General features: G+C 72.8%; 53 protein-coding genes, 1 tRNA gene and 1 pseudogene (2 of these 55 cut by a window edge). 20 read left to right on the top strand and 35 right to left on the bottom strand.

Annotated features, from left to right (window positions below):
* The 5 genes in view from AB0H75_RS37945 to AB0H75_RS37925 are tightly spaced (at most 5 nt apart) and all read left to right on the top strand, a layout consistent with a single transcriptional unit that may run on beyond the window.
* A protein-coding gene (locus AB0H75_RS37945; protein WP_367804489.1) for a hypothetical protein crosses the window boundary here: on the top strand, positions 1-38 show its final stretch. 1,243 nt of this gene lie to the left of the window's left edge; only the last 38 of its 1,281 coding nucleotides appear in the window; its start codon lies beyond the left edge, outside the window; the stop codon is at positions 36-38.
* Positions 35-937, top strand: coding sequence for a hypothetical protein (locus tag AB0H75_RS37940; RefSeq protein WP_367804488.1), 903 nt, complete (start codon positions 35-37; stop codon positions 935-937). The genes AB0H75_RS37945 and AB0H75_RS37940 overlap by 4 nt, the downstream gene beginning before the upstream one ends.
* A 5-nt stretch (positions 938-942) precedes the next feature.
* Positions 943-1,788, top strand: a complete 846-nt coding sequence (locus tag AB0H75_RS37935) for a sulfotransferase domain-containing protein (protein WP_367804523.1) — start codon at positions 943-945, stop codon at positions 1,786-1,788.
* On the top strand, positions 1,776-3,068 hold the full coding sequence (locus tag AB0H75_RS37930; protein ID WP_367804487.1) for a lipopolysaccharide biosynthesis protein: 1,293 nt from the start codon (positions 1,776-1,778) through the stop codon (positions 3,066-3,068). The genes AB0H75_RS37935 and AB0H75_RS37930 overlap by 13 nt, the downstream gene beginning before the upstream one ends.
* Positions 3,065-3,955: a sulfotransferase gene (locus AB0H75_RS37925; protein ID WP_367804486.1), complete on the top strand. Its 891-nt coding sequence runs from the start codon at positions 3,065-3,067 to the stop codon at positions 3,953-3,955. Before AB0H75_RS37930 ends, AB0H75_RS37925 begins: the two co-directional genes overlap by 4 nt.
* A 27-nt stretch (positions 3,956-3,982) precedes the next feature.
* Here AB0H75_RS37925 and AB0H75_RS37920 read toward each other — a convergent pair whose 3' ends face one another.
* The 12 genes from AB0H75_RS37920 to AB0H75_RS37865 all read right to left on the bottom strand — a co-directional run bounded on the left by AB0H75_RS37920 (position 3,983) and on the right by AB0H75_RS37865 (position 15,348).
* Complete coding sequence (locus tag AB0H75_RS37920; RefSeq protein ID WP_367804485.1) at positions 3,983-4,792, bottom strand: WecB/TagA/CpsF family glycosyltransferase; 810 nt, start codon at positions 4,790-4,792, stop codon at positions 3,983-3,985.
* Complete coding sequence (locus tag AB0H75_RS37915; RefSeq protein WP_367804484.1) at positions 4,789-5,805, bottom strand: glycosyltransferase family 2 protein; 1,017 nt, start codon at positions 5,803-5,805, stop codon at positions 4,789-4,791. The genes AB0H75_RS37920 and AB0H75_RS37915 overlap by 4 nt, the downstream gene beginning before the upstream one ends.
* On the bottom strand, positions 5,802-6,698 hold the full coding sequence (locus AB0H75_RS37910; protein ID WP_367804483.1) for a sulfotransferase: 897 nt from the start codon (positions 6,696-6,698) through the stop codon (positions 5,802-5,804). Before AB0H75_RS37910 ends, AB0H75_RS37915 begins: the two co-directional genes overlap by 4 nt.
* Positions 6,699-6,811: 113 nt before the next feature.
* A complete protein-coding gene (cysN, locus tag AB0H75_RS37905; protein ID WP_367804482.1) occupies positions 6,812-8,074 on the bottom strand; it encodes a sulfate adenylyltransferase subunit CysN in 1,263 nt (420 codons plus the stop codon).
* Positions 8,074-8,988 carry a sulfate adenylyltransferase subunit CysD gene (gene cysD, locus AB0H75_RS37900; protein ID WP_367804481.1) on the bottom strand — a complete coding sequence of 305 codons (915 nt, stop codon included), beginning with the start codon at positions 8,986-8,988 and terminating at the stop codon, positions 8,074-8,076. Before cysD ends, cysN begins: the two co-directional genes overlap by 1 nt.
* 20 nt (positions 8,989-9,008) lie before the next feature.
* Positions 9,009-9,773: a 3'(2'),5'-bisphosphate nucleotidase CysQ gene (locus AB0H75_RS37895; RefSeq protein ID WP_367804480.1), complete on the bottom strand. Its 765-nt coding sequence runs from the start codon at positions 9,771-9,773 to the stop codon at positions 9,009-9,011.
* Positions 9,773-11,212, bottom strand: a complete 1,440-nt coding sequence (locus AB0H75_RS37890; protein ID WP_367804479.1) for a sugar transferase — start codon at positions 11,210-11,212, stop codon at positions 9,773-9,775. The genes AB0H75_RS37895 and AB0H75_RS37890 overlap by 1 nt, the downstream gene beginning before the upstream one ends.
* Positions 11,213-11,328: 116 nt before the next feature.
* Complete coding sequence (pth, locus tag AB0H75_RS37885) at positions 11,329-11,913, bottom strand: aminoacyl-tRNA hydrolase (RefSeq protein ID WP_367804478.1); 585 nt, start codon at positions 11,911-11,913, stop codon at positions 11,329-11,331.
* 66 nt (positions 11,914-11,979) lie between these two features.
* Positions 11,980-12,615, bottom strand: coding sequence for a 50S ribosomal protein L25/general stress protein Ctc (locus AB0H75_RS37880; protein WP_367804477.1), 636 nt, complete (start codon positions 12,613-12,615; stop codon positions 11,980-11,982).
* A 100-nt stretch (positions 12,616-12,715) separates the two neighbouring features.
* A complete protein-coding gene (locus tag AB0H75_RS37875; protein ID WP_367804476.1) occupies positions 12,716-13,693 on the bottom strand; it encodes a ribose-phosphate diphosphokinase in 978 nt (325 codons plus the stop codon).
* The gene (gene glmU / locus AB0H75_RS37870) at positions 13,690-15,141 is read right to left on the bottom strand and encodes a bifunctional UDP-N-acetylglucosamine diphosphorylase/glucosamine-1-phosphate N-acetyltransferase GlmU (protein ID WP_367804475.1); all 1,452 of its coding nucleotides are present in this window, start codon (positions 15,139-15,141) and stop codon (positions 13,690-13,692) included. Before glmU ends, AB0H75_RS37875 begins: the two co-directional genes overlap by 4 nt.
* A gap of 135 nt (positions 15,142-15,276) precedes the next feature.
* Positions 15,277-15,348: transfer RNA gene (locus AB0H75_RS37865), tRNA-Gln, on the bottom strand.
* A gap of 268 nt (positions 15,349-15,616) precedes the next feature.
* Here AB0H75_RS37865 and AB0H75_RS37860 point away from each other — a divergent pair.
* From AB0H75_RS37860 to AB0H75_RS37845, 4 genes are all read left to right on the top strand, one after another.
* Positions 15,617-16,555, top strand: a complete 939-nt coding sequence (locus AB0H75_RS37860) for an acyl-CoA desaturase (protein ID WP_367804474.1) — start codon at positions 15,617-15,619, stop codon at positions 16,553-16,555.
* Between the two features lie 79 nt (positions 16,556-16,634).
* On the top strand, positions 16,635-17,534 hold the full coding sequence (locus tag AB0H75_RS37855) for a TetR/AcrR family transcriptional regulator (protein WP_367804473.1): 900 nt from the start codon (positions 16,635-16,637) through the stop codon (positions 17,532-17,534).
* A gap of 120 nt (positions 17,535-17,654) precedes the next feature.
* Positions 17,655-19,715, top strand: a complete 2,061-nt coding sequence (locus AB0H75_RS37850; protein ID WP_367804472.1) for an RNA degradosome polyphosphate kinase — start codon at positions 17,655-17,657, stop codon at positions 19,713-19,715.
* Entirely contained in the window at positions 19,708-20,541 is an 834-nt protein-coding gene (locus AB0H75_RS37845) for an NUDIX domain-containing protein (RefSeq protein WP_367804471.1), read from the top strand. The genes AB0H75_RS37850 and AB0H75_RS37845 overlap by 8 nt, the downstream gene beginning before the upstream one ends.
* Before the next feature lie 70 nt (positions 20,542-20,611).
* Here the strand turns inward: AB0H75_RS37845 and AB0H75_RS37840 are convergent, their stop codons facing one another.
* The 3 genes from AB0H75_RS37840 to AB0H75_RS37830 form a co-directional block, all read right to left on the bottom strand.
* Positions 20,612-21,787, bottom strand: a complete 1,176-nt coding sequence (locus tag AB0H75_RS37840) for a cytochrome P450 (RefSeq protein WP_367804470.1) — start codon at positions 21,785-21,787, stop codon at positions 20,612-20,614.
* Entirely contained in the window at positions 21,784-23,274 is a 1,491-nt protein-coding gene (locus tag AB0H75_RS37835) for a CHAD domain-containing protein (RefSeq protein WP_367804469.1), read from the bottom strand. The genes AB0H75_RS37840 and AB0H75_RS37835 overlap by 4 nt, the downstream gene beginning before the upstream one ends.
* A gap of 156 nt (positions 23,275-23,430) precedes the next feature.
* Positions 23,431-24,201, bottom strand: coding sequence for a trans-aconitate 2-methyltransferase (locus AB0H75_RS37830; RefSeq protein WP_367804468.1), 771 nt, complete (start codon positions 24,199-24,201; stop codon positions 23,431-23,433).
* A gap of 56 nt (positions 24,202-24,257) precedes the next feature.
* Between AB0H75_RS37830 and AB0H75_RS37825 the strand changes: the two genes are divergently transcribed.
* Positions 24,258-24,764: a MarR family winged helix-turn-helix transcriptional regulator gene (locus AB0H75_RS37825; RefSeq protein ID WP_367804467.1), complete on the top strand. Its 507-nt coding sequence runs from the start codon at positions 24,258-24,260 to the stop codon at positions 24,762-24,764.
* Between the two features lie 121 nt (positions 24,765-24,885).
* Here the strand turns inward: AB0H75_RS37825 and AB0H75_RS37820 are convergent, their stop codons facing one another.
* The 3 genes from AB0H75_RS37820 to AB0H75_RS37810 all read right to left on the bottom strand — a co-directional run bounded on the left by AB0H75_RS37820 (position 24,886) and on the right by AB0H75_RS37810 (position 29,069).
* Complete coding sequence (locus AB0H75_RS37820) at positions 24,886-26,739, bottom strand: ABC-F family ATP-binding cassette domain-containing protein (RefSeq protein ID WP_367804466.1); 1,854 nt, start codon at positions 26,737-26,739, stop codon at positions 24,886-24,888.
* A 68-nt stretch (positions 26,740-26,807) separates the two neighbouring features.
* Positions 26,808-27,491 (bottom strand): L-2-amino-thiazoline-4-carboxylic acid hydrolase, encoded by a 684-nt coding sequence (locus AB0H75_RS37815; RefSeq protein ID WP_367804465.1) that lies wholly within the window; start codon positions 27,489-27,491, stop codon positions 26,808-26,810.
* A gap of 675 nt (positions 27,492-28,166) precedes the next feature.
* The gene (locus AB0H75_RS37810) at positions 28,167-29,069 is read right to left on the bottom strand and encodes a 4-(cytidine 5'-diphospho)-2-C-methyl-D-erythritol kinase (protein WP_367804464.1); all 903 of its coding nucleotides are present in this window, start codon (positions 29,067-29,069) and stop codon (positions 28,167-28,169) included.
* 215 nt (positions 29,070-29,284) lie between these two features.
* On the opposite strand from AB0H75_RS37810, the gene AB0H75_RS37805 reads away from it, so the two are divergent.
* Positions 29,285-30,181, top strand: coding sequence for an arginase family protein (locus AB0H75_RS37805; protein ID WP_367804463.1), 897 nt, complete (start codon positions 29,285-29,287; stop codon positions 30,179-30,181).
* Here the strand turns inward: AB0H75_RS37805 and AB0H75_RS37800 are convergent.
* Both AB0H75_RS37800 and rsmA read right to left on the bottom strand, forming a co-directional pair.
* Positions 30,154-30,810: an NlpC/P60 family protein gene (locus tag AB0H75_RS37800; RefSeq protein WP_367804462.1), complete on the bottom strand. Its 657-nt coding sequence runs from the start codon at positions 30,808-30,810 to the stop codon at positions 30,154-30,156. The genes AB0H75_RS37805 and AB0H75_RS37800 overlap by 28 nt on opposite strands.
* A 396-nt stretch (positions 30,811-31,206) precedes the next feature.
* Entirely contained in the window at positions 31,207-32,067 is an 861-nt protein-coding gene (gene rsmA, locus AB0H75_RS37795) for a 16S rRNA (adenine(1518)-N(6)/adenine(1519)-N(6))-dimethyltransferase RsmA (RefSeq protein ID WP_367804461.1), read from the bottom strand.
* Between the two features lie 70 nt (positions 32,068-32,137).
* Between rsmA and AB0H75_RS37790 the strand changes: the two genes are divergently transcribed.
* Positions 32,138-34,411, top strand: coding sequence for a protein kinase (locus AB0H75_RS37790; RefSeq protein WP_367804522.1), 2,274 nt, complete (start codon positions 32,138-32,140; stop codon positions 34,409-34,411).
* Positions 34,408-35,679, top strand: coding sequence for a hypothetical protein (locus AB0H75_RS37785; RefSeq protein ID WP_367804460.1), 1,272 nt, complete (start codon positions 34,408-34,410; stop codon positions 35,677-35,679). Before AB0H75_RS37790 ends, AB0H75_RS37785 begins: the two co-directional genes overlap by 4 nt.
* A gap of 55 nt (positions 35,680-35,734) precedes the next feature.
* Here AB0H75_RS37785 and AB0H75_RS37780 read toward each other — a convergent pair whose 3' ends face one another.
* From AB0H75_RS37780 to AB0H75_RS37765, 4 genes are all read right to left on the bottom strand, one after another.
* Positions 35,735-36,643, bottom strand: a complete 909-nt coding sequence (locus AB0H75_RS37780; protein ID WP_367804459.1) for a ubiquitin-like domain-containing protein — start codon at positions 36,641-36,643, stop codon at positions 35,735-35,737.
* 100 nt (positions 36,644-36,743) lie between these two features.
* Entirely contained in the window at positions 36,744-37,598 is an 855-nt protein-coding gene (locus AB0H75_RS37775) for a TatD family hydrolase (RefSeq protein WP_367804458.1), read from the bottom strand.
* 10 nt (positions 37,599-37,608) lie between these two features.
* A complete protein-coding gene (metG, locus tag AB0H75_RS37770) occupies positions 37,609-39,390 on the bottom strand; it encodes a methionine--tRNA ligase (protein ID WP_367804457.1) in 1,782 nt (593 codons plus the stop codon).
* 104 nt (positions 39,391-39,494) lie between these two features.
* A complete protein-coding gene (locus AB0H75_RS37765; protein WP_367804456.1) occupies positions 39,495-40,757 on the bottom strand; it encodes a glycosyltransferase family 2 protein in 1,263 nt (420 codons plus the stop codon).
* Between the two features lie 101 nt (positions 40,758-40,858).
* Between AB0H75_RS37765 and AB0H75_RS37760 the strand changes: the two genes are divergently transcribed.
* A complete protein-coding gene (locus AB0H75_RS37760) occupies positions 40,859-42,406 on the top strand; it encodes a hypothetical protein (protein WP_367804455.1) in 1,548 nt (515 codons plus the stop codon).
* On the opposite strand, the gene AB0H75_RS37755 is transcribed toward AB0H75_RS37760, so the two are convergent.
* Positions 42,342-43,928 (bottom strand): dolichyl-phosphate-mannose--protein mannosyltransferase, encoded by a 1,587-nt coding sequence (locus AB0H75_RS37755; RefSeq protein WP_367804454.1) that lies wholly within the window; start codon positions 43,926-43,928, stop codon positions 42,342-42,344. The genes AB0H75_RS37760 and AB0H75_RS37755 overlap by 65 nt on opposite strands.
* Before the next feature lie 8 nt (positions 43,929-43,936).
* Positions 43,937-44,776: a 16S rRNA (cytidine(1402)-2'-O)-methyltransferase gene (gene rsmI / locus AB0H75_RS37750; RefSeq protein ID WP_367804453.1), complete on the bottom strand. Its 840-nt coding sequence runs from the start codon at positions 44,774-44,776 to the stop codon at positions 43,937-43,939.
* 176 nt (positions 44,777-44,952) lie between these two features.
* On the opposite strand from rsmI, the gene AB0H75_RS37745 reads away from it, so the two are divergent.
* Together AB0H75_RS37745 and AB0H75_RS37740 are read left to right on the top strand one after the other, a co-directional pair.
* The gene (locus AB0H75_RS37745) at positions 44,953-46,488 is read left to right on the top strand and encodes a dolichyl-phosphate-mannose--protein mannosyltransferase (protein WP_367804452.1); all 1,536 of its coding nucleotides are present in this window, start codon (positions 44,953-44,955) and stop codon (positions 46,486-46,488) included.
* 113 nt (positions 46,489-46,601) lie between these two features.
* A complete protein-coding gene (locus AB0H75_RS37740; protein WP_367804451.1) occupies positions 46,602-47,810 on the top strand; it encodes a hypothetical protein in 1,209 nt (402 codons plus the stop codon).
* Here AB0H75_RS37740 and AB0H75_RS37735 read toward each other — a convergent pair whose 3' ends face one another.
* Complete coding sequence (locus tag AB0H75_RS37735) at positions 47,811-48,209, bottom strand: MerR family transcriptional regulator (protein ID WP_367804450.1); 399 nt, start codon at positions 48,207-48,209, stop codon at positions 47,811-47,813.
* Positions 48,210-48,258: 49 nt separating this feature from the next.
* On the opposite strand from AB0H75_RS37735, the gene AB0H75_RS37730 reads away from it, so the two are divergent.
* Positions 48,259-49,065, top strand: a complete 807-nt coding sequence (locus tag AB0H75_RS37730; RefSeq protein WP_367804449.1) for an MBL fold metallo-hydrolase — start codon at positions 48,259-48,261, stop codon at positions 49,063-49,065.
* On the opposite strand, the gene AB0H75_RS37725 is transcribed toward AB0H75_RS37730, so the two are convergent.
* Positions 49,038-49,733, bottom strand: coding sequence for a TetR/AcrR family transcriptional regulator (locus AB0H75_RS37725; protein ID WP_367804448.1), 696 nt, complete (start codon positions 49,731-49,733; stop codon positions 49,038-49,040). The genes AB0H75_RS37730 and AB0H75_RS37725 overlap by 28 nt on opposite strands.
* A gap of 74 nt (positions 49,734-49,807) precedes the next feature.
* Here AB0H75_RS37725 and mca point away from each other — a divergent pair, with 74 nt between their 5' ends.
* Positions 49,808-50,728 (top strand): mycothiol conjugate amidase Mca, encoded by a 921-nt coding sequence (gene mca, locus AB0H75_RS37720; protein ID WP_367804447.1) that lies wholly within the window; start codon positions 49,808-49,810, stop codon positions 50,726-50,728.
* Positions 50,729-51,022: 294 nt separating this feature from the next.
* On the opposite strand, the gene AB0H75_RS37715 is transcribed toward mca, so the two are convergent.
* The 3 genes and pseudogenes from AB0H75_RS37715 to AB0H75_RS37705 form a co-directional block, all read right to left on the bottom strand.
* Positions 51,023-51,163 (bottom strand): hypothetical protein, encoded by a 141-nt coding sequence (locus AB0H75_RS37715; RefSeq protein ID WP_367804446.1) that lies wholly within the window; start codon positions 51,161-51,163, stop codon positions 51,023-51,025.
* Positions 51,160-51,807 carry a TetR/AcrR family transcriptional regulator gene (locus AB0H75_RS37710; protein ID WP_367804445.1) on the bottom strand — a complete coding sequence of 216 codons (648 nt, stop codon included), beginning with the start codon at positions 51,805-51,807 and terminating at the stop codon, positions 51,160-51,162. The genes AB0H75_RS37715 and AB0H75_RS37710 overlap by 4 nt, the downstream gene beginning before the upstream one ends.
* 53 nt (positions 51,808-51,860) lie before the next feature.
* Positions 51,861-52,025: pseudogene (locus tag AB0H75_RS37705) on the bottom strand (sigma factor-like helix-turn-helix DNA-binding protein); the annotation flags it as partial.
* Between AB0H75_RS37705 and AB0H75_RS37700 the strand changes: the two are divergent.
* Positions 51,955-52,965, top strand: a complete 1,011-nt coding sequence (locus tag AB0H75_RS37700; RefSeq protein WP_367804444.1) for an alpha/beta fold hydrolase — start codon at positions 51,955-51,957, stop codon at positions 52,963-52,965. The pseudogene AB0H75_RS37705 and the gene AB0H75_RS37700 overlap by 71 nt on opposite strands.
* On the opposite strand, the gene AB0H75_RS37695 is transcribed toward AB0H75_RS37700, so the two are convergent.
* The 4 genes from AB0H75_RS37695 to AB0H75_RS37680 form a co-directional block, all read right to left on the bottom strand.
* Positions 52,940-53,611: a haloacid dehalogenase type II gene (locus tag AB0H75_RS37695; RefSeq protein ID WP_367804443.1), complete on the bottom strand. Its 672-nt coding sequence runs from the start codon at positions 53,609-53,611 to the stop codon at positions 52,940-52,942. The genes AB0H75_RS37700 and AB0H75_RS37695 overlap by 26 nt on opposite strands.
* Positions 53,608-54,204: a TetR/AcrR family transcriptional regulator gene (locus AB0H75_RS37690; protein ID WP_367804442.1), complete on the bottom strand. Its 597-nt coding sequence runs from the start codon at positions 54,202-54,204 to the stop codon at positions 53,608-53,610. Before AB0H75_RS37690 ends, AB0H75_RS37695 begins: the two co-directional genes overlap by 4 nt.
* 51 nt (positions 54,205-54,255) lie before the next feature.
* Positions 54,256-54,729, bottom strand: coding sequence for a hypothetical protein (locus AB0H75_RS37685; RefSeq protein WP_367804441.1), 474 nt, complete (start codon positions 54,727-54,729; stop codon positions 54,256-54,258).
* Positions 54,730-54,884: 155 nt separating this feature from the next.
* The gene (locus AB0H75_RS37680) at positions 54,885-55,337 is read right to left on the bottom strand and encodes a DUF2000 domain-containing protein (RefSeq protein WP_367804440.1); all 453 of its coding nucleotides are present in this window, start codon (positions 55,335-55,337) and stop codon (positions 54,885-54,887) included.
* A 114-nt stretch (positions 55,338-55,451) separates the two neighbouring features.
* Here AB0H75_RS37680 and AB0H75_RS37675 point away from each other — a divergent pair, with 114 nt between their 5' ends.
* A protein-coding gene (locus AB0H75_RS37675) for an Lrp/AsnC family transcriptional regulator (RefSeq protein WP_367804439.1) crosses the window boundary here: on the top strand, positions 55,452-55,715 show its 5' portion. The gene runs 231 nt beyond the window's last position; only the first 264 of its 495 coding nucleotides appear in the window; the start codon lies at positions 55,452-55,454; its stop codon lies beyond the right edge, outside the window.

Here is a 55,715-nt window from a genome sequence, read left to right as displayed (position 1 = left end):
CCCTCCTGTGGCGCAACGCCCAGCGGGGTGCCGCGTGAGCGACGCCGCCGTCCGCCTCGACTACCTGGCCGACACCGTCCGGCTGCTGTATCCCGGGTCAGGGGCGCCCCGGGCGTACACCGTGCTGCCGCACGCCGCCGTGCCCCGCCGGCTGGCGCCGCGGCGCTGGTGGCACGTGGGCTCGCCGGTGGTGGTGCCCGGGGAGGGCTCGATCGCGGCGTACCTGGGGGAGGTCCTCGGGCGGCCGGTCGAGACCGTCCTGCACGTGCGGCCGGCGCGGCGGGCCAACCGCAAGCCGGTGCTGGAGGCCCGCGCGGACGGGCGGGCGGTGGCGTTCGTGAAGGTCGGCGACAGCGCCCGGGCCCGCGCGCTGGTCGCCGCCGAGGCGGCGGCGCTGCGCCGGCTGGCCGGGCTCGGCCTGCGGACCGTGGTCGCGCCCACCGTGCTGCACCTCGGCGAGTGGCGCGGCCTCGCGGTGCTGGTGCTGTCGGCGCTGCCCGTACGGCGCCGCAGCCGCGCGCCCCGGCCGCTGCTGCTGGCCGCGATCGCGGAGATCGCCGCCACCGGCGACGGCCGCGCCGCCGCCTGGCACGGGGACCTCGCGCCCTGGAACGTGTGCCCCGCGCCCGACGGGCGGCTGCTCGTGTGGGACTGGGAGCGCTACGAGATCGGCGTCCCCGCCGGCTTCGACGCTCTGCACCACCTCTTCCACCGCGCCCTGCGCCGGATGCGGCCCGCCGCGGCCGCCCGCGCCTGCGTGGCCGGGGCCCCGCGCGAGCTGGCGCCGCTCGGCCTGACGGCGGCCGTCGCCCGGCAGACCGCCCTGCGCTACCTCATCGCCCTGGCCGACCGGCACGCCGCCGACGGCCACGAGCCGCTCGGCCCGCCCCACACCTGGCTCAACCCGGCCGTCGACCACGAGGAGCTGCTGACGTGAGAACCATGAAGCGGCCGGTCCTGTCGCTGTCGAGGACCGCCGGCCGGCTCACCGCCGGCGCGCGGCTGCTGCCGGCGTTCCTGATCGCGGGCGGGCAGCGGTGCGGCACGACGTCCCTGTACCGGGCGCTGGCGCGGCACCCGCTGCTGCTCAAACCCGTGCTGCACAAGGGCGTGCACTACTTCGACGTGGCCTACTGGCGTGGGCTCGCCTGGTACCGGGCGCACTTCCCGCTGCGGGCCGGGGCGGCGCTGCTCGCGCACCGGTACGGCGGGCGGGCGCTGGCCTTCGAGTCGTCCCCCTACTACCTGTTCCACCCGACGGCCGGGGAGCGGATCGCGGCGGACCTGCCCGGCGTCAAGCTCATCGTGCTCGTCCGCGACCCGGTCGAGCGGGCCCGCTCGGCGCACGCGCACGAGCTGGCCCGGGGGTACGAGCGGGAGCCCCTGTTCGAGCGGGCCGTCGAGCTGGAGCAGGCGCGGCTCGCCGGGGCCGAGGAGCTGCTGCGCGGGTCGCCGCACGCGCGGCACCACTCCCACCGCCACCACGCCTACCTGGCCCGGGGCCGCTACGCCGACCAGCTCGACCGGCTGGAACCGCTGTTCGGGCGCGACCGCATCTTGGTGCTCGACAGCCACCGGTTCTTCACGGACCCGGAGCACGTGCACGACCGAGTGCTGGAGTTCCTGGGGGTGCCGCACCTGGGCTATCCGGTGTTCGAGCGGCACAACGGGCGGCCCCGCCCCCGGCCGCTGCCGGGCGAGCTGGAGCGGGCGCTGCGCGAGCACTTCGAGCCGTACGACGCGCGGCTGGTGCGCTGGCTGGACGAGGAGCCGTCGTGGCGGCGGTGATCCCCGGCCGCCTGGTCGCGAGCCTGCGCCACCGGGGCGGGGCGGCGCGGGGCGGGGTGGCGGGGCTGGCGGCGGCCGGCACGTCGGCGGCGGCGCAGTTCGCGCTCGTCGTGGTCGTGACGCGGGCGGCCGGCGCGGCCGAGGCCGGGGCGTTCTTTGCGGTGACCGCCGTGACGCTCATGGCGGCCGGGATCGCGAAGCTGGACGCCGGGAACGGGCTGGTGTACTTCATCGCGAGGGCGGCGACGTACGGGTATCGCGGCATGTCCGGATATATCAGGGCAGCGACCGTTCCGTGCGCGTTGGCGGCCACCCTCGCCGCCGCCCTGCTGTGGCCACGAGTGGGGCCGGTGGCGGCGACGGTGCCGGTCATCGTGCTCGCGGACGTGCTGCTGGCCGCCACCCGCGGCTTCGGCTCGCTGCGGCCGAGCGTGCTGCTGGACGGGATGGCGCTGCCCGCCGCCCAGCTCGTCCTGGTCGCCGCCGTGGCCCTGGCCGGGCGGCCGGGGTGGCTGCCGGTGGCGTGGGGGCTGCCGTACGTGCCGGTGCTGGTCCTCGCCCTCGCCTCGGTACGCGGGCGGGCGCCGCGGAGCCCGTACCTGCCGGGGACGGCGCGCGACCTGTGGCGCTACACCGCCCCCCGCTCCCTGGCGGCGGCGATCCAGGCCGTGCTCCAGCGCGTGGACGTCGTGATCGTCGCCCTGCTGGCCGGGCCCGCGCAGGCCGCCGTCTACACCGCCGCCACCCGGTTCAAGGTCGTGGGCCAGCTCGCGAACCAGGGCCTGACGCAGGCCGTGCAGGCCAGGCTGGTGAGCGCGCTGGCCGACGGCGAGCTGGCGCGGGCCAGGGAGCTCTACCAGACCGCGACGATCTGGCTGGTGCTGCTGACGTGGCCGGTGTGGCTGGCGTACGCGGCGCTGGCGCCGTGGCTGCTGGCGGTGTTCGGGCCCGCGTACGGTGCGGCGGCGCCGGTCGCGCTGGTGCTGGCGGCCACGATGATGGTGGCCACGGCCTGCGGGATGGTGGACGTCGTGCTCACCGCCGCCGGGCGCACCACGGCCAGCCTGCTCAACCTGCTGGCGGCCGTGGCCTGCACCCTGGCGCTGGACCTGGCGCTGGTCCCCGCGCACGGCGCGCTCGGCGCGGTGGCCGGCTGGTCGGGCGGGGTGCTGGTCAAGAACCTGCTGCCGCTCTGGCAGCTCCACCGCGGCTACGGCCTGCGCCCGTTCGGCCGGCACACGCTCGCCGCGCTGCGCCCGCGTACGTGGGCGGCGGCATGAGCGCCCGCCCCGCCCCGGTGCTGGTCACCGGGCTGCCCAGGAGCGGCACGAGCTGGGCGGGCAGGATGCTGGCGGCCGGCGGCGAGCTGGTCTACGTCAACGAGCCGCTCAACCCCCAGCACCCGCCCGGCCGCTGCCCCGGCGTGCTGGCCGCCGAGGTCACCCACCGCTTCCAGTACATCTGCGACGACAACGACGAGCTCTGGCTGCCCGCCTTCCGCGACACGGTCGCGCTGCGCTACCGGTGGCCGGCCGAGCTGCGCGCGAACCACCGCCCGTACGACCTGGCCCGGCTGCTCCGCTACGGCACCGCCTTCGCCCTGGGCCGCCTGGGCGGGCGGCGGGCGCTGCTGGACGACCCGTTCGCGGTGCTGAGCGCGGGGTGGTTCGCGCGGCGGCTGGGTTGCCGGGTGATCGCGCTGGTGCGGGAGCCGGTGTCGTTCGTGGCGAGCTGGCAGCGGCTGGGCTGGGACGCCGACCCCCTGGACCTGCTGGACCAGCCGCTGCTGGTCCGCGACCACCCCGAGGTGCGCGCCGTCGGCGCCGCCCCCGATCGCCTGGCCAGGATCGCCGCCCTCTGGCGGGCCGCCCGCACGGTCCTGGCCAGGACGCCCGGGATCCTCGTCACCTCCTACGAGTCCCTGGCCGCCGACCCGCTGCCGGGCTTCCGCCGCCTGTACGCCTACGCGGACCTGCCGTGGACCCCGGCCGCCGAGCGCCGCGTCCGGCGGGCGTGCACCGGCCCCGCGTCGCCGTCCGCGGGCGCGTTCCGGTGGACGGGGCTGTCCCGTACGGCGTACCGGCGCATGGACTCCCGCCAGGCGCTGGCCGACCCCGCCCGCGGCCTCACCCCGCAGGAGGCGGCCCGGATCCGCGCCCTGACCTGACCCCCGCGGGGCCGGGCCGCAACGGCGTCAGCCGTGGAGCAGGCGGGTGGCCAGGCAGCGGCCGAGCAGCCGGGCCACGAACGGCAGGTCGTCCACCAGGTAGCGGCGCGCCAGCCGGCCGGGCTCGGCCGAGAGCCGGAACGCCCACTCCAGCCCGGCCCGGCGCATCCACCGCGGCGCCCTCGGCACGGCCCCGGCGGCGAACCCGATCGCGGCCCCGCACCCCAGGAACCACGCCCGGGGCAGGTCGCGCCGCAGCTCGGCGATGAGGTGGTCCTGGCGGGGGAACCCGAGGCCGACGAAGACCAGCCGGGGACGGGCGGTGACGACCTTGCGCCGGACGGCCTCGCGCCCCTCCCGCCCGGTGTCGAAGCCGTAGGACGGCGCGTGGGCCCCGCAGACCCGCAATCCCGGATACGTCCGGACGAGCGCCCTGGCGGCCTGCTGCGGGGCGCCGGGAGGCCCGCCGAGCAGGTAGACCGGCCAGCCCCGGCGCGCGGCCAGGCCGCACAGCGCCCACAGGAGGTCGGCGCCCGTCACCCGCTCCGGCAGCGGCACGCCCAGCAGCCGCGACGCCCACACCAGCGGCATCCCGTCGGCCACCACCAGGTCGGCCGAGGCGACGAGCCGCCCGAGCGCGGGATCGGCGGCGGCCATCCGGCAGATGTCGGCGTTGGGGGTGACGATGTGCCCGCCCCGCCCGGCCGCCAGCCCGTCGGCCACCCGCTCCACGGCCTCCGCCTGCGTCACCGGGTCGAGGTCCACCCCGCCGACGCGTACCCGGCCGCCCGGCGCCGGGGCGGGCACGGGCCGGGCCCGCGTGACGTGGGAGGTCATATGCCGTGGCCCCGGTCGTGCAGGCGGGACAGGACCGCCGGCGCGGAGACCAGGCCGGCGGCCACCGCCAGCGCGATCGGCGCGCGGGGCTCGACGAGGCGGGCGGCGAGGGCGCGGGCGGCCCAGCGCAGCGCCTGGCGCCGGCGGCCGAGCGCGGCGTGCCCGAACGCCAGCTGACCGTAGACCCGCGCCGCGCCGCGCGGGTCCACGGCCAGTTCGGGGTGCCGGGCGAGCATCCAGTCGAGCCCGGCGATGCGGTCCGCCCATCGGGCGGCGTAGTGGGAGGCGCCCCAGCGCACCCGGACGAGCGGGCGGTCGACGTACGCGATGGGGCGGCGCTTGGCGGCGCGCAGGGCGAGGTCCCAGTCCTCGTTCTGCCCGCCGGGGGCGCTCTCGTCGGGCCACACGGCGCCGCGCTCGAACAGGAACGTCGAGGAGTGGACCATCACCATGCGGGACCTGACGAGGTCGGCGGCACGCACCTCCGACGTGCCCGCGAGGCGCGGCACCCGGTGGCCGTCGTGCTCGACCTCGATGCCGCAGCTCGCGAACTCGCCCCCGCCGTCGCGCAGGGCGTCGAGCTGGGCGGCGAGCTTGCCGGGCAGCCACAGGTCGTCGTCGTCGCAGAAGGCGACCAGGTCGGTGCCGAGGGCGGCGATGCCGGTGTTGCGGGCTCCCGGCAGGCCGGGCGTGCGCGTGTTGGGCAGGACCAGGACCCGCCGCCGCGCCGCGCCCGCCAGCCCGCGCAGCTGCCCGGCGATCTCCAGGCACACCTTCGCCACGCCGGCCCCACCGCCCGCCGCGCCGCCCGCCGCGCCGCCCACTGTGCCACTCGCCGCGCCGCCCACTGTGCCACCCGCCGTGCCACCCGCCGTGCCACCCGCCCCGCCGTCCACCACGACGGCCACCGTCAGCGCGCCCGGGTGCTCCTGCGCCAGCACTCCTTCGACGGCCTGGCGCAGGGTGGCGGGCCGGTCGCCCCGCGTCGGGACGACCACGCCCACGGATCTCACGCCGCCCCCCGGTAGCCGTAACGCGCTCTGAGGGGCCAGGTGAGCGTGTTGACCACGCGCCGGTCGCCGCCGGGCAGCCCGGTGGCCCACGAGTCGTCGCGCCGCAGCTCCACCCGCCCCACGTGGAAGCGCATGGGGTTGCCGGAGACGGTGTGGGACGGCCCCAGCCAGGCGGTGCGCCCGTCCAGGAACGGCAGCTCCGCGACGGTCAGCCCCAGCTCGCGCGCGAGCGCGAGGAGCGTGGGGCCGGGGGCGCCGAGCAGGTCTTCGTAGCGCACGGTGGTCATGCGGGCGCCGCGCCGGGCGAGCAGCTCCAGGGCGGCGTTCTGGGCGGTCCAGTGCAGGGCGGTGCGGGCGGGCCCCCACCGGGTCATGAGCCGGCCGTCCTCGGGCCGCTCGACGGCGCGGCCCCAGGAGTGGGCGACGGCCCGGGGATCGCGCACCACCTGCACGATCCGGACGTCCACCCCGCCGCTCAGCAGGCAGCAGGCCAACGAGGCGTGCTTGCTGGAGTCGATGACGACGCCGGCGCCGGTGGCGGTGTAGAGCGTCCGGTAGGCCCGGACGTAGGCGGCGAGGTCGGGATGGGCGATGCGCGGGATCCGGCGGGTGCGGTCGACCCGGTGGCGCAGCGTCACCATGCGCTCGGCCTGCCGGGCCGACCATCCGCCGAAGGCACGCTCTCCCACCTCCCGCCAGAAGGGGCAGGAGGGGAAGGGCACGCCGCACCCGCAGAGCTCCGCCGCGAGCACGCCTCTCTCCCAGAGGTGCACGACCTCTCCGAGGGCGATCACGCCGGGCAGCTCGGCGAGGAGCCGTTCGAGCAGCGTGGTGCCGCTTCGTCCCAGACCGCCCAGGTAGACGACCCGAGGGGTGGCTGCGTGATCGGACAACGGGGAGACCTTCGCGTCAGGGCATCATGGTCGGCGTGAACCGCGACCACGGAATGCGACGACCCTATCGCGGAGGGTAATCGGCCGGTCAAGAAACCGCGAAAGATCTACCTTCAGCGCGCGTCGATCACCATGCCCGCGCCGACCGTGCCGTTGGTGGCCTCGTCGATGAGGATGAAGCCGCCGGTGAGCCGGTTGCGCGCGTAGTCGTCCACGAACAGCGGCTGGGTGATCCGCAGCGACACCCGCCCGATCTCGTTGAGGCCGAGCGAGGTGGCCTCCTCGTCGCGGTGCAGGGTGTTGACGTCGAGCCGGTAGTGCAGGTCGCGCACGAGCGCCCGGGCCGTGCGCGTGGTGTGCTTGATGGTCAGCTTGGAGCGCGGGGACAGCTTGACGCCGTCGGCCATCCAGCAGACCATCGCCTCCAGCTCCTGGGCGGCCTGCGGCTGGTTGTTGGGGCGGGCGATCATGTCGCCGCGCGAGATGTCGATGTCGTCCTCGAAGCGCAGCGTCACCGACATGGGCGGGAACGCCTCCTCCACCGGCCCGTCGTAGGTGTCGATGGAGGCGATGCGGGTGGTCAGCCCCGAGGGCAGGTGCACCACCTCGTCGCCGGGCTTGAGCACGCCGCCCGCGACCTGGCCGGCGTAGCCCCGGTAGTCGTGGAAGGCGTGGTCGGTGGCCCGCTGCGGGCGGATGACGTACTGGACGGGGAAGCGCACGTCGACCAGGTTGCGGTCGGAGGCGATGTGCACGTTCTCCAGGTGGTGCAGCAGGGACGAGCCGAGGTACCAGGGCATGTTCTCGGAGCGGGAGACCACGTTGTCGCCGTTGAGCGCCGAGATCGGGATGAACGTCAGGTCGCTGACGTTGAGCTTCGAGGCGAAGGCGGTGAACTCCTCGCGGATCTCCTCGAAGCGCTCCTGCGAGTAGTCGACCAGGTCCATCTTGTTGACGGCCAGCACCAGGTGGGGCACGCGCAGCAGCGAGGTCAGGAACGCGTGCCGCCGCGACTGCTCCAGCACGCCCTTGCGGGCGTCGATGAGGATGATCGCCAGGTCGGCCGTGGAGGCGCCGGTGACCATGTTGCGGGTGTACTGGATGTGGCCGGGTGTGTCGGCGATGATGAACTTGCGCTTGGGCGTGGCGAAGTAGCGGTAGGCCACGTCGATCGTGATGCCCTGCTCCCGCTCGGCGCGCAGGCCGTCGGTCAGCAGTGACAGGTCGGTGTATTCGGTGCCCCGGTCGCGCGAGGTGCGCTCGACGGCTTCGAGCTGGTCCTCGAAGATCGCCTTGGAGTCGAAGAGCAGGCGTCCGATGAGGGTGGACTTGCCGTCGTCGACGCTTCCCGCCGTGGCAAAGCGCAGAATGTCCATTAGAAGTAGCCCTCTCGCTTGCGGTCCTCCATGGCGGCCTCGGAGGAGCGGTCGTCGGCCCTGGTGGCCCCGCGCTCGGTGATGCGGGTGGCCGCGATCTCCTCGATGATCTCCTCGACCGTGGCGGCCGTGGACTGCACGGCGCCGGTGCAGGTCATGTCGCCCACGGTGCGGTAGCGCACCACGGCCTCGAACAGCGGCTCGTCCTCGCCGCGCTGCACGACCTCGGAGTCGGGCAGCAGCATGCCGTCACGCTCGAACACCTTGCGGGTGTGGGCGAAGTAGATGGAGGGGATCTCGATGCCCTCGCGCCTGATGTAGTCCCATACGTCGAGCTCGGTCCAGTTGGACAGCGGGAAGACGCGGATGTGCTCGCCCTTGCGGATGCGCGCGTTGTAGAGGTTCCACAGCTCGGGGCGCTGGTTCTTCGGGTCCCACTGGCCGAAGTCGTCGCGGAAGGAGAACACCCGCTCCTTGGCGCGGGCCTTCTCCTCGTCGCGGCGGGCGCCGCCGAAGACCGCGTCGAACTCGTTCTCCTCGATGGCGTCCAGCAGCGTGGTGGTCTGCAGGCGGTTGCGCGAGGCGCGCCGCCCGGTCTCCTCCACGACCCGGCCCTGGTCGATGGAGCTCTGGACGCTGGCCACCACCAGCCGGGCGCCCAGCTCGGCGACGCGGCGGTCGCGGAAGTCGATGACCTCCTCGAAGTTGTGGCCCGTGTCGACGTGCATGAGGGGGAACGGGATGGCCGCGGGCCAGAACGCCTTCTCCGCGATGCGGAGCATGACGATGGAGTCCTTGCCGCCGGAGAAGAGCAGACATGGACGCTCGAACTCGGCCGCGACCTCGCGCATGATGTGGATCGCTTCGGCTTCGAGTACGTCGAGCTGCGACGTGGTGTAGTCGCGCTGGAGCATGGGAGCTTCCTCCGGCGGTTTCAGCGGTGCAGGTCCCGAATCCCGGCGAGCAGGGATGTCGCCAGCTCCGGTAGGGAAACCAGAATATCTGGTAGTGAGGGATCGGCTTGGTTGTAGGTCAGCTCCGCGCCGTCGATGCGGCTGGCGTGGGCCCCGGCGGCCTGGGCCACGGCGACCGGCGCGGCGGAGTCCCATTCGTACTGGCCGCCCGCGTGCACGTACGCCTCGACCTCGCCGGTGAGCACGGCGGAGATCTTCGCGCCGGCCGAGCCGATCGGCACCAGGTCGGCGCCCAGGAGGTAGGCCAGCTTCTGGACGAACTCCGGCGGCCGGGTGCGGCTGACCGCGATGCGGAAGCGCCCGCCGCCGAACGACGGCAGAGCGGGCGGCGCGGCGGTGGTGAGCGTGCGGCCCTGCGCGGGCAGCGCCACGGCGCCCGCCGTCAGCCGGCCGCGCTCCCACAGCGCCACGTGCACGGCCCAGTCGGCCCGCCCCTCCTCGGAGAACTCGCGGGTGCCGTCGAGCGGATCGACGATCCACACGCGCTCGGCCCGCAGGCGGCGCGGGTCGAGCCGCTCCTCGCGGGTGGCCTCCTCCGACAGGACGCTGTCGCTGGGCCGCAGCCGGGCCAGCGACTCCATGAGGAAGACGTGGGAGCTGCGGTCGCCCTCGGCCTTCAGCGCGGCGGCGTCGCCGAACCCCACGCGCTCGCGGACCTTCAGCAGCCTCTCGCCTGCCTCGTTCGCCAGGTCTGCGGCGACGGCGTGGTCGTCGCGAATCGTCATCAATATGCTCCTTGCCCGCGGGCGACGGCCGACCAAGTCTTCCACAGGATTTGCAGGTCCAGCGTGAGGGACCAGTTCTCCACGTAACGCAGGTCCAGGCGGACCGATTCCTCCCACGATAGGTCAGATCTGCCACTCACCTGCCACAGCCCCGTCAGCCCGGGGCGGACGAGCAGCCGCCGCCGCACGTCGTCGCCGTAGCGCGCCACCTCCTCCGGCAGCGGGGGCCGCGGCCCCACGAGCGACATGTGGCCGAGCACGACGTTGATGAGCTGGGGCAGCTCGTCGAGCGAGTGGCGGCGCAGCCGCGCGCCGAGCGGCGTCACCCGGGGATCGTTGCGGAGCTTGAACAGCAGCCCGTCGCGGTCGCTCACCAGCGTGATCTTCTGCCGCTCCGACCCGCGCCGCATGGTGCGGAACTTCAGGATGGTGAACAGCCGCCCGCCGCGGCCCACCCGGGTCTGCCGGAACAACGCGGGGCCGGGGCTGCTGGCCCGCACCGCGATCGCCAGCCCGGCCAGCAGCGGAGCCAGCAGCACCAGCAGGACGACGGCCACCAGGCGGTCGAAGACGTTCTTGAGCAACTGCCTGGCCCCGGCCAGCTCGGGGTGCTCGACGTGCAGCAGGGGCAGCCCGGCGGCTGGGCGGATCATGGTGCGCGGGCCGGCGACGTCCATGAGGGCGGGGGCGACGACCAGCTCGGTGCGGGTGCGCTCCAGCCGCCAGGCCAGCCGGCGCAGCGCCTGGCCGTCCATCTCGGGGCAGGCCAGCACGGCCACGGTGTCGGCGTTGAACTGGTCGACCGCGATCGGCACGTCGCTGAGGTCGCCGGCCACCGGCACCCCGGCCACGCGCTCGCCGGGGGCGCCGCCCGGCAGGCAGGCGGCCACGACGTCGAGGCCGTGGTGGCGCTCCTCGCGGAACAGCTCGACCAGCTCAGCGACCGAGGCGGCGTGCCCGGCGGCGATCACCTTGCGCATGCACCCGCCGCGGGCCCTGCGGCGGCGCAGGGCGCGGCGCAGGGCGTACCTGAAGACCAGGGAGAGCAGGGTGACCAGGGGCAGCGCGAGCACCACGTAGCCGCGGGCGACGTCGGCCTTGGTGACGTAGGAGCCGATGGCGGTGCCGGCGGTGAGGGCCAGGCCGGCGTGCGTGACGCGGCGGAACTCCTCGGTGCCGACGCCCAGCATGCGCGGCTCGTACGCCCGGTGCAGCGCCACGGCGACCGCCCACACGACCGGCAGCGCCAGGCTGACCAGCAGGTACGGCAGCACGTACGGCGTGAGCCCGCCGAACCGCACGCCGAAGGCCACCGCGGATCCGATGCCCGCCCCGCACAGGTCGAGCGCCACGGCCTTGACCCGGTAGGCGTGGACCCAGGCGGGCGTGCGGGGGCTGACCCGCGACGAGACGGCGTGACCGGAGCCGACGACGGTCATGAGCCCTTCATCATGGCCGCGCAACGCACTTCCTTCGGGTGACCATTCCGGAACGGACAGTCACAGATCGTAGCGGTGCGGGAGGCGGCGGACCGGCGAACGACTCTATGCGGCGATCAGCGAGGAGGGCCGGAAATGTGCAAGTCAGCCCGGTGGTACTCGTTCTGGGTGGCTTCCAGGCCGCGGGCCATGAGCGACTCCACGACGTCGGCCGCCCGGTCCACCAGGAAGGGCAGGTCCTTGCGCTCGGCGGTGGCGAAGTCCTTCAGCACGAAGGCGGCAGGGTCCATGCGGCCGGGCGGGCGCCCGATGCCGAAGCGGACGCGCAGGTAGTCGCGGGTGCCGAGGGACTTGGTGATCGACTTGAGTCCGTTGTGGCCGTTGTCGCCGCCGCCCAGCTTGGCGCGCAGCGCGCCGTAGGGGACGTCCAGCTCGTCGTGGACGACGATCAGCCGCTCGGGGCCGATCTTGTAGAAGTCGCACAACGCCTTGACCGGCCCGCCCGACAGGTTCATGTACGTCAGCGGCTTGGCCAGGATCGCGGCGCGGGTCTCGCAGACCTCGGCCCGGCTCCTGTGCGCCTTGAACCGCCCACCCGCGCGGGCGGCCAGCTCGTCGAGCGCCATGAAGCCGGCGTTGTGCCGGTTGCCGGCGTACTCGGGCCCCGGATTGCCCAGGCCGGCGATCAGCCAGCGGTCCATATGCACCCCTCACGAGCGGAACGGGGCGGCTCGAAGGCGGCCGCCCCGTTCGTGATGGAAACGCCGTTACTCGGCGGCGGCCTCGGCGCTCTCGCCCTCGGCGGCGGCCTCGGCCGGCTCGCCCTCGGCGGTCTCGCCCCCGCCCTCGCCCTCCTCGACGGCCTCGGTCGGCTTGGCGATGACCTGGACGACGACCGTCTCGGTGTCGGTCGCCAGGGTGGCGCCCTTCGGCAGCTTGAGGTCGCCGGCGGTGACGGAGGCGCCGACCTCAAGGCCCTCGACGTCGACCTCGACGCCGGTCGGGATGTGGGTGGCCTCGGCCTCGACCGGGACGGCGGTGAGCTGCAGGTCGAGCAGGCCCTCGCTGTTGACCTCACCGACGGTGGTGACCGGGATCTCGACGGTCACCTTCTCGCCGCGCTTGACCAGCAGCAGGTCGACGTGCTCGACGAAGCCCTTGATCGGGTCGCGCTGCACGCCCTTGGGCAGCGCCAGCTCGTCCACGCCGTCGCCCTTGAGGTGGATGAGCACGTTGGGCGTGCGGAGCGCGAGCAGGACCTCGTGACCCGGCAGGGTGAGGTGCTTGGGGTCGATGCCGTGCCCGTAGAGGACGGCGGGCACCTTGTCGGCGCGGCGGATCTTGCGGGCGGCGCCCTTGCCGAACGTGGTGCGCGGCTCGGCGGCGATACGTACTTCGGACACGACATCTCCTAGGGATGCAGCGGGGATCGGTGGTGTCGGCGCTCTCCCTCACCCGCCCTAGCGGAAGGCGTTACGAGCGCAACCGGGTCAGTCTATCGGCTCAGGTGTCCCCTTCGAACAGGCTCGTCACCGAGCCGTCGTTGAAGATCTCCGTGATGGCGCGGGCGATGAGCGGGGCGATGGACAGCACGGTCAGCTTGTCGAAGCGACTGGCCTGCGACAGCGGCAGCGTGTTGGTGACGATGACCTCGCTGATGCGGGAGTTCTTCAGCCGGTCGACCGCCGGGTCGGAGAAGACCGCGTGGGTGGCGGCGGTGATCACGTTGGTGGCGCCCTGCTCGTAGAGGGCCTCGGCGGCCTTGCAGATGGTGCCGGCCGTGTCGATCATGTCGTCGATGAGCACGCAGGTGCGCCCGCGTACGCGGCCCACCACCTCGCTGACCTTCACCTGGTTGGCCACGTCGAGGTCGCGGCGCTTGTGGATGAAGGCGAGCGGCGTGCCGAGCGTGTCGGCCCAGCGCTCCGACAGCCGCACGCGGCCGGTGTCGGGCGAGACGATGGTGGTGTTGGCCAGGTCGAGCTTGTCCTTGAGGTAGCTCTCCAGGACCGGCATGGCGAACAGGTGGTCGACCGGGCCGTCGAAGAAGCCCTGGATCTGCGAGGTGTGCAGGTCGATCGACATGAGCCGGTCGGCGCCCGCGGTCTTGAACATGTCGGCGATGAGCCGGGCGGTGATGGGCTCGCGGCCGCGGCCCTTCTTGTCCTGGCGGGCGTAGCCGTAGAAGGGCATGACCACGGTGATGCGCTTGGCGGAGGCCCGCTTGAGCGCGTCCACCATGATGAGCTGCTCCATGATCCACTTGTTGATCGGGCCGGTGTGGCTCTGGATCACGAAGGCGTCGCAGCCGCGCACCGACTCCAGGTAACGGGCGTAGATCTCGCCGTTGGCGAAGTCGATGAGTTTGGTCGGGGTGAGGGAGACGCCCACGTGCTGGGCGACCTCCTCGGCCAGCTCCGGGTGGGACCGGCCGGAGAAGAGCATGAGGTTCTTCTCGCCGGGCGATTTGATGCTGGTCACTGCTGATTCTCCTGCTGCTCTCGCTCCGCCAGCGCCCGCTCGGCGGCGGCGGCCGACTTCGTGCCCGCGCGCCTGCGCAAGACCCATTTCCCGATGTTGCGCTGCCGCGCCCGTGCCACGCCGATCGCGCCCGGCGGCACCTCGTCGGTGATCACCGAGCCCGCCGCGGTGTAGGCGCCGTCGTGGACGGTCACCGGAGCGACGAGCATGGTGTCACACCCGACGAACGCGCCGTCGCGCACGGTGGTGTGGTGCTTGTTGACCCCGTCGTAGTTGACGAAGACGGTGGACGCCCCGATGTTGACGTCGTCGCCGATCGTGGCGTCACCGGCGTAGGTGAGGTGGGGCACCTTCGAGCGCTCGCCGACGGTGGCGTTCTTCATCTCGACGAAGGTGCCGGCCTTGGCCTTGTGCTTGAGCACGGTGCCGGGCCGCAGGTAGGCGTAGGGGCCGACGCTGGCCTCGGGGCCGACGTCGGCGTGGTCGCAGACGGCGTTGCGCACGGTGGCGCGCTCGCCGACGCGGGTGGCGGTGAGCGTGGTGCCGGGGCCGATCTCGGCGCCGGACCCGACGACGGTCGCGCCGTGGAGCTGGGTGCCGGGATGGACGACGACGTCGGGGGCGATCCGCACGCCGACGTCGATCCAGGTGCTGTCGGGGTCGATGATGGTGACCCCGGCGCGCATGTGCTCCTCCAGCAGGCGCCGGTTGAGCACCTTGCGGGCGGCGGCGAGCTGCACGCGGTCGTTGACGCCCTCGACCTCGACGTGGTCGTCGGCCACGTGGGCGCCGACGCGGTGGCCGTCGCCGCGCAGGATGGCCAGGACGTCGGTGAGGTATTCCTCGCCCTGGGCGTTGTCGGTGGACACCCGCTTGACGGCGTCGGCGAGCAGCTCGCCGTCGAAGGCGTAGATGCCGGAGTTCATCTCCCTGATCGCGCGTTGCGCGGGAGTGGCGTCCTTCTCCTCGACGATCTCCAGGACGGCGCCGGAGTCGTCGCGGACGATCCGGCCGTAGCCGGTGGGGTCGGGGACCTCGGCGGTCAGGACGGTGACCGCGTTGCCGTCGGCGGCGTGCCGTTCGAGCAGCGCGGCGAGGGTCCGGGTGCGCAGGAGCGGCACGTCGCCGTAGGTCACCAGGACCGTGCCGGCGATCGTGCCCACCTCCTCCAGCACGGTGCGGACCGCGTGGCCGGTGCCGCGCTGCTCCCGCTGCACGACGGCGCGCGCGTCGGGGCTGGTGGCGGCGAGGTGGCCGCCGACCTGCTCCAGCGCGTGGCCGATGACGACGATGAGGCGCTCGGGACCGAGGTCACGGGCGGCGGCGAGCATGTGGTCGACCAGGGCTCGGCCGCACAGCTCGTGCAGGACTTTCGGAGTCTGGCTCTTCATCCGGGTGCCCTCGCCCGCGGCGAGGACGATGACGGCTGCCGGGCGCGGCACACTCACGGACTGAGGCTCCCTGTGACTGGACGATCAGGGCCATTGGCACGGTTCTTGTACGACTACCGCACCGCTACCCTCCCGACACCGTGAGGATACCTGCCCGCCCCCCGGACGATCGCGCCGGGTCGGGCCTCAAAGCTCCCGGAAGAGGACTCGAACCCCTACAAAGTGGACCAAAACCACTTGTCCTGCCGATTAGACGATCCGGGACAGATCGGACACGTGGCGTCCGACACATTCCTACGATACCGATCCCGCGCCCCGCCGCGCGCCGCCGATCGCCATCCTTCCTGGTAACCGCGGCGGTTCTTATAACAGACCACCCGCAAAACACACAAGGCACGATTCCCACGCACCTGACGGGGTAGAGCGTCAGCCCCCGACCAAGGGACCCTGAGGTCTTTCTAACTTACGATGGCGTAGGTTACGGTGGCGTAGCCCGGACATTCATCCTCATACGTGTTGTTGGAGGTCGCCCATGACCGTTCTCGCCGAGCGATCCGCACCCACTCCCAAGCCCGACTTCGAGCCCGAGCCGAAATCCCGCAGCGAACTGATCATCTTCGGCCTGGTCGTCGGACTCCCCCTCGTCGCGATCGCCGCGGCCGTGCCGCTCGCGTGGGGGTGGGGCCTCGGCTGGACGGACCTCGCGATCGCGTTCGTCTTCTACATCGTCTCGGGGCTCGGTGTGACCGTCGGCCTGCACCGCTACTTCACCCACGGCTCCTTCAAGGCCAAGCGCCCGCTGAAGATCGCCCTCGGCATCGCCGGCAGCCTGTCGCTGGAGATGTCCGTGCTCGACTGGGTGGCCACCCACCGCAAGCACCACAAGTTCTCCGACAAGGAGGGCGACCCGCACTCGCCGTGGCGCTTCGGCCCCGGCTTCAAGAACATGGCCAAGGGCCTGCTCTACGCCCACATGGGCTGGCTGTTCGAGAGCGAGCGCACCAACCGCGAGAAGTACGCCCCCGACCTGTGCAAGGACCCCGACATCCAGAAGCTGCACAGGTGGTTCGGCGCCATCGCGCTCACCTCGATCCTGCTGCCCGGCGTGCTGGGCGGGCTCATCACCTGGTCCTGGCAGGGCGCGGCCACCGCGTTCTTCTGGGGCTCCCTCGTCCGCATCGGCCTGCTGCACCACGTGACCTGGTCCATCAACTCCATCTGCCACGTCTTCGGCGAGGAGGACTTCCAGGTGCGCGACAAGTCCCGCAACGTGTGGTGGCTGGCCATCCCGTCCTTCGGCGAGTCGTGGCACAACCTGCACCACTCGGACCCGACCTGCGCCCGCCACGGCGCGCTCAAGGGCCAGATCGACCTGAGCGCCGGCCTCATCAGGATCTTCGAGCGGCTGGGCTGGGTGTACGACGTCCGCTGGCCGACGCCGGAGCGGCTGGCGGCGAAGCGGATTGCGTGACGACGGGCTGCCCGGCGGATCGCCGGGCGGCGACTCTTCGATGAGCGGCCCCGCGAGCGTGGCCGTCATTATGGAGCCTGTGACCGAGTCCCGATCCCGCAGGCGCATGTCCGGTAGCGAGCGACGCGAGCAGCTGATCCGGATCAGCCGCACGCTCTTCGCGGAGAAGGGGTTCGACGGGACCTCCATCGAGGAGATCGCCGCCACGGCCCAGGTCTCGAAGCCCGTGGTGTACGAGCATTTCGGCGGCAAGGAGGGTGTCTACGCGGTGGTCGTCGACCGCGAGATGCAGAAGCTGCTCACCATGATCACCGAGGCGCTGTCGGCGTCCCACTCCCTGATCAAGCTGGAGCGGGCCGCGCTGGCGCTGCTGCAGTACATCGAGGAGAGCAGCGAGGGGTTCCGCATCCTGGTGCGCGACTCGCACGCGGCCTCGGGCACCGGCACGTTCGCGAGCCTGATCAGCGAGATCGCCAGCCAGGTCGAGGACGTCCTGGCCGACGAGTTCTCCGCCAGGGGCTACGACCCCAAGCTCGCGCCCATCTACGCCCAGATGCTGGTCGGCATGGTCGCCCTGACCGGGCAGTGGTGGCTGGACGTGCGCAAGCCCGGCCGCGAGGAGGTCGCGGCCCACCTGGTCAACCTGGCCTGGAACGGCCTGACCGGGCTCAACCACGACCCGGCCATCAGCGCCCTGTCCCGCGAGCGCGTGCCCGTCCTGCCCAGGCCCCGGCCCGCCAGCGAGAAGGAGCTGCGCGAGCTGGAGAAGGCCCGCGAGCGGGAGGCCAAGGAGGCCGAGAAGATCCGCCAGCGCGAGCTGAAGGAGGCCGAGAAGGCCAGGGTCCGCGAGCTGAAGGAGCGCGAGCGGCTGCTCAAGGAGGCGGAGAAGGCCCGCGAGCGGGAGGAGAAGATCCGCCAGCGGGAGGCCAAGCTGGCCGAGCGGGCCGCCCGGCTCGAACAGGTCGATCAACCCGAGTGACGGCTTGTCCGAAGCTGTCACTTCGGGTGACTATGAGATGCGGGACGGGTTTGACCAGCTAAAGCGAGCGTTGCGGTCCCGTTAACGTTGCGTTCAATCAAACGGGGCAATATAGGCGATATGTCAGCAGAACCGGTGCTTCCTGCTCCTGATCTTCCCCTGCCGCAGGAGCGCTTCCTCAACCGGGAGGAGAGCTGGCTCCAGTTCAACGAGCGCGTGCTCGAACTGGCCGAGGATTCCTCTCTCCCGTTGCTGGAGCGGGTGCGCTTCCTGGCGATCTTCGCGAGCAACCTCGACGAGTTCTTCCGCGTCCGGGTCGCCGGGCTCAAGAGGCGCATGGCCACCGGGCTGCTCCTGCGCACCAAGAGCGGCCTGAAGCCGCGCGAGGAGCTGATCAGGATCGCCGGCATCGCCGACGCGCTGGCCAGGCGGCACGCGGACGTCTTCCACGACAAGATCTGCCCGCAGCTCGCCGGCGAGGGCATCGAGATCGTCCGCTGGGACGACCTCGACCGCGAGGAGCGCACCGAGCTGCGCAAGCTGTTCAAGGAGCGGATCCGGCCGGTGCTGACGCCGCTCGCCGTGGACCCCGCCCACCCCTTCCCCTACATCTCGGGCCTCAGCCTCAACCTGGCCGTCCTGGTGCGCAACCCGGCCACCGGCCACACGGTCTTCGCCCGGGTCAAGGTGCCCTCGCAGCTCCCCCGCTTCATCCTGGCGTCCAGGGACCGCTTCGTCCCGCTGGAGGACGTCATCGCGGCCCACCTGGGCCAGCTCTTCAAGGGCATGGAGGTCCTCCAGCACCACGTCTTCCGGGTCACCAGGAACGAGGACCTCGACGTCGACGAGGACGTCACCGAGAACCTCATGCAGGCCCTGGAGAAGGAGCTGCTCAAGCGGCGCTTCGGCCCGCCGGTGCGGCTGGAGGTCGAGGACACCATCACCCCGGAGGTGCTGGCCCCGCTCGTGGAGGAGCTGGAGCTGGGCCCGCACGAGATCTACCGGCTGCCCGGGCCGCTCGACCTGTCGGGCCTGCACGCCATCGCCGACCTGGAGCGCGGCGAGCTGAGCTACCGCCCGTTCGTGCCGGCCGAGGCCATCAGCGCCGAGGACGACCTCTTCGCCACGCTGCGCGAGCGCGACGTCCTGCTGCACCACCCGTACGACTCCTTCGCCACGAGCGTGCAGCGCTTCATCGAGGTGGCCGCCGCCGACCCGCGCGTCCTGGCGATCAAGCAGACCCTCTACCGCACCAGCGGCGAATCCCCCATCGTGGACGCCCTCATCGACGCGGCCGAGGCCGGCAAGCAGGTCGTGGTGGTCGTGGAGATCAAGGCCCGCTTCGACGAGCACGCCAACATCTCCTGGGCCAGGAAACTGGAGCGGGCCGGCTGCCACGTGGTCTACGGCGTGGTCGGCCTGAAGACCCACTGCAAGCTGGCCCTCGTCGTCCGCCAGGAGCCCTCGGGGGAGCTGCGCCGCTACTGCCACATCGGCACCGGCAACTACAACCCCAAGACAGCCCGCCAGTACGAGGACTTCGGCCTGCTCACCGCCGACCGGCTGGTCGGCGAGGACGTCACCGACCTGTTCATCCACCTGACCGGCTACTCCAACCACTCCGCCTACCGCCGGCTCCTGGTCGCCCCCCACTCGTTGCGCGGCGGCCTGCTGGCCAGGATCGACCGGGAGATCGCCCACCAGCAGGCGGGCCGCCCGGCCCGCATCCGCATCAAGACCAACTCGCTGGTGGACGAGCCCGTCATCGACGCCCTCTACCGGGCCTCCCGGGCGGGGGTGCAGGTCGACCTGTGGGTACGCGGCATCTGCCTGCTCCGCCCCGGCATTCCCGACCTGTCGGAGAACATCCGCGTCCGGTCGGTGCTGGGGCGCTTCCTGGAGCACTCCCGCGTCTACGAGTTCGGCCTGGGCCGGCGGCCGGAGATCTGGATCGGCAGCGCCGACCTCATGCGCCGCAACCTCGACCGCCGCGTCGAGGCCCTGGTCAAGGTGACCTCGCAGCAGCACAAGGCGTACCTCGTCGAGCTGATGGACCTGGCGATGGCCGACACCACGAGCACGTGGTGGCTCAACTCCGACGGCTCCTGGGTCCGCCACGCCGGCGAGGACCTGCAGACCCACCTCATCAGCACCCGCCGATGGAGGACCGTTGATGACTGACCTGCTCCGCGCCGCCGGGGCCGTGGTCTGGAGGGGCGAGCCGGACCGCCCGGAGGTGGCCGTCGTCCACCGCCCCGCCTACGACGACTGGACCTTCCCCAAGGGCAAGCTCAAGTCCGGGGAGCACGTGATCGCCGCCGCGCTGCGCGAGGTGTGCGAGGAGACCCGTCTCACGGTCACGCTCGGCCGCGCCCTGCCGCCCGTCCACTACCTCAGGGGGGAGCGGCTCAAGCGGGTCGACTACTGGACCGCGCGGGTGGCCGACGACGCCGGGTTCGCCGCCTGCGAGGAGGTGGACGAGCTGCGCTGGGTGCCGCTGGAACGCGCCAGGGAGCTGCTGACGTACGAGTGGGACGCCGGGCTGCTGCGCGCCCTGACGGCGGCGCCGCTGGAGACCGTGCCCCTGGTGCTCGTCCGGCACGCCTCGGCCGGCTCGCGGGAGGAGTGGCAGGGCGACGACACCCGACGCCCCCTGGACGCCGACGGCCGCGCCCAGGCCGCCACGCTGGCCACCGCGCTGCCCGCCTACCGGCCCGAGCTGCTGGTCAGCTCGCCCAGCGCGCGCTGCGTGCAGACGCTGGAGCCGTTCGGGGGCGAGCTCCTGCTGGAGCCGCTGCTCAGCGAGGAGAGCCAGGACCCGCGCAAGACCCCCGCCCTGGTCCGCGAGATCGCCGTCCCCGCGGTCGTGTGCAGCCACGGCAAGGTGCTGCCCGGGCTGATCCGCGCCCTCAGCGGCAAGGACGTCGCCCTCCGCAAGGGCGCCTTCGCCGTGCTGCACCGGACCGGCGACGGCCGGGTGGTCAGCGTGGAGCGGTACCCGGTCTGACCGGCGCCACCGGGGCCGGACCTGGCAAGCGCCACCGGGGCCGGACCTGGCCGGCGCCCGGTGGCCGGGCTCACCAGGTGACCGGCAGCTCGGCGAAGCCCTCGGTGATGCGTCCCGCGTTGCGCGGCAGGTCGGTGACCGGCACGGCCAGGCGCAGGCCGGGGAAGCGCTGGAACAGGCGGCTGAAGACGGCCACCAGCTCCACCCTGGCCAGGCTCGCGCCGATGCAGAAGCGCGGCCCGTAGCCGAAGGACAGGTGCGGGTCGGTCAGCGGGCGGCGGATGTCGAAGGCGTCCGGATCCGGGTAGACCCGCTCGTCCCGGTTGGCCGCGCCGGGCATGAGCACCACCGCCTCCCCCTTGCGGATGGTGACGCCGCCGATCCCGATGTCCTCGTGGGCGTACCTGGGCAGGCCGTGCAGGCTGGGCGCGGCCATGCGCAGGATCTCCTCGACCGCGCCGGGGGCCAGGCCGGGATCGGCCTTGAGCAGGTCGAGCTGGTCCGGATGGGCCAGCAGGAGCAGCACGCCGAAGTCGATGCGGTTGACCGTGGTCTCGTGCCCGGCGAACAGCAGCCCGCCGGCCAGCCGGGCGATCGCGCCGTCGTCGTCGAGCTGGCCGGCCAGGTCGGACAGCACGTCCTCGGCAGGCTCGCGGCGCTTGCGCTCGATGAGGGCCGCCGTGTACGCGGCCATCTCGTCCCTGGCGGCCTCGCTGTCCTCGTGGTCCAGCATGCCGCCCATGCGGGCCGAGACGCCGCTGAAGTACTCCCTGTCCTCGTACGGCACCCCGAGGAGCTGGCAGATGACCAGCACCGGCAGCGGGAAGGACAGCTCGGCGTGCAGGTCCGCCGGCGGAGCGAGCCCGGCGAGGCGGTCGAGCCGCTCGTCCACCAGCGAGCCGACGTGCCCGGCCAACGCCTTCATGCGGCGGGCCGAGAACGCCGGCATGAACAGCCTGCGCATGCGCTCGTGGTCGGCCCGCTCGGTGGCCGGCTCGCCCTGCGGGCCGCCCAGCAGGGCCGAGCCCGACAGCCGGGCGGCCCGGTCCGGCTCGGGGTGCGAGCGGCCGAGCCGCGGGTCGTTGAACAGGGCGCGGGCGTCCTCGTAGCCGCTGACCAGCCAGAACTCGTCGCCGGTGCGGGTGCGGACGCGGGCGATGCCCTCCTCGGCCCGCAGCTCGCGGTAGGCCGCGGGCATGTCGAGCGGGTCCTTGCGCGCGAACGGGATGATCGGAAGAGTGCTCATAGAAGCTTCTCCACTGCCTTGACGGTCTCCGACCATACGCCGGGGAAGCGGGCGCGTGCCCGCTCCGCGGTGCCGCGTTCGATCCCGACGAGCAGGCCGTAGGTGAAGGTGTCCTCGCCCGCCCGCCGGGCGCTGTCCGCCTCCCTGGCCAGGGTCTCCTGCGCGACCACGCCGTCCTGGTGCTTGCCCAGGACCTCCTGGATGCCCTCGGCCAGCTCGGCGAGCTTGGCCATGTCCTTGCCTAGGGTGGGTTCGAGCGCTTCTGCGGTGTAACGAGCGCGTTTGGCCGCCTTGCGCACGTCGTGCAGGGCGGCCTCGCGGCGTTCCGGGTCCGCGACGGCCTGGGCGGTGCCGTACGCCTTGGTCACCCGGTTCCAGTTGTGGGCCGCGACGGCGACGAGCCGCTCCCGGGCCGGCTTGCCCGCGGCCTTGCCGAGCTCCGGGGCGGCGAGGAGCGCGTCGAGGGCGTCGAGCAGGGCGTAGTAGCGCTCGCCGCTGAGAGCGTCCTTGATGCGCTCGTACGCCTCCCGCTCGCGGGCCAGCAGGTCGGCGCCGAGGCGGTCCCTGATGGGGCCGACGACCAGCTCGGGAGGCAGCCCGGCCAGCTCCTCGCCGAACCTGGCCCGGATCACCTCCAGGTCGCGGGCCTCGCCGAGCACCTCGCCGAGCCAGCGCAGCTCCTCTTGGATCCGCTCGGTGCCGGTCACCACGGTCCTGAACGCCTTCAGCGCGCTGCGCAGCCGCCGGCAGGCCACCCGCATCTGGTGGACGGCGTCGTCCTCGGCGCGGCGTACCCGCGGGTCATGGGCGAGCAGGGCGTCCGCCTGGCCGGCGACGTAGGCGAGCACGACCTCGCCCGCCGAGCCCGGCTCGCAGCGGGCCCGGGGCGGCGGGGCGGGTTCGAGCAGCCTGGCGAGCTTGCTGGCGGCGTCGGAGGGCCTGGCGCCGGCCTTCCTGAGCCGCTTGCCGACCTTGGACAGCAACGCCTGCCGGCTCTCGTCGATCAGCTCGGCCTCGACCTCGCGCCAGCGCACGACCCGGCCGCCCTCCCGGCGGTCGGTGGCCTTGACGCGGTCGTCGGCGACCTCCAGCAGCCTGGCGTCGCCGTCGCGCAGGAGGGTGACGCTCCTGCGGGTGTCCAGCTCGGCCACCACGTCGAGGCCGGCGCCGCGGGTGTAGGCGCGGACGAGCTCGGCCAGCTCCGGAGGGACGACCCTGGTGCTGCGGGTGAGCGGGAGGGCGATCTCCTGGCGCACCCCCTTGGCCTTGGGCAGCTTGAGGTGCCAGCCCGCGTCGTCGCCGCCCCGCCGTCGCCTGAGCGTCACGCCCCGGGCGGCCAGGCGCAGGTCGGGGGTGTCGTAGTAGAGAGCGACGAGCTGGTGGCTCTTCGGGCCGGTGACCTCGGCCAGGTCGGCCAGGTCGGGAACGGCGTAGTTGTGGGGAACGTCGAACTTGTCCTCGATCTCGATGCCCACTGCACCTCGCATGAGTCCGGTTTCGACCAATTCTGCCACCGCCAGGTGAACATCACGGGAACCGCGGGCACTCGATCCTGTCGCCGGGCGGGTCCGGGACGTGAACGCGCCGGCGGCCGGGGGGAAGCCGACCGGGCGCGGCGAGCCGGACGCGGTGTAAGGCGGCGGTCATTTCTGCGCCACCACGAAGATCCGGCGGAACGGGAACGGCGTGCCGTAGCTCCTGGCCGGATAGAGCCGCGCCAGCATCTCGCCCAGCTCGGTCTTGAACCGCCGCTGCTCCTCGGGGTCCAGCCGGTCGAGGATGGGGCGCAGCGCCGTCCCCGACACCCAGTCCAGCACCGGGTTCTCGCCCTTCAGCACGTGGACGTACGTCGTCTCCCAGGCGTCCACCTGGGTGCCGCCCTGGTTGAGCAGGTCGACGTAGCCGAGGGGGTCGCCCACCGGGACGCCGCGGCCGTAGTCGCCGAGCCGGTCGGACCAGGCGCGCGAGGCGCACAGCTCGCGGATGGCGGTGTGGCTCGGGGCGTCGAAGTTGCCCGGCACCTGGAAGGCCAGCCAGCCGCCGGGGGCCAGGTCCTCCATCCAGTGTTCGAGCACGTCGTGGTGGTCGGGCACCCATTGGAGCACGGCGTTGGAGACGAGCACGTCCACGGGCCGGTCGGGGCGCCAGGTGGCCACGTCGGCGACGGCGAAGCGTACCCGCGTGTCGAGCTGCCGGGCCTTGACGATCATCGCGGGCGAGGAGTCGAAGCCCTCCACCGTGGCCCGCGGCCAGCGATCGGCCAGCTCCGCGGTGAGTTCACCGCTGCCGCAGCCGGCGTCCACGACATAATCGGGATCGACGGCTCCCACTCTGGAGATCAGCTCGATGAACGGCCGGGAGCGCTCGTCCGCGTACACCGCGTAGGTTACCGGGTCCCAGATATCTCTTGACATGAAGATAATTGATATCGAGAGAGATATCTCGATGTCAAGACAGTACACTTTGTGTCATGACGGAGGATGCTAGGGACGAGGTCGACCGCCTCGTCGCCGCTTGGCGCACCGAGCGCCCCGACCTCGACGTCGAGCCGCTCCAGGTGCTCTCCAGGGTGTCACGTCTCGCCAAGCATCTCGACCGGGCGCGGCGGGCGGCTTTCGCCGAGCACGAGCTGGAGCCGTGGGAGTTCGACGTGCTCACGGCGCTGCGCCGGGCCGGCAAGCCGTACGAGCTGAGCCCCGGGGCGCTGCTCCGGGCCACCCTGGTCACCTCTGGGACCATGACCAACCGCATCGACCGCCTCGCCCAGGCCGGGCTCGTCCGCCGCCGGCCGGACCCGGAGGACCGGCGAGGAGTGCTGGTCTCCCTGACGGACACCGGGCTGGCGCGGGTGGACGCGGCCTTCGCCGACCTGCTGCGGCGCGAGCACGAGCTGCTGTCGGGGCTCGGCGCGGAGGAGCGCCGCGCGCTCGCCGCCCTCCTCCGCACCCTCCTGACCCCGTTCGACTCCCCCACCTGACCGCCGCGAGCCCACCCGGTTCCCACCCGGACGGCGCGGCTCCCCGCCCGACCCACCGGGTTCTCCGCCCGACCTGCCGCCGCCCCCGTCCGGCTTCCCGCGCGGGCGGCGGGGGTGGTGCTCAGTCGCCGAGGCGGTCGGCGACCTCCAGCCACTCGGCCTCGATCGTGTCCTTCTGCGCCGTCAGCTCCCGCAGCTCGGCGTCCAGAGCGCCGAGCCTGGCGTAGTCGCTGGCCGCCTCCGCCATGGCCGCGTGCAGCCGCGCCTCCTGGCCGGCCAGCTTGTCGAGCTGGCGTTCCAGCCGGTTGAGCTCCTTGCGCAGCTCCCGCTCCTCCTTGGCCGACAGCTCGCCCGCGCCCGCCGCGCCGCCACCGGCCTTCTCCGGCGCGGACGCGGACGTGGCCGACGCCGCGGTGGCCGGCGCCTCCCCGGCCCCCGCCGCCGTGCCGCCACCGGCGACCCGGGCGGTCAGCGCGGTGCCCGCGGCCCGCCGTTGCAGGTATTCCTCCACGCCGCCCGGCAGCAGCGACAGCCGGCCGTCGCCCAGCAGCGCCACGCACCGGTCGGTGACCCGCTCCAGGAAGTAGCGGTCGTGGCTGACCAGGACGAGCGTGCCCGGCCAGCCGTCGAGCAGGTCTTCCAGCTCGTTGAGCGTCTCGATGTCGAGGTCGTTGGTGGGCTCGTCGAGCAGCAGGACGTTGGGGTCGTCCATGAGCAGCCTGAGCAGTTGCAGCCGCCGCCGCTCGCCGCCGGACAGGTCGCCGATCACCTTCCACTGCGCGTCGCCCCGGAAACCGAGGCGTTCGAGCAACTGGGAGGCCGACCACTCCTTCTTGCCGATCTGGAGGTACTTGCGCACCTCCTCGACCGACTCCAGCACCCGCCGCGACGGGTCCAGCTCGGCCAGCTCCTGCGACAGGTGCGCGAGGCGGACCGTCCGGCCCCTGACCACCCGGCCGGAGTCGGGCTTGATCGTGTCGGCGAGCAGGCGCAGCACGGACGACTTGCCGGAGCCGTTGACCCCGATCAGCCCGATGCGGTCGCCCGGCCCGAACTGCCACGTGCACCGCTCCAGCACCAGCGGCCCGCTGCCCGGCCCGCCGGCGTGCAGGGTGACGTCCTCCAGGTCGTAGACGGTCTTGCCGAGCCGGGCCGCGGCGAAGCGCATCAGCTCGACGTTCTCGCGGGCCGGCGGCTCGTTCGCGATGAGGGCCTGGGCGGCCTCGATGCGGAACTTCGGCTTGGACGTGCGGGCGGGCGGGCCGCGGCGCAGCCAGGCGATCTCCTTGCGCATGAGGTTCTGGCGGCGCTCCTCGGCGGCCTGGGCGATGCGTGCCCGCTCGGCCTTGGCCAGGACGTAGGCGGCGTACCCGCCTTCGTACCGCTCGACGCGGCCGTCCACGACCTCCCAGGTGCGGGTGGACACGGCGTCCAGGAACCACCGGTCGTGCGTCACCACCACCAGGGCGCTCTTCCGCCCCGCCAGGTGCCCGGCGAGCCACGCGATGGCCTCGATGTCGAGGTGGTTGGTGGGCTCGTCCAGCATGATCAGATCGTGGTCGTCGATCAGCAGCTTGGCCAGCGCCGTACGCCGGCGCTCGCCGCCCGACAGGTCGGCGGCCCTGGAGTCGAGGTCGAGGTCACCGACCAGGTTGGTCAGGATGTCGCGGATGCCCTGGTCGCCCGCCCACTCGTGCTCGGCCAGCCCGCCCAGGACGATCTCGCGTACGGTGGCGGCCGGCTCCAGCGCGTCGTGCTGCGACAGGAAGCCGATCCGCAGGCCCCGGGTGTGCGTGACCCGCCCGCTGTCGGGTCGCAGGTCACCCGCGATCACCGACATCAGGGTCGTCTTGCCGCCTCCGTTGCGCCCGACGACGCCGATGCGCTCCCCGGCCTCGATGCCCAGGGAGACGTCGCTGAGGAGCGGCTTGGGCCCGTAGGCGTGGGAGACCGACTCAAGATTGACCAGATTCATGACGTACTCAGGGTATCGGCTCCCACCGGCCTCCCCGCCGCCCCCGAGCACCCGTGACTACGCGGACATCAGCCCGTGCCCTCACCGGTACGGCTGAAGTGGAAGGGGCAGAACGTGCCGCCCGTCCCGATGGTGGTGCGGCGGTCGAACCGGAAGCCGTGCCTGCCGGGCTCGATGGCCTCGATCCAGTTGGCGTCGAACGCGCACATCACCGGGGTCAGCTCCGGCGCCGCGTTGGCCACCAGGACGTCGTGGTAGAAGCACCGGCGCACGTCGAGGTGGTAGCGGTGGTCGTCGTCGACCGGCCGGGCGAAGACGAACCCCCTCCCGAACGCGTGCTCCTCGCGCGACCTGCTCAGCTCCACCATGGCGCGGAAGGCGTCCGGCGCGTGGTCGAGCATCGCCCGGGTGCCCTCCTTCATGGCGTCGCCGAGCGGCTCGGTGAAGGACGCGCGGACGACGGCGATCGCCGTCTCCTGGCCCAGCCTGGGCCGCAGGAACTCGTAGGCGGCCACCAGGGCCAGGGTCATGCGCAGGTTGTGGCGGGCGGGCTCATCGACGATCAGGTGCCGGTTCGCGGCTTCGAGCTCCTCCTGACGTGCCCGCATGGCCGTCGCCGGCTCGCCGGGCAGCGCGTACTCGCGCAGGACGGCGGCGAGGTGGCCGTAGAACGCGTCGAGGAGCAGCGTGATGTCGCGGTCGGGATCAGGGACGTAGCCGCCCTCGGCGAGCCCGAACTGGTCGGTGGACATGGTCATCCTTCCGGGTACGGCTCGGCGCGTACACGACCGCGTCCCGCGTGGAGGCGTGGGCGACCGTGCTCGCGACCGAGCGAGCACGCCAACGCACTCCACCGACCAACCAGGCGCTGACAAGCTTGGGTTGATATGTCACGACCAGTCTGGCACGCCAACAACGATCACGTCCATCGCCCCCACTCCGGCAACCCCCGCCCCCACCCGAACGAACCTCACCCCACCCCGACGGACACCGGCCCCACTCCAGCGGACGTCGGCTCTGCTCTGGCGGCGACGGCAGAAGGCGAACCAGAGCGCGCCCTGACGCTACGACGGCTACCGAAGCACCCGGTCCCACCGTCGAACCCCTACCCGACCCGCCATCGGACCCGCACCCGCCCCTCGCCACCGGACCCGCACCCGCCCCCGCCGCTGGATCTCCACCCCGACCCCCGCCGTCCGCCGCCCTCGTGGGGCGCGGCTTGCGGGTGGTCCTGGATGCCCTCTCGTGTGCCACGCGATGGCGACGGCGCTAGGGCGTTCGTCCGGCGCCGGCTCGGAGCGGTGAGGCGGTCCTGGTCACCGTACGGGAGCGGCCCCCGTCACCGTACGGGAGCGGTCCCGGTCGCCGTACGGGAGCGGTCCCGGTCGCCGTACGGGAGCGGTCCTGATTCGCCGTACGGATGTGTCTCAGACGAGGGTGGCGCCGTGGACGGGGCCGTGGGCCGGGACGGCGGTGTGGGCGGCGCCCGTGGCGGTGAGGCTGCCCGCCAGGTCGCGGGCGTGGAGGGCGTCGATGGCGAGGAAGGCGCAGGTGGGACCGGAGCCGGAGACGATGGCCCCCAGGGCGCCGTGCTGGCGGCCCGCCTCAAGGGTCGGGGCGAGCTCCGGGCGCAGGTTGAGGGCGGCGGGCTGGAGGTCGTTGCTGAGGTGGGCGCCGAGGGCGTAGGCGTCGCCGGTGCCCAGGGCCTCCAGGAGGGAGTCGTCCGGCTGGGGCCAGGTGACCTCGGTGGCCTCTGCGGCACGCAGCCGGTCGCACTCGGCGTACACGCTGGCCGTGGACAGACCGCCGTCGGCGAGCGCGAACACCCAGTGGAACGTGCCGCCCGTGGGCAGCTCGGTCAGCCGCTCGCCCCGGCCGGTGCCGAGAGCGGTGCCGCCGAGCAGGGAGAACGGGACGTCGCTGCCGAGATCCCCGGCGATCTCCATCAGGTCGTCGAACGGCAGGCCGAGACCCCAGAGCTCGTTGCACGCCACCAGGGCGCCGGCGGCGTCGGCGCTGCCGCCCGCCATCCCGCCCGCGACCGGGATCTCCTTGTTGATGATCAGGTCCGCCCCGTAGGTGCGGCCCGCGTGCTTGGCGAGGGCGCGGGCGGCCCGGATGGCGAGGTTGCCGTCGTCCACCGGCACCTGGTCGGCCCACTTCCCGTTGACCGACACCGTGATGGAGTCGGACTCCTTGGCCACCACCTCATCGAAGATCGACACAGCGTGGAAGACGTTGACCAGGTCGTGGTAGCCATCTTCCCTGAGCGGGCCGACAGAAAGCTGCACGTTGACCTTCGCGGGCACACGTACGGTCACCGAACTCATCGATCTTCTGCCACTCTCATCGCTTGCCGGGGTCAAGGACACTCGATGTTATCGGTGCCCGGAGCGCTGACATGCGGTTCTCGGAATATGGGCTGTGGAACGCCCGCATCATCGGTACATAGAGTCAGGTTGGTGGTCATTTGTCCTCGACATGCTCTGTTACGTCGAGTGACGATGATGGTCGGCTTCGTAGGGGTGAAGAGGGGTCGGTGAAGATGGTGCCGAAAATAGCGGTGGTCGAGGTGCCGCAGTGGCGGGGATCCGGGTCGCGTACCGCGGAACGCCTGCGTGACGGGGCCCGTATCGTGGCGGATCTGGCCTGGGAGGCGGCGACGGCACGCGACGGCCTCGCGGGCGGGCAGCAGCAGCCGCCGCCGGTCGCCAGGGTCGGCGTGACCGTTGACGACGAGAGTCTCGCGGCCACGGCGGCCGCGGTGCGGGCGGCGCTCGCGGAAGTGGCCGACGACGCGGTGGTCGTCACGGTGGGCGGGGACTGCGGGGTCGAGCTGGAGCCCGTGGCGGCGGCCCGGAAGCGGCACGGGGAACGGCTGGTGGTGGTCTGGCTGGACGCTCATGGGGATCTGAACACGCCGCGGTCGTCGCCGTCCGGCGCCTATCACGGGATGGTGCTGCGAGCGCTCACGGGCGAGGGACCCGAGGGGCTGGTGGCCGAGGTGCCTGTGGAACCCGGGCGGATCGTGCTGGCCGGGGTGCGGGATCTCGATCCGCCGGAGGAGTCCTTCGTGGAGAGCGCCGGGATCCGGTGGGTGAGGATGGCGGAGACGGCGACCCCCGAGGCTCTGCTCCGGGAGATCGAGGCCGCGGGCGGCCCGGACGCGGCTGTCTACGTGCACATCGACCTCGACGTGCTCGATCCGGAGATCTTCCGCGGTGTGGGGTGTCCTACGCCTGGAGGCATGCATCCTGAGCGGCTGCTTTCGTCGGTGGCGGCGGTGGCCGGACGGTTCGAGGTGGCGGGGCTCGGGCTCATGGAGTATGAGGCCGGCGGCTCCGCGGACGAGCGGGACGAGGAGCGGAAGCTGCTGGCCGGGCTGGTCGGCGGGCTGGTCGAGGCCGTCGCCGGTCAGCCCGGGCGTACGGTGCCGCGGTAGGCGGCGCGGAAGTACGCAGACCTGAGGAAGCGCGTCCTGCGGACCACGTCGCCGGTCTTGGGGGCGTGGATCATCACGCCCCCGCCCAGATAGAGGGCCACGTGGGTGGGGTCGCCCCTGCCGCCGCCGAAGAAGAGGAGGTCGCCGGTGCGGCGGGCGTGATGGGCGACCCTGCGGCCCTGGCGGAACTGGGCGCCGGTGTAGTGGCTCAAGGGGACGCCGGCTCTGGACCAGGCGTAGAGGGTGAGGCCGCTGCAGTCGAAGCCGCGGGTGGCCGCACCCCTGCCGATGCCGAAGGTGGGGCCCCTGGAGGAGCCGCCGCCCCAGGAGAAGGAGACGCCGAGCTGGGCGAGGGCGGCGGAGGCGGCGATCTGGCCGCGCGTGAGTGCCTTCTTGGTGGTGATGGTGGTGGTGAGAGTGAGGGTGGAGGTGCGTGCGGGGGGCACGGCCGCCGCCGCTGCCGTCGCTGCCGTCAAGACGCTGATGGTGGTCACGAATGCGCAGGCCAGCGACAGCATCCGGCGCGGGGTGACGGGGAGGAGGCGGAGGAGGAAGGCGCTGCGGGCGAGGGTGAGGGCTGTGGCCGAGGTGGGCCCGGAGGGTGAAGGGATGGTTTCGCGGCGGGACATCGTGGCCTCCTGGCAGGTCGTGCGGACGAGGTGAGGCCAGGGTCCTGCGATCCGGCGGGGCGCGTGGGGCCGAGCGCGGTTCTGTGGACAAGGTGCGCGCGAGGCGACGGGGCTGTGGATGAACGGGCGATCGAGCCGCAGGGCAGCGACGGTGCGCGGGTGGTGAGGCGTGGGGCGGGCCACGCCGCCGGTCGTGGCCGCGGGTCGAAGCACCCGCGGGCCGAAGCACCCGCGGGTTGGAGCGCCCGCGGGCCGGAGGAGTGGCCGGTCGGAGCCGCGACCGGTCGGAGTCGTGGCAAGTCGAAGACGCGACCGGTCGGAGTCGTGGCAAGTCGAAGACGCGACCGGTCGGAGTCGTGGCAAGTCGAAGACGCGACCGGTCGGAGTCGTGGCAGGTCAGGGTTTGAGTTCGGCTATGCGGGCGAAGGCCGTGATGTCGAGTTGTTCGCCGCGGGCGCTGGGGTTGACGTCGGCGGCGCGCAGGATGGCCTCCGCCTCGGCCGCGCTGCCCGCCCAGCCGGCGAGCGCGGCGCGCAGGGTCTTGCGGCGTTGCGCGAAGGCCGCGTCCACGACCGCGAAGACCTGCTCGCGGGTGGCCTTCGTGGCGGGCGGCTCGCGGCGGGTGAGGGAGACCAGGCCGGAGTCCACGTTGGGGACGGGCCAGAAGACGCTGCGGCCGACCGGGCCGGCCCGCCGCACGTCGGCGTACCAGGCGGCCTTGACCGACGGCACACCGTACACCTTGGAGCCCGGGCCGGCCGCGAGCCGGTCGGCCACCTCGGACTGCACCATGACCAGGCCCCTGCGCAGGGACGGAAGGACCTCCAGGAGGTGGAGGACCACGGGGACGGCCACGTTGTACGGCAGGTTGGCCACCAGGGCGGTCGGGACGTGACCCGCGAGGTCGTCGGGCGTGATCCTCATGGCGTCGGCGTTGACGACGGTGAGCCGGTCGGACAGGTCGCGCTCGGCGACCGTGACGGGCAGCTGGGCGGCGAGCACCGGGTCGATCTCGACGGCCACCACGTGCGCGGCCGACGGCAGCAGGGCCAGGGTGAGCGAGCCGAGCCCCGGGCCGACCTCGATGACCACGTCGTCGGCCGACAGCTCGGCCACGCGGACGATGCGGCGGACGGTCCCCGCGTCGATCACGAAGTTCTGGCCAAGTTTTTTTGTCGGACGAAGATTTAGCCTGTCCGCCAAAATACGTATTTCTGCAGGGCCCAACAGCCTCATCATCCAACCAGTCTCCCGCATCGAAGAACCTGAGATGGCGGATGGGGAGACCAAAGGAGAGGATGGCGTGGAACAGGAAGGGACGTCCCTCATGGAGCCAACGGGCGCCGCGCCGCTCCGCCCCACGGACCTACGGGAGATAGGCCCGTACCGCCTGCTGGGGCGACTTGGCGAGGGCGGTATGGGGACCGTCTTCCTCGCCCGCGCGCCGACGGGGCGCTTCGTCGCGCTCAAAGTCGTCAAGGCGGAGTTCGCCAACCAGGAGGGGTTCGCGGCCAGGTTCCACGCCGAGGTGGAGAACGCGCGCCGGGTGGCGTCGTTCTGCACCGCCCAGGTGCTGGACAACGGCAACACCGGCGACGGCCGTCCCTACATGGTGACCGAATACATCGCGGGCACCCCGCTGTCGGAGCAGATCGCGAAGTTCGGCTCCCTCGACCCGGGGCCGCTGCACGGCGTCGGGCTGGGCGTGGCGGCCGCGCTGGCCGCGATCCACGTGGCCGGGCTGGTGCACCGCGACCTCAAACCGGCCAACGTGATCCTCTCCCTGTCCGGGCCGCGCGTGATCGACTTCGGGATCGCCAGGGCACTCGACAGGGAGACCGGGTTCACGTTGTCGGGCGAGCTGCTGGGCAGTCCCGGGTGGTGGGCACCCGAGCAGGTACGCGGTGAGATGGTCACCCCGGCGGCCGACATCTTCGCCTGGGGCTGCCTCATCGCCTACGCGGGCAACGGGCGGCACCCGTTCGGGCGCGGCGACCCCATCACGATGGCCCACCGCGTCCTCAACACCGTGCCGGACCTGGGCGCGCTGCCCGCTCCGCTCAACGAGCTGGTACGCCTGGCCACCTCGATGGACCCGGCGCTGCGGCCCACCGCGCAGGACCTGCTCATCGCGCTGGTGGGCGGGAACACGCCGGCGCCGTCGATCAATCCGCCGACCCTGGTCGCGACAGAGATGCTCAACGACTGGCAGCCGCCCAGGAACGTGGTGGACGAGCCCGACGTCACGGCCACGTTCAGCACGCCGCCGCCGAGCGGCACCTTAGGGCAGGCGGCGGCGTTCGAGGAGCTGGCGCGCAGGGAGGAACTGGCGGCCAAGGAGGAGCTGGCCCGCCGGCCCGCCGGGACGCCGGATGACGGCGGCCAGGGGCAGGGCCGGGCGCGCGGCCTGTTCAAGCGCAAGGGCGGCCGCGAGGCCGGCCGGCAGGACGGGACGGAGAGCGCGTGGCCCGGAGCGCGCACGGACGACAACCAGGGCGACGGGCAGCGCGACAGGTCGGGTGACGGGTGGCGCGGCGGGTCGGGCGACGGGCGGCGCGGCGGGTCGGGTGACCGGTCGGGCGACCGGCCGGACGGAGGACAGCGCGACAGGTCGGGCGACCGGCCGGACGGCGGCCGCGGTGTCCCGTCTGCCGCCACCGCAGCCGCCGCGCCCACTGCCGGTGAGCCCACTGCCGCCGTGCCCACTGCCGCCGAGCCGCAGCCCCACGCGCGGCAGGAGGCCCCTGGACGTGGCGGGGCGCAGGAGCCGCACGGCCCCGGTGCGGGCCACGGGCAGGAACGGCGGGAGCCGGGCGCGGCCCACGGGCAGGAGTCCTGGGGGCGGGGGGTGACGCCGGGGCGGGAGCAGTTGCGGCGGATGGCGCACTCCGAGCAGCGCGGCGCCGACACTCAGCCCGGCGACCGCCGCACCTCCGCCTCCGCTCCCACTTCCGCCTCCACTTCCGCCTCCGCTTCGACCTCCGCCTCCGCTTCAGCCTTCCCCGTCCCCCCGCTCTCCCCCTCCCCCGCCTCCTCCCGCTCCCCCGAGGTGCTGCCGGACGAGCCCGACACCCTCGGCGGCACCCGCACCACCGGCACCCGCTGGCTGATCGCCGCCGCGGCGGCCGTGCTGGCCATCGTGGTCACGGTGGCGGTGCTGATCGTGACCACGGGCCGCAACGCGGTCGTCCAGAGCGGCGGCGGCCCGTCCGTGGCCGCCACGGCCCGGCCGAACGACGTGGGCCACCGCTTCCCGCTGGGCGAAGAGCTGGACGACCCGATCGCGATCGTCACGGCCGCGCCCCGGTGCGGCCTGAAGGAGTACGAGGGCAGGGTCGCCACCCAGGGCCAGCTCTGCGTGGTCCGCTGGACCATGCTCAACCCCGGCGGCGAGCGCCGGGCGCTGATCCAGCCGGTGGTCACCATGATCGACGACCGGGGCGGCGAGCACGACCCGGCCGCCGTCACCCTGCCTCCGGCGATCCTGCCGGGGGCCCGCGTGGACAGTGCCTTCGTGTTCGACCTGGCGACGTACCGCAAGCCGGTGCGGCTGACGGCGACCATGCTGGACAACGGCAAGCAGATCGAGGTGGCGCTGTGACCGCCGGAAGAGCACCCGTGGCGCCGCTGCTCGTCCTCGGCGTGCTGCTGCTGGTCCTAGGGACGGCGGTCACGCCCGTGACCACGGCCCGCGCGGCGACCGGATCGGCGCGGACGGCGGCGGCGACCGGATCGGCGCGGACGGCGGCGGCCTGCGCCGGGCCCGCCGACTTCGACGGCGACGGCGCGGACGACGTGGCGGTGGGCGACCCGTTCGCCGACGACGACAAGGGCGCGGTGCACGTGGTGTCGGGCGGGAAGGTCGTGCCGGTGCCCGTTCCCGGCCCGGCCAGGGGCGACGGCTTCGGCTGGTCGGTACGGACGGCGAAGGTGGACGGCGACGCGTGCGCCGACCTGCTGGTCGGCGCCCCGTACGCGGACGTGGACGGCGAGGAGGACGCCGGGGCCGTGTACGTGGTCTACGGCGGCGGCGCCCGGCCGCCGCAGCGCCTGACGGCACCGCAGCCGCAGCGGTACGCGCGTTTCGGCTGGTCGCTGGCGGCCCGTGACGGCCTGCTGGCGATCGGCGCGCCGTACGAGGACGACGGCAAGCTCACCGACGCGGGCGCGGTCTACGTGCGCCAGGGCAGCGGCGGGTTGCGCAGGATCAGCCAGGAGACCGTGGACGTCCGCGGCAACAGCGAGGTCGGCGACCAGTTCGGCTGGTCGATGGCGTGGGGGCCGAGGAACGCGCTGCTCGTCGGCGTCCCGTACGAGAACGACGACGGCGCGGGCCGCCAGGTCGAGACCGGGAAGATCAACTCGGGGTCGGCGGTGTTCATCGACGACGCCTTCGCCTCGCAGATCACCAGCCTCAAGCTGGACTCCCCCAGCGACCGCGACGGCGACCGGTACGGCTACGCGGTCGCCTACTCCGAGGGCTACGGCTACGCGATCAGCTCGCCGGGCAGCGGCAGCGTCCAGCTCCTCAACCCCGCCAGGAAGGTCGTCAGGACGGTGACGCAGGGCGGCCGGCAGGCGTTCGGGTTCTCGCTGGCGGCCTCGGCGGACGGCCGGCTGGCGATCGGCGCCCCGTACGGGGGCGGCGTGCGCGTCGTGTCCTGGAAGGACCCCGCCGAGGACCGGAGGCCGGCCGGTGCCGACGGGCTGTCCGGCTGGTCGGTGACCTTCAGCGGCAACAAGCTGTTCGTGGGGCAGCCGGACGCGCAGCCGTACGGGAGGGTGGCGGTGGCCGGGCGCAACGCCGAGAACCTGGAGACGCTGCGGCCGCCCCAGGGGGTGGACTTCGGGACGGCGGTGTCCGGATAGCACCAGGTGTCCGGACAGCGGCAGGTGCCCGCGCGGCATCAGGTGCCGGACAGCGTCAGGTGAAAAGCTGGGCGCCGCAGCGCGGCCACTGGCCCTGCCAGCGGCCGCCCACCTGCTGGTACAGCAGTTGCGCCCGGTAGGTCTGCTCCTCCTCCGGCCAGTCCGTCGGCAGGTCCAGCCCGCCGACGGCCTTCCACATCGGCAGGCTGAACAGGTACATCCCGTAGTACGGCCCCTCGGGGTTGTACGCCTCCGGATCCCCGCGCGACTCGCACGCGGCCAGCGCCTGCCAGTTGAGCGCGGCGACGTCCGGCTCGACCGGGTCGGTACGCGGCGGCGTGATCGTGATGACCGTGCCGTCCTCGGGGAAGCTGTCGAGCGGCGGCTGCACCTGGTAGCCGCGGCCGAGTTCGATGTGTTGCCGGCGCAGCGCCTCCCGCACGGTCCTGGCGGTGGTGCGGAAGGACAGGCGGGTGTCGCCGGTGACCACGTACACCTTGCGCCTGGTGTAGACGGTCAGCGCCATGCCCGACAGCGGCACCGCCGCGTCGGTGCGGGCGGAGACCCGGCCGGCCGAGACCGGGATGGCCAGCTCGGCGAGCGCGCCGCCGACGCTGGTGCTGGTGACCAGGTGCTCGCTGGTGCGGCCGTCCAGGGTCAGGGTGATGGGGCGGGCGCGGCGTACCTCGATCGTGGCGCCGTCGGCCAGCTCCTGGTGGACGGGCGGGTGCACGACGTCGCCGAAGCCTACGGACACCCCGGCCTCGCGGAGCACGTCCCGTACCGAGCCGGCGAAGCTGTGCACCGCCGTCCGCCTGCCGTCCACGACCACGACGACGTCCTTGGCCAGGGCCGAGACGACGACGATCGCCGCCACCGCCAGGCCGCCCGCCAGGCACACCACCGGTGTCCAGGGGGAGCGCCACGGGATCGGCGGACGCGGTTTGCGCCTCCTGCCACGCACGTACCACCTCCGGTCACGCGCCACTTCCGTCACGGAGAGTGACCGTGCCGAACGCTAACCGCGGGCCGGCTCGCGCGGCCACCGCTTCACCGAAAAATGGTCACCACTCGCCGAACACGGTGACTCCGTTGGCGCTGATGGCCTCGCAGACGTCGTCCGGTGGGAGTTTCTTGACCTCGGCCAGGCAGCGGAGGGTGAGCGGGATGAGGGAGGGGGCGTTGGGCCTGCCACGGTGCGGGACCGGCGGCAGGTAGGGGGCGTCGGTCTCGACCAGCAGCAGCTCCAGCGGCGCGACGGCGGCGGCCTCGCGCAGGTAGCCGGCGTTCTTGTAGGTGACCGGCCCGGAGAACGACATGAAGTATCCGGCCTCGGCGCACTTCCCGGCCAGCTCGGCGTCGCCCGAGAAGCTGTGGAAGACCACCCGGTCGGGCGCGCCCTCGGCCGCCAGCACCTTGAGCACGTCGTCGTGGGCGTCGCGGTCGTGGATCACCAGGGCCTTGCCGGTGCGCTTGGCGATCTCGATGTGCGCGCGGAAGCTGGCGTGCTGGTCGTCCTTGCTCGCCCAGTCGCGGAAGTAGTCGAGCCCGGTCTCCCCGACGGCCCGCACCTCGGGCCGCCGGGCCAGCGCCTCGATCTCGGCCAGCGCCTCGGGGGTGGCCTCGTGGGCCTCGTTGGGGTGGATGGCCACCCCGGCGTACACGCCCTCCTGGGCGGCCGCGGTGTCGGCGCCCCAGCGGGAGGAGGCGAGGTCGTAGCCGATCGTGACGAGCCGGGTCACGCCGACCGCCCTCGCGTCCTCCAGGATGCCGCGCACGGTCGCCGAGGCCGCCTGAGCGGCCTGGGCGACCGGATCGCCGGAGGACGCCTGCCGGTTGCCGACCATGATGTCGAGGTGGCAGTGGCTGTCGAAGACGGGCGCGGACAGCGGCTCGGGCGCGGCGGGGATCTTGCTCACGGTGCTCAGACTAGCCCTCCAGCCGGGCCAGCTCCTCGTCGACGACCTTCGGGTCGAGCTTCTTGAACAGCGGCACGGGCGGGGCCAGGGGCGTGCCCGGCTTGATCGGGCGGTGCTCCCAGCGGGCCGCGCCGTCGTAGTCGCCGGTGATCACCGGGTAGGGCTCGCCGCCGTCCTCGTCGACCTCGTGGATCTCCGGCATGCCGGACCAGACGCCCTCGCCGCCCAGCATGGCGAAGACCTTGTTGGAGGAGGTGGGCAGGAACGGCGTGAGCATCGTCTTGGCGTCGTCGACGACCTGGAGGGCGACGTGCAGGATGGACTTCTGCCGCTCGGGGTCGTCCTTGAGCTTCCACGGCTCCTGCTCGGCGAGGTATTTGTTGGCCTCGCGGATCACGTCGAACGCCTCGGTGATGGCGTTCTTGAAGCGGGACCTGCCCAGCTCCCGGCCCACCGGCCCGAACGCGGTGCGCGAGCGCTCCAGCAGCGCCCGGTCGGCGTCGGTCAGCTCGCCGGGCTCGGGCACGGCGCCGAAGTTCTTGGCCGCCATCGAGATCGACCGGTTGACCAGGTTGCCCCAGGCGGCGACCAGCTCGCCGTTGTTGCGGTTGACGAACTCCTGCCAGGTGAAGTCGGTGTCCTGGGTCTCGGGGCCGGCCACCGCGATGTAGTAGCGCAGCGCGTCGGCGTCGTAGCGGGCCAGGAAGTCGCGCACGTAGATGACGACCTGCCGGGAGGAGGAGAACTTGCGGCCCTCCATCGTCAGGAACTCGCTGGAGACCACCTCGGACGGCACGTCGAGCGCGCCCAGCGAGCCGGGGCTGCCGCCGCGGGCGCCCGTGCCGCTGTAGCCGAACAACATCGCCGGCCAGATCTCGGCGTGGAAGACGATGTTGTCCTTGCCCATGAAGTAGTAGCCGCGGGCGTCGGGGTTCTGCCACCACTGCCGCCAGGCGTCGGGGTCGCCGGAGCGCCGGGCCCACTCGATGGAGGCCGACAGGTAGCCGATCACCGCGTCGAACCACACGTACAGGCGCTTGTTGGGCTGCTCGCGCCAGCCCTCCAGCGGGATCGGCACGCCCCAGTCGAGGTCGCGGCTGATCGCCCGCGGCTGGAGGTCGCCGAGCAGGTTGAGGGCGAACTTCAGCACGTTGGGCCGCCACTCGCCCTGCTTGGACTGCAGGTAGGAGCCCAGCACCTCGGCGAAGGCGGGCAGGTCGAGCATGAAGTGCTCGGTCTCGACGAAGGCCGGCGTCTCGCCGTTGATGCGGCTCTTGGGGTTGATGAGCTGGATCGGGTCGAGCTGGTTGCCGCAGTTGTCGCACTGGTCGCCGCGCGCGCCGTCGTAGCCGCAGATGGGGCAGGTGCCCTCGATGTAGCGGTCGGGCAGGGTGCGGCCGGTCGAGGGCGAGATGGCGCCCATCGTGGTCTTCGGGAAGATGTAGCCGTTGTCGTAGAGGCCCTTGAAGATCTCTTGCGTGATCGCGTAGTGGTTCTTCGTGGTGGTCCTGGTGAACAGGTCGTAGGACAGGCCCAGACCGGTCAGGTCTTCGGCGATGACCCGGTTGTAGCGGTCGGCCAGCTCCTTGGCGCTGACGCCCTCCTTGTCGGCCTGCACCTGGATGGGCGTGCCGTGCTCGTCGGTGCCGGACACCATCAGCACCTTGTTGCCCGCCATCCGCTGGTAGCGGCTGAAGACGTCGGACGGCACGCCGAACCCGGAGACGTGCCCGATGTGGCGGGGGCCGTTGGCGTACGGCCACGCGACGGCGGTCAAGATGTGCTGGGACATGTCCCTAAGCCTACGGGGCTCGCTGTCCGTCTCGGACCCATTCCGCCGTTACGACGCGACGCGCCGGAGCGCGGTGCTCCGGCGCGTCGTGAGGTAAAAGAAACCTAGGCGGTCGTTTCCTCGCGGGTGACCGTCGTGTCGTCGCGGGTGATCGCCGTCTCCTCGCGGGTGACCGCCTCGGCGGCCTCCTCGGCCGCGGCGGCGGCGTGGTCGATCGGCGTCTCGCGGGTGCGGCGGATGCCCAGGATGCTGACGAACAGCGAGGCGAAGATGGTCTGGAAGCTCATGATCAGGGCGGTGGCGGACGGCACCACCAGGCGCAGCGACTCGCGCGGGTCGAGCTCGCCGAAGCTGCGCACCTGCCAGTGGACCAGCGACATCACCAGGCCGACCACACCGGCCAGCGCCAGCAGGCCGCCGACCACGAGCCCCTTCTCCAGGGTCACGATGTCGATGATCTTGCGGATGCGCGGCGACTCGGGCAGGAAGCCCTCCTCGGCCGCGTAGACCTTGGTGAACAGCGCGAACAGCGCGGCCTGGAAGCCGATGACCACCAGCGCCGACGACCCGACCAGGGTGTCGACGTCGAAGGCCAGCTCGCCGATCTCGACCGGGCCGAACGTCAGCGCCGTGCCCGCCACGATGCCGATGACCATCATCAGCACGCCGGGGTAGAAGAAGAGCCACTTGGGGCTGTAGAGCAGCAGGAAGCGCAGGTGGCGCCAGCCGTCGCGCCAGGAGCGCAGGTGCGGCGGGCGGGAGCGGCCGTCGGGCGAGAGCGTGGTGGGCACCTCGCGCACGTCGAGCCCGGCCAGCGTGGAGCGGACCACCATCTCGGAGGCGAACTCCATGCCACCGGTCTGGAGCTGCAGCTTCAGGATCGAGTCGCGCCGGAAGCCGCGCAGGCCGCAGTGGAAGTCACCGATGGCGGACGGGAAGAACAACCGCCCGATGAACGACAGCACCGGGTTTCCCAGGTAGCGGTGCAGCGGGGGCATGGCGCCCGGGGCGATGCCGCCCTTGAAGCGGTTGCCCATGACCAGGTCGGCGCCTTCGCGCAGCTGCTCGACGAACGGCAGCAGGTCGGTGAAGTCGTAGGAGTCGTCGGCGTCGCCCATGATGACGTATTTGCCGCGCGCGGCCCTGATGCCGCCCATGAGGGCGTTGCCGTAGCCCTTCTCGTCCACGTGCACCACACGGGCGCCGGCGTCGCGAGCGAGCTGCTGCGAGCCGTCCGTGCTGCCGTTGTCGGCGATCAGCACCTCGCCCTCGATGCCGTGCTCCTCCATGCACGCCAGAGCCTTGCGCACACAGACTTCCACGGTCTCCGCCTCGTTGAGGCAGGGCATGACCACCGTCAGTTCCACGTGTCTACCCTTCGAAATTAAGGCTGTTCCAGTGAACCATCATGCACTCTGCCCGGGCATGCTCGGGTCAAGACCGAAAAACGACTGGCATTCTTTACAGCATGGTGAGCGTCGCGGAGATTACCCCTGTGGACCACTCCGCTCCTGGCCGGGCAGCACGCCTGCTGTCCTTCGTGCGCCGACATCGGGTGTTCGCCGCGGCCTTCGGCGCGGGCGCCGTGCTGCGGCTCGTCACCATGCTCGGCTACGGCCCGGCCATGTGGTTCAACGACTCCTACGAGTACGTCTCGGTGGCGCTGCACCCGCGCCCGCACCCCATCCGGCCCGACGGTTACAGCTTCTGGCTGATGCTGCTCAAGCCGTTCCACAGCTTCGCGCTGGTGACCTTCGCCCAGCACCTGATGGGCCTGGCCACGGCCTGCCTGATCTACGCGCTGCTGCGGATCAAGTTCCGGCTGCCGAAGTGGGGGGCGACGCTGGCGGCCGCGCCGGTGTTGTTCGACGCCTACCAGATCCAGCTCGAACAGCTCGTCATGTCCGACACCCAGTTCACGCTGCTCGTGGTGGGCGTGATCACGCTGGTGCTGTGGAAGCGGCGGTTGTCGTGGAAGGCCGGGGCGGCGGTCGGGTTCCTGCTGGCGCTGACCTGGCTGACGCGCTCGATCGGGCTGCCGATCCTCGCGCTGGTGGTGCTCTACCTGCTGGTCAGGCGGACGGGCTGGAAGCCGATCACGGCGCTGGTCACCGCGTGCGCGATCCCGGTGATGGTGTACATGGGGTGGTTCGCCTCGGCGTACGGCAAGTTCGCGATGACCAACAGCGACGGCCTCATCCTGTACATGCGCACGGCGATCTTCGCCGACTGCGAGAAGATGCACTTCGACAAGTACAAAGAGGTCCAGCTCCTGCTGCTGTGCATCAACGACCCGGTCAGCCAGCGCAAGGACTACGCCCAGTGGTACCTGTGGGGCCAGGGCAACGGCGACGGCACGGGCACCGGCGAGGTGCTGCACCGCTGGGGCGTCAACAAGAAGTGGAGCGAGATCACCAACGACGCGGCCAGCGCGTTCGCCACCCGGGCGATCCTGTCGCAGCCTGGCGACTACCTGAAGGTGGTGGCCCGCGACTTCTTCCGCTCCTTCCACTGGTCGCGCCCGCGCTTCCCCGACGAGTCGACCTACAACATGTACGAGTTCAAGCCGTACGTCGAGCTGGACGAGAACGGCCAGCCGAAGCGGCTGCCGAAGTGGGCCTCGTACGCGGGCGGCCGCACCGACACCGACGCCTTCAGCTACGAGCAGGGCCCGCCGGAGACCAGGATCACCCACCCGTGGGCCGACATCATGGCCGCCTACCAGAAGGTGTTCTACCTGCGCGGCATCATGCTCGGCGGCATCCTGCTGATCGGCCTGTACGGCGTCGCGGTGCGCTGGCGGCGCTTCGGCGGCCCAGTGGCGCTGCCCTGGCTGGGCGCGGTGGGCCTGCTGCTGGCCCCGGCGGCGACGGCGGAGTTCGACTACCGGTACGTGCTCCCGGCCGTCCCGCTGGCCTGTGTCGCCGCGGCGATCACGCTGCGCAGGGGCGTCACCTGGGGGCGGCGGTCACCCAGGAGCGCATCAGCATCCGAGCCCACCACTCTGCGTGTGTGATCGTCTCGGCGGTCAGCACGGGGTAGAGCCACCAGAAGTTGACGAGCACGATGAGCGCGAACGCCCCGGCGACGGCGGCCCCGGCGGCCCGCCGCGCGGGCGGGGCGCTCGCCCTGCCGAGCACGAGCCCGGCGGCCAGCACGAGCGCCAGCACCATGAACGGCACCACGGGCAGCATGTAGAACAGGTACATCGTGCGGTCGTCGGCGACGGCGTAGTAGAACCACGGCAGCCAGCCGGCCGCCACGGCCAGCAGCACGGCGCCGGCCCGCCAGTCGCGGGTGGCGGAGTACCAGCCGACCATGGTGATCACCGCGGCGATGGCGCCGTACCAGAGGGCGGGGGTGCCGACGCCGAGCACGGCCTGGGAGCAGGCGCTCGCGCCGCAGGCCGACGGCGGCAGGCCGGCGGGGTAGTGGAAGGAGACGGGGCGTAACAGCAGCGGCCACGACCACGGCTCCGACATGTGCGGGTGGTACTCGTGCAGCCCGCTGTGGTAGCCGAGCACCTGGCTCTGGTAGCCGAGCCAGGACCGCAGCGAGTCGAAGACGAAGTAGAACGGCCCCGCCGAGGTGGCCTGCTCCCAGTTGCGCCCCCAGCCGAGCGAGGTGGCGAACCAGCCGGTCCAGCTCGCCAGGAACACCGCGGCGGGCAGCAGCCCCAGCCCGGCCAGCCCGCCGGGCAGGTCGCGGGAGAGCGTCGCCCGGTACGGCTCGCGCTGCCCCACCGCCCGCCGGGCGCCGGCGTCCCACACCAACGACAGCACCGCGAACGCGATGAGGAAGAAGATCCCCGACCATTTGACCGCGCACGCCGCGCCCAGGCACGCCCCGGCCGCCAGCCGCCAGGGCCGCGCGCCGAGCCGGGGGCCGGGACCGCCGGGGGAAGCGCTCTCGCGCCAGGCCGCCAGCCGCTCGCGCACCCGGTCGCGGTCCACCACGAGGCAGGCGAACCCGGTCAGGACCCAGAACATGAGGAACACGTCCAGCAGCGCCGTCCTGGACAGCACCAGGTGCAGGCCGTCCAGGGACAGCAGCAGCCCGCCCAGGCAGCCGAGCAGCGTGGAGCGGGTCATCCGGCGCGCCACCCTGGCCAGGATCAGGATCGACAGCGTGCCGGCGAGGGCGGCGGCGAAGCGCCAGCCGAAGGGGTTCATGCCGAACAGCCACTCGCCGGCGGCGATCATCCACTTGCCGAGCGGCGGATGGGCCACGAACGCGGCGCACTCGCCCGGCTCGCCGCAGTGGCGGAAGATGTCGAGGTTGCCGGCGATCAGGTTGCGGTCGGCCACGGGGTTCTTGTCGTCGCCCTGCATGGCCCGCTCGACGCCGAACCTGAGCAGCGAGTAGGCGTCCTTGGCGTAGTAGGTCTCGTCGAAGACGACGGCGTGCGGGACCTCCAGCCGGACGAAGCGCAGCACGCCGCCGAAGACGGCCACCAGGAGCGGGCCGAGCCAGCCGGCCAGAGCGGAGCCCTGCATCGGCGGGACCAGCCGCGCCCGTGGAACGCCCCAGGTGGTCACGAAGCGCACTATAGGCGCTTGTGAACCAGGTCATACAGCTCCCGCTTGGGCACACCCGCTTCCTTGGCGACCTCGGCCACGGCGAGCTTGCGCTGGACGCCGCCGGCGACCCGGCGCTCGACCTCGGCGACCAGCTCGTCGGGGTCCTGCTCGACGGCGCCGGGCACGTGCCCGGAGACCACGACGGTGACCTCACCCTTGACACCGCCGGCCGCCCACGCGGCCAGCTCGCCGAGCCCGCCGCGGCGCACCTCCTCGTAGGTCTTGGTCAGCTCCCGGCACACGGCGGCCGGCCGCTCGGGGCCGAACGCCTCGGCCATCGCCGCCAGCGACTCCGCCAGCCGGTGGGGGGCCTCGAAGAAGACCATCGTGCGCTCCTCACGGGCCAGCGCGCCCAGGCGGCGGGCCCGCTCGCCGCTCCTGCGCGGCGGGAAGCCCTCGAAGCAGAACCGGTCGCTGGGCAGCCCGGAGACGGCCAGCGCGGTGGTGACGGCGCTCGGGCCGGGCAGCGCGGTGACCGTGACGCCGGCCTCGACGGCCAGGCGGGTCAGGCGGTAGCCGGGGTCGGAGACGCCCGGCATGCCGGCGTCGGTGATGACGACGACCGTGCGGCCCTCCTTCAGGCTCTCCAGCAGCTCCTGTGCGCGGCCCGCCTCGTTCTGGTCGTAGTAGGACACCACCCGGCCGGTGATCTCCACGTCCAGCTCGGCCGCCAGCCGGCGCAGCCGCCGGGTGTCCTCGGCCGCCACCACGTCGGCGGCGCCCAGCACCTCGCGCAGCCGGGGCGAGACGTCGCCCGCCCGGCCTATGGGAGCCCCCGCCAGCACCAACCTGCCGTCTCCAGTCACCGGACCATTGTGGCAGGGCGGTCCCATTAGACCGTGTTTCTACGTACCTACCGGCTTGAGCCCCGTACGATGTCCGAATGGCGGTGACCGATTCCCCGTACCAGGCCCACGACACGTCGGAGGCCGGCGAGAGCCTTCCTCGGACTCGGTCCGTGCGCGATCGGGTCATCCCTCCCATGCGCGGCAGCGTCATGTGGGGATGGATCGGCCCGCTGCTCGTCACGATCTTCGGCGGGATCCTGCGGTTCTGGAACCTGCCGCACCCCAAGGCCGTGGTGTTCGACGAGACGTACTACATGAAGGACGCGTTCTCGCTGCTCACCTGGGGCGTCGAGCGGGTGGCCGTCAAGGACGCCGACAAGGCGATCCTGGCCGGCAGGACCGACATCTGGGAGAAGTGCGCCGCCGACGCGCTCGACAAGTGCGCCTCCTACGTCGTGCACCCGCCGCTCGGCAAGTGGATGATCGGCGTCGGCGAGTGGCTGTTCGGGCTCAACCCGTTCGGCTGGCGCTTCAGCGCGGCCGTCGTCGGCACGCTGTCGATCCTGGTCCTGGCCAGGGTGGCGCGCCGGATGACCCGCTCCACGCTGCTCGGCTGCTTCGCCGGGTTGCTGCTGGCCCTCGACGGCCTGCACTACGTGCTCTCGCGCACGGCGCTGCTGGACGTGTTCCTCATGTTCTGGGTCCTGGCCGCCTTCGCCTGCCTCGTGGTCGACCGCGACCAGGCGCGCGAGCGGCTGGTCACCTGGTACGAGAGCTCCCCCGTCTCCCCCTACGGGCCGCGGCTGGGCCTGCGGCCCTGGCGGCTGGCGGCCGGGGTGTGCCTGGCCTTCGCGATGTCGGTCAAGTGGTCGGGGATCTTCTTCCTGGCCGCGTTCGCGGTGCTGTCGCTGCTGTGGGACTTCGGGGCGCGGCGGGCCGTGGGGCTGCGGCACCCGTACGCGGGGGCGTTCAACAAGGACGTGCCGCAGGGGTTCCTGTCCTTCGCGGTGGTGCCGTTCGTGGCGTACATGCTGACCTGGACCGGCTGGTTCGCCTCGGCCTACGGCTACGGGCGCAACTGGGCGCAGGCCACCGCGCCGGGCAACCCGCTGTTCTTCCTGTTCGACTCGATGCGGTCGTGGGTGAAGTACCAGTGGCAGGTGTTCACCTTCCACAGCGGGCTGGAGAGCACGCATCCGTACATGTCGGAGCCGTGGTCGTGGCCGTTGCTGCTGCGCCCGGTCGCCTTCTACTACGAGGGCCGGCAGAACGTCTGCGGCGTCAAGGACTGCTCGGAGGCGGTGCTCGGCGTCGGCACGCCGGTGATCTGGTTCGGGGCGCTGGCGGCGCTGGTGGCGCTGATCGCCTACTACGTCTCCTCGCGCGACTGGCGGGCCGGGGCGGTGCTGCTGGCCTACGCGATGGGCTGGCTGCCGTGGTTCTACTTCGCCATCGCCGACAACCGCACGATGTTCCTGTTCTACGCCATCCCGATGGTGCCGTTCATGGTGCTGGCCATCACGTTGTGCGCCGGGTTGATCATCGGCCCGGCCCAGCCGACCGCCCGGGGCTCCATGCCGGTGCGGCGAACCGTGGGGGCGGCCGTCGTGGGGGCCTTCGCCCTGCTAGCGTTGATCAACTTCTGGTGGCTGTATCCGATCCTGTCCGCCGAGGTGATCCCGTACACGGAGTGGAAGGCACGCATGTTGTTCGAAAAACGATGGATCTGATCCGCCCACAGTCCGGTCAATAGTGCTTTCTTAGGGTATTCACTGTGCAAGACCCAATACGGACCGGATTCGGTCATCGTCAGGCCAGGGGTCGATACGGCAAACTTCGAGGCATGAGTGCACCGGATGTCACCGCCCTGCTCGCCGAGTTGGAGCGCTCTGAGCCGGACATCGCCGAGGAGGCCAGGACCGCCGTCGAGTGGCTGACGGGCGGCGAGCCGCTGGAGAGCGTGACCCAGCTCGACGTCTGCGAGTTCCTCTGGTACACGTTGCCGCTCAAGGTGGGGCCGCTCCGTCCCGAGGGTGACCACGAGCGGCTGGCCCGCTCGCTCGGCCGGCTGCTGCAGCTCGGGGGGCTGGAGCGGTACGCGGCACTGTGCGTGTCCCCGACGACGGCCCAGATCCTGCGCACCTACGCGCGCGAGGGCGAGGACGCCGGCACCAGCGCCTACCAGAAGGCGCTGGAGGCGACGGGCGTGCTGCCGCCCGACGTCCCTGAACTTCAGTGGAGCATGATCATGGGGCCGGAGGAGCTGGGCGCGCACCTCGCCTGCTCGGCCGCCCTGGAGCTGGCCATCGTCGCCGGCGAGCAGATCGACCGCACCGCGCTCACCCGCCGCTGGCTCACCGAGGCCCGCGCGGAGCTGGGCGGCGACAGCTGGCTCAACCGGGTGCACGGCGAGCGGCTCAACCGCTGGGTGCTGGGGCGCGGGCCGGCCCGGCGGGAGCTGGCCCAGCCGTTCGAGGTGCGCCTGCACGCGCCGGTGTCCCCGCAACCCCTGCCGGCGCTGCACAAGCTGCTCTCGCTGGCGGCCAGGGAGGGCACGCTGCCGCTGCGGCTGGCCCCCTCGCCCGCCGCGCTGCGGCTGCGCGAGCTGGCCGAGCGCGAGCTGGGCGCGATCCGGCGCGAGGGCGCCCGGCTGGCCATCACCGAGCACGGCCGGCGGCTGCTGGCCTCGCCCGAGGCCATGTGGACGGCGGTCACCCGGCTGCTGCTGGCCAAGGGCGAGCACGAGTTCGAGGTGGCGGCCCGGGAGGCGGCGCTCATGCTGCTGGCCGACGGCACCCTGATGTCGCCCGCCAAGCTGCGCGAGCGGGTGGCCGAGGTCGTGGGCGGCGAGGGCTGGCACCCGGCCGCGGGCGTGGAGGACGTCGCCCGGCCGGTGTCCGACCTGGTCGACCAGCTCACCGCGCTGGGGCTGGCCTACAGCGACGAGCTGGTGGTGCGCATGGACCGCTCCGGCCAGCTCGCCGCCCTGGCCGCGCTGCGGGCCCACGCCCTGCGCCCGCGCAAGTACGTCAGCTCGGGCCGCCCCATCTGATCACCCCCGGGGCACCCGGCCCAGGGCCCGCTTGAAGTCGGGGCACTCGACGAGCGGGTCGTGCTCGCACCCGGCCGCGTGGCGCAGGCTGTCACGCAGCCGGGTGAGCTGCGCGATGCGCGCGCTGACCTCGCGTTCCTTGGCCGCCATGCGCTCGCGTACGTGCGCGTCCGCCGGCCGGGCGCGCACGAACGCGGCGATCTCGGCGAGCGTGAACCCGGCGTCGCGGGCGCAGGTGATCATCGCCAGCAGGTCCAGCGTCTCCGGCCGGTACGCGCGCCGCAGCCCGTTGCGCCCCTCCGCCTCGATGAGCCCCTTGCGCTCGTAGAACCGCAGCGCGGACGGGGCCAGCCCGCTGCGCCTGGCCACCTCGCCGATGTCGAGCAACGCCTCCGCCATGACCTGGCTCCTTGACTTGAACCGCGCTTCAAGTCGCAGTGTAGCCCGCATGCGAATCCATCACCTGAACCTCGCCTCGATGCGCCCGGTGGACGCCCTCGACGGCGGCCCCGCCGTGCCCGCCGTCTGCCACGCGCTGCTCGTCGAGACCCCGGCCGACGGGCTGGTGCTCGTCGAGTCCGGCCTGGGCACCGGCGACGTGGCCCGCCCCGGCGAGCTGCTCGACCGCGAGTGGATCGACCTGACCGCCCCCGCCCTGTCCCCCGCCGAGCCGGCCGTGCGGCAGCTCGCCGCGCTCGGCCACGATCCCGCCGACGTGCGGCACGTCGTCCTCACCCACCTGGACGTGGACCACAGCGGCGGCCTGCCGGACTTCCCGCACGCCCGCGTGCACGTGATGGCCGCCGAGCTGGAGGCCGCGCTGGCCGAGGCCCCGAGCCGCCGCTACCGGCCCGGCCACTGGGCGCACGGCCCCGACTGGGTGCTCTACGACGGCGACGGCACCCGCTGGCTCGGCGTGGACGGGGTGCGGCCCCTGGCCGGGCTGCCGGAGGACTTCCTGCTGGTGCCGCTCCCCGGGCACACCCCCGGCCACGCCGGCGTGGCGGTGCACGACGGCCGGCGGTGGCTGCTGCACGCCGGGGACGCCTACTTCTACCACGGCGAGCTGGCCGCCGAGCCGCGCTCCCACCCGATGTTCGACGTCGTGCAGCTCGGCTCGCAGGTGGACGCCGGGCGGCGGCTCGACAGCCGGGAGCGCCTGCGCGCGCTGGCCGGCGAGCACGGCGTGACGGTCCTGTCCGCCCACGACCCCTGGGAGCTGGCCCGTCACGCGGGCGACGGGCGCACGGCGTAACGGCCCAGGGACGGCTCCAGCAGGTCGAAGACCTGGCGGGCGGAGCCGGCCACGACGGTCGCGATCTCCTGGTGGCTCCTGCCCGCCAGGGTCAGCTCCATGACCTGCTGGAACAGGACCCGATGGGCGGCGGCGAGCAGGGCTGCCGCCGCGCGGGGCGTCAGATCCCCGGAGGCGGCGGTGGCGGCCTCGCCGGCCTCGCCGGCCTCGCCGGCCTCGCCGGTCTCGGCGGTCTCGCCGGTCTCGGCGGCGAGCGCCCGGGCCAGGGCCTCCTCGCGCAGGTCGTGCAGCTCGCGCAGCCGGGCGGCGAGGGTGGGGCTGCCGGTGACCATCCGGGCGAAGTCGGGGCCGGAGAACCCGGCCACGGCGTCGTGCCGCTCGACGGCGGCCAGCAGCTCGCGGCGCAGGGCGCCCAGCGCGGACTCGCCCGCCTCCCGGGCGGCGACGGCGCGGGCCAGGCTCGCGGTGAAGGTCTCGTGGTAGTCGAGGGCGAGGTCTTCCTTGCGCGGGAAGTAGTTGGTGACGGTCATCTTGGCCACCTGGGCGGCGGCGGCGATCTCGGCGATGGTGACCTTCTCGAACCCGTGCTCCAGGAACAGCCGGGTGGCGGTGTCGGAGATCGCCTGCCGGGTCTGCCGCTTCTTCAGCTCGCGAAGTCCAGCGCTCATGACGTCCATCATCGCATGGCATCATCACAAAAATTACCTTGACCCATTTTTAGGTTCGACCTAAGTTAGGTCACATGAACCTCCGTATCACCCAAGAAGAACCGTTGCGCCTGATGAGCGTGCACGCCCACCCCGACGACGAGTCGAGCAAGGGCGCGGCGACGCTGGCCAAGTACGCCGCCGAGGGCGTGGACGTCCTGGTGGTCACCTGCACCGGCGGGGAGCGCGGCGACGTGCTCAACCCCGCCCTCGACCGGCCGGGCGTGCGGGAGCGCCTGCCCGCGATCCGCCGGGCGGAGATGGCCGCCGCCCGGAGGATCCTCGGCGTGCGGCAGCACTTCCTGGGGTTCGTGGACTCCGGGCTGCCCGCGCCGGGCGAGCCGCTGCCCGCGGGCTGCTTCGCCCTCGCCCCGCTGGAGGAGGCGGCCGGGCGGCTCGTGGCGCTGGTGCGCGCGTTCCGCCCGCACGTCGTGGTGACCTACGACGAGACCGGCGGCTACCCGCACCCCGACCACGTCAGGACCCACGAGGTGACGGTGGCCGCCTTCGACGCGGCCGGCGATCCCGGCCGCTTCCCCGGGACGGGCGAGCCCTGGCGGCCCGCCAAGCTGTACTACCACGGCGCCCTGTCGGCGGCGTGGTTCCGGACCATGCACGAGGCGCTGACCGCGCGCGGCCTCGACTCGGGCATGGCCGCCGTCCTGGCCGAGCTGCCAGGCGACGCGCCCGCCGTCGCGCCCACCACCCGCGTGCCGTGCGCGGAGTACTTCGAGGTCAGGGACCGGGCGCTGCTCGCGCACGCCACCCAGATCGACCCCCACGCCGGTTTCATGCGGCACGACCGGGACGTCGAGCGGGAGGTCTGGCCGACCGAGGACTACCGCCTGGCACGCTCACACGTCGCGACCACCCTGCCCGAGGACGACCTGTTCGCCGGCCTGCGGCCGCAAGCACGAACGCCCGCCCTCCGGGGAGGGCGGGCGTTCGACGCGTAGGTGTACCGGTGTGCAGGTCGCCTCTCGGCGAAAGGCACAACACGGCTCCAGCCGAACGGTATTCCGTGAAGGCGATAGGTGAGGCCCGGGGACACTGGACACACCGGCCACGCTCTATGTAACCACACCCCGGCCCGGTCCATTCCCCGTACCGACCGGAACTTTTCCAGGTCCTGGCCCGGTCAGGGGACCTCGCGTACGAGGAGCAGGGCGGCCAGGGCGAGGGTCCCCGCAGTGACGCCGAGCCAGGCGATCGTGGCGCCCGCCCGGCGGCCGTCACGCGCGAGCCGCCCATCAGGGTCCGCGCGCAGGCCAGCCGAAGGAGCCGCCGAGCTGCCTGGTGAGCATCGAGCCCGCCGTGGCCGTGCCGACGTCGGCGCGCGGGACGGCGTTCGCCCGGGTGCGCGGGGCCCGGTCCTCGTAGAGGTCCCTCACGAGGGCCCGCTACCGGTGAGGGCGCCGTGCAGGAACAGGTCCACCAGCTCGGCTGAGGAGATCGGGTCGGGGCTGCGCCCGCCCGCCATGATCAGCATCCCGAACGCCTGGGCGAGGCGCTCGGGCGGGAACCTGAGCGCGTCGCGCTCCGGGTCGAACAGCCCGGCCAGGGCCTCGCGGTGCGCGGTGAGCGAGGACTGCCGCGCGTCGTTGCCCCGGCGCAGGCGCTCCTCCGGGCTCTCGCCCTCCCTGGAGGCGGGGGCGGTCGGGTCGCCGCGGCGCAGCCCGCCGGAGGCCGCCATCGCGCCGGCGACCGCGCCCATCCTGCTCAGGTAGCCGCGCAGGGCCTCGGCCGCCTCGATGAGGCGCTCGGCCAGCGGCAGCTCCATCGAGATGGAGGCGATGTGGGCGAGGGTGTCGTCGGGCCGCAGCGCCTCGGCCATGCAGGCGTCGAGCAGGGCCTCCTTGTCGCCGAACGCGCGGAAGACGGTGCCCTCGCCGATGCCGGCCGCGCGGGCGACCTGGGCCGTGGTGACGGAGGTGCCGTACTCCACGACGAGGGGGAGGGCCGCGCGGACGATCATCTCGCGGCGCTGTTCCGGGGTCATCGCCGGCGCTCGCCGCCGGCCTGTCGATTCGGTCATGCCCACGACGATACGGAGTGAGTACTCACTCCGTCAAGTAGGAGTGAGTGGTCACTCCGTCGGATGCGGCGGCGGGTCATCGTCGCCTCGGGCACCAGGAAGGCGCGGGCGATCTCGGCGGTGCTCAGGCCGCCGGCGGCCCGCAGCGTGAGCGTGACCTGCGAGGCCGGCGTGAGCGACGGATGGCAGCACAGGAACCGCAGCACCAGCGTGTCGTCGCCCGGCTCGGCCGGCCGGCCGTCGGTCACGAACGCCTCGCCGCCCCGCGACCCCGCCCGCCGCGTGGGCACCGGCGCCGCGAGCCCGCGCGTCCCCACCAGCCGCCGGATCGGACATCATGCCGGATGCGGCACCATCGATCCCGTGCCTTACACGACGACCGACGGCGGAGTGAAGCTGTCCTATCAGATCAGGGGCGAGGGCCCGGCGCTCGTGCTGTTGCAGGGCCAGGCCAACGACCACCGGTGGTGGGACCCGGTCAGGGACGACTTCGCGACCGCCCACCGCACGATCACGCTCGACTACCGGGGCACCGGCGACAGCGACAAGCCGGACGAGCCGTACACGACCCGGGGCTTCGCCGCCGACGTCGTGGCCGTGCTGGACGAGCTGGGGGTGGAGCGGGCGCACGTCTACGGCACGTCGATGGGCGGCCGGGTGGCCCAGTGGCTGGCGGCCGACCATCCCGGCCGGGTGGGCGCGCTGGTGCTCGGATGCAGCTCGCCGGGCGGCGCGCACGGCGTCGAGCGCGACAACGACGTCCGCAGGGCCCTGGCCCAGCCGGACCGCGAGGCGGCGGCGCGGGCGCTGCTGGAGCTCATGTACACCCCGGCCTGGCTGGCCGCGCACCCCGGCCCGTACCGCACGACCGGCGACCCGGCCATGCCCGCCCACGCCCGCCGCCGCCATCTGGCCGCGAGCGCCGGGCACGACGCCTGGGACGTGCTGCCCTCGATCGCCGCGCCCACGCTCGTGATGCACGGCACCGACGACGTGTTCAACCCGGCGGCCAACGCGCCGCTCCTGGCCGGCCACATCCCCGGCGCGGAGCTGCGGCTGATCGAGGGGGCGCGGCACGCCTACTTCGAGGAGTTCCGCGAGGTCGCGAGCCCTCTGGTGCTGGAGTTCCTGGCTAGCCGGCCGCTCCCGTCCCGGTGAGCGCGGCGGCCAGCGCCGGCAGGTCCGGCGCGGTGACGTCCGGGGCGCTCATGACGCCGGGGTACGGCGTGCCGCGCCGGTCCAGGTAGGCGCCCACGAGCCCGGCCCGCCGCGCGCCGTCGATGTCCCACGGGTGGACGGCCACCAGGGCGGCCTGGCCGGGCCGCACCCCGGCGCGGGCGACGGCGAAGTCGTAGGCGGCGCGGGCGGGCTTCCACGCGCGCGGACCGCTCACGTCGAGCCTGGCCTCCACCAGGTCGAGCAGCCCCTCGCGGGCCAGGACGCCCTCGGTCATGGCGGCGGCCCCGTTCGTCATGGTGAACAGCCGGACGCCGGCCTCGCGCAGCAGCCGCATGCCCTTGGGCACGTCGGGGTGGACGCGCAGCCCGGCGAAGCCGCCCAGCACGTGCTCGATGCCGTCGTCCGCCAGCCCCATGCCGGCCAGGACGTCCCGGGCGACCTGGGCGAACCCGGCGTACCCGCCGGCCGCGGTCAGCGCGAACCCGTCGCGCAGCACGCTCGCGAACCAGGTGTCCATGAGGGCTCCCGGCAGCCCGGCCTCCTCGAAGCAGGCGCGCAGCGGCTCCATGTCGGTGAGTGTCTCGTTCACGTCGAAGATCACTGCTTGGATGGGCGCGTCGGTCACGGGTGCTCCTCGGTCGGTCTCAGCGAGTCGATCGCGGCGGCCACGCCCCGCCGCAGGACGCCCGGGTCCGCGCCGGCGCGCGAACGCAGGTTCACCCCGTAGGCCAGCAGGGTGAGCATCTCGGCGGCCGCGTCCGGGTCCGTGCCCGGGCGCAGCCGGTCGCGGGCGGGCTCCAGCGCCGCGCGCAGGGCCGCCCGCAGCCGCTCCTGGTGCTGGTCGAGCACTTCCCGCACCTCGGGGTCGCCGCCCTCCGCGCCGGTGTGGGCGTTGGCGACCATGCAGCCCCAGCGGGCGTGCTCGCCGGCGCAGCGGGCCTCGATCAGCCGGTCGAAGAACGCCTCGACGGCCGCCAGCCCCCGCCCGTCGGCCGCCAGCGCCTGGACGACCGGGGCCGAGCGGCGCTCGACGTAGCGGCGCAGCGCCTTGACGTACAGCTCCCGCTTGCCGCCGAAGGTGGCGTACAGGCTGGAGCGGCTGAGCCCGGTGGCTGCCACCACCTCGGCGATGCCGGTGGTGGCGGTGCCGCGCTGCCAGAACAGGCGCTCCACCTGCTCCAGCACGGCGTCGGGGTCGAAGTGTTTCACGTCCGGCACGCGCCGGCCCCCTCCCTATCTTGGAACGGTTGTTCCAAGATAGCAGTGCCGTCAGGCGGCGTCGAGGGCTTCGGTGATCTTGCGGGCCATCTCGGCCATGACGGGGCTGGGCTCCCCCTTCTGCGAGCGGCCGGCCGCCTCGACGGCGACCAGGACCGTGCGGCGGAAGTTGCCGGCCTCGGCCGGGTCCCGCTCGGCGAGCAGGCTCATGGAGGCGGTCAGGGCGGGCAGCACCTGGTCGGCCAGGGCGGCCACGGTCCTGCCGTACTGCACGCCCTTGGGCGCCTTGGCCAGCACGTGGCCGACCGGGCCGGTGGCCGAGGTCAGCGCGATCGAGGCGTTGACGCCGGCCTTGTGGGCCGAGCCGGCCGCGCCGGCGGCCGACATCAGCGACACCGCGCCCCAGGCGGCGACGCGCAGGGTGAGCTGGTCCTGGTCGGTGAGGGCGAGGGTGACGGACATGGCGGGTGCTCCTTCGGGCAGGTCGCGGAACTCGGTGGAACGGGCAGTCGCTGCGTCGTCCATGTCCCCCACCATCTCCGGCCGCCCTGACAGCGGGCCGTCCCCGCGCTGACACGGCCGCTGACGTGCCCTCCGGGGGCGGCGCTCAGCACTCCGGACGGCCGGCGCTCAGCCCTCCCGGACGGCGGCCGGCGCTCAACCCTCCCGGACGGCCGCGCTCAGCGCAGCAGCGGGAGCCGCCCGGTCAGCCGCTCCACCACCGCCCGCGGCCCGAACAGGCTGACCGCGTAGTAGGACGGCTCCCCGGTGCGGGCGAGGGCGGCCAGGTAGTCGTCGTAGGCGGTCGCCCGCTGGGCGATGTCGGCCATGTCGGCCATGACCAGCTCGGGCTCGCCGGCCGCGTCGTCCCTGAGGCGGCGCACGACGGCGGCGGGGGCGGCCAGCACGGTGCAGCCCGTCCAGGGCAGCCCCGCGTGCGCGGCCCCGGCGGCGTCCACCCCGCCCGCGCCGACGATCGCCGGCACCGCGACCCCCACGGACGCCGCCAGGCAGGCGGCGGCGTTGGCCTGCAACCCGCGCGGCAGGTCCCGGTCCACGACGATGACCCACTTCACCGGCAGCTCTCTGGTCGGCAGGTCGCCCCGGCGTTCGAGGTCGGCGAGCATGCTCATCTGACGATCCCTTCTCCGAAGTTCTCGCAACAGACTGGCTTCGGGGCCGTCCTTCCGCCAAAGCCGATCGCTGTTTTCCGAAGGAAATTCGGCGGATCGTGGCACGATGGGCCGGTGGACGAACTTGATACGGCGATCCTCGCCGAGTTGCAGCGCGACGGCCGCCAGACCAACCGCGAGCTGGCCGAGCGCATCGGCCTCGCGCCCTCGACCTGCCTGGAGCGGGTGCGCTCGCTGCGCGCCTCCGGGGTGATCGAGGGCTTCCACGCCGAGGTCAACCTGGACGCCGTGGGCCGCCCCGTCCAGGCGCTCATCAACGTGCGGCTGCACCCCAAGATCCGCGAGGCCGTCGAGGGCTTCCGCGACTACGTCGCCGCG

Source organism: Nonomuraea sp. NPDC050783 (assembly GCF_040802095.1).
Taxonomy (GTDB): Bacteria; Actinomycetota; Actinomycetes; order Streptosporangiales; family Streptosporangiaceae; genus Nonomuraea.
This window is presented reverse-complemented; position numbering and strand designations above follow the sequence as displayed.

Bases quoted from the DNA above. Each gene is read 5' to 3' on its own strand.
- AB0H75_RS37760 (WP_367804455.1), top strand. From the start codon at position 40,859: ATGGTGAGCGTCGCGGAGATTACCCCTGTGGACCACTCCGCTCCTGGC.
- AB0H75_RS37745 (WP_367804452.1), top strand. From the start codon at position 44,953: ATGCGCGGCAGCGTCATGTGGGGATGGATCGGCCCGCTGCTCGTCACG.
- AB0H75_RS37845 (WP_367804471.1), top strand. From the start codon at position 19,708: ATGACTGACCTGCTCCGCGCCGCCGGGGCCGTGGTCTGGAGGGGCGAG.
- AB0H75_RS37790 (WP_367804522.1), top strand. From the start codon at position 32,138: ATGGAGCCAACGGGCGCCGCGCCGCTCCGCCCCACGGACCTACGGGAG.
- AB0H75_RS37830 (WP_367804468.1), bottom strand. From the start codon at position 24,201: ATGTCAAGAGATATCTGGGACCCGGTAACCTACGCGGTGTACGCGGAC.
- AB0H75_RS37730 (WP_367804449.1), top strand. From the start codon at position 48,259: ATGCGAATCCATCACCTGAACCTCGCCTCGATGCGCCCGGTGGACGCC.
- AB0H75_RS37725 (WP_367804448.1), bottom strand. From the start codon at position 49,733: ATGAGCGCTGGACTTCGCGAGCTGAAGAAGCGGCAGACCCGGCAGGCG.
- AB0H75_RS37860 (WP_367804474.1), top strand. From the start codon at position 15,617: ATGACCGTTCTCGCCGAGCGATCCGCACCCACTCCCAAGCCCGACTTC.
- mca (WP_367804447.1), top strand. From the start codon at position 49,808: ATGAACCTCCGTATCACCCAAGAAGAACCGTTGCGCCTGATGAGCGTG.
- AB0H75_RS37935 (WP_367804523.1), top strand. From the start codon at position 943: ATGAAGCGGCCGGTCCTGTCGCTGTCGAGGACCGCCGGCCGGCTCACC.
- AB0H75_RS37740 (WP_367804451.1), top strand. From the start codon at position 46,602: ATGAGTGCACCGGATGTCACCGCCCTGCTCGCCGAGTTGGAGCGCTCT.
- cysD (WP_367804481.1), bottom strand. From the start codon at position 8,988: ATGCTCCAGCGCGACTACACCACGTCGCAGCTCGACGTACTCGAAGCC.
- AB0H75_RS37735 (WP_367804450.1), bottom strand. From the start codon at position 48,209: ATGGCGGAGGCGTTGCTCGACATCGGCGAGGTGGCCAGGCGCAGCGGG.
- AB0H75_RS37825 (WP_367804467.1), top strand. From the start codon at position 24,258: ATGACGGAGGATGCTAGGGACGAGGTCGACCGCCTCGTCGCCGCTTGG.
- AB0H75_RS37710 (WP_367804445.1), bottom strand. From the start codon at position 51,807: ATGACCGAATCGACAGGCCGGCGGCGAGCGCCGGCGATGACCCCGGAA.
- metG (WP_367804457.1), bottom strand. From the start codon at position 39,390: ATGTCCCAGCACATCTTGACCGCCGTCGCGTGGCCGTACGCCAACGGC.
- AB0H75_RS37805 (WP_367804463.1), top strand. From the start codon at position 29,285: ATGGTGCCGAAAATAGCGGTGGTCGAGGTGCCGCAGTGGCGGGGATCC.
- AB0H75_RS37680 (WP_367804440.1), bottom strand. From the start codon at position 55,337: ATGAGCATGCTCGCCGACCTCGAACGCCGGGGCGACCTGCCGACCAGA.
- AB0H75_RS37800 (WP_367804462.1), bottom strand. From the start codon at position 30,810: ATGTCCCGCCGCGAAACCATCCCTTCACCCTCCGGGCCCACCTCGGCC.
- AB0H75_RS37820 (WP_367804466.1), bottom strand. From the start codon at position 26,739: ATGAATCTGGTCAATCTTGAGTCGGTCTCCCACGCCTACGGGCCCAAG.
- AB0H75_RS37815 (WP_367804465.1), bottom strand. From the start codon at position 27,491: ATGTCCACCGACCAGTTCGGGCTCGCCGAGGGCGGCTACGTCCCTGAT.
- AB0H75_RS37810 (WP_367804464.1), bottom strand. From the start codon at position 29,069: ATGAGTTCGGTGACCGTACGTGTGCCCGCGAAGGTCAACGTGCAGCTT.
- AB0H75_RS37840 (WP_367804470.1), bottom strand. From the start codon at position 21,787: ATGAGCACTCTTCCGATCATCCCGTTCGCGCGCAAGGACCCGCTCGAC.
- cysN (WP_367804482.1), bottom strand. From the start codon at position 8,074: ATGGACATTCTGCGCTTTGCCACGGCGGGAAGCGTCGACGACGGCAAG.
- rsmA (WP_367804461.1), bottom strand. From the start codon at position 32,067: ATGCGGGAGACTGGTTGGATGATGAGGCTGTTGGGCCCTGCAGAAATA.
- pth (WP_367804478.1), bottom strand. From the start codon at position 11,913: ATGGACCGCTGGCTGATCGCCGGCCTGGGCAATCCGGGGCCCGAGTAC.
- AB0H75_RS37850 (WP_367804472.1), top strand. From the start codon at position 17,655: ATGTCAGCAGAACCGGTGCTTCCTGCTCCTGATCTTCCCCTGCCGCAG.
- AB0H75_RS37920 (WP_367804485.1), bottom strand. From the start codon at position 4,792: ATGACCTCCCACGTCACGCGGGCCCGGCCCGTGCCCGCCCCGGCGCCG.
- AB0H75_RS37895 (WP_367804480.1), bottom strand. From the start codon at position 9,773: ATGACGATTCGCGACGACCACGCCGTCGCCGCAGACCTGGCGAACGAG.
- AB0H75_RS37685 (WP_367804441.1), bottom strand. From the start codon at position 54,729: ATGGACGACGCAGCGACTGCCCGTTCCACCGAGTTCCGCGACCTGCCC.
- AB0H75_RS37925 (WP_367804486.1), top strand. From the start codon at position 3,065: ATGAGCGCCCGCCCCGCCCCGGTGCTGGTCACCGGGCTGCCCAGGAGC.
- AB0H75_RS37835 (WP_367804469.1), bottom strand. From the start codon at position 23,274: ATGCGAGGTGCAGTGGGCATCGAGATCGAGGACAAGTTCGACGTTCCC.
- AB0H75_RS37890 (WP_367804479.1), bottom strand. From the start codon at position 11,212: ATGACCGTCGTCGGCTCCGGTCACGCCGTCTCGTCGCGGGTCAGCCCC.